Raw genomic sequence first — 47812 nt, 5'->3', positions numbered from 1 at the left:
ATCGGTGGATCAAGGCTTAGGGGCGGCCCCTCATAGCGGTCTACCCTGCGCTCCTGCGGCCCTGTCCGTCGATTATCAGGTCATTTGGCCGGTGCAGAGATTTCGTGCTCGCTAAACTCCTTGGCTGTTTGAACGAGACTGCTCGCAAGTCGTTTTGCATCTTCCCGGGTGAACCGGGCACTGGGGAGGGCGATGCTGAATGCGGCATGCTCGCCGTCGATCACACCCAAGGAGACGGCGAGAGCGGCAACGCCGTCTTCGCTTTCCTCGTAGTTTGTGCCCACGCCCAGGCGCCGGGTTTTTTCCAGTTCCCTTTGGATTCGGGCAAGATCAACTTTCGCATTGCCCCGACCGGGTCCCACCGCGGCGATCTTGTATCGGGCCTCAACCTCCTCGGGAGTTAGATCGGCGAGCATTGCCTTGCCTGCTGAAGTGACATGGGCAGGAAGCGTGACACCGGTTCTCAAGCCGAAGCGCAATGGCTGCGTGGTGGCTTCGATGCCATCGAGATGGTGAATTTCGGTCCCGACGAGTGTCGCAAGGTGAACCGTCTCACCCACCCGTTCAAATAGGCGCTCCAGGTATGGCCGAGCGCGAAGACGCAGGGGTGGAACAGGCTGCATCATGCCGGGCCGCAGGAACTCGGGGCCGGGGGAGTAGCGTTTTTGTACTCCCTGGCGTGCGAAGCCGTCTCCGACCAGAGTGGCGAGCAGGCGTTGCGCCGTCGAGGGGTTAACGTCAAGTTCCTTTGCGGCCTCTGTGACGCTGATAGAACCGTTTTCGGCCATCATCTTCAAGAGGACCAATGCTCGATGGACCGCTTCAACACGTGAGGACTCTTCATTGCGTAGCACGCAATTACTCTAACATCTATTGCTCCATGCACAACGGGCGGGCTACGGTTGCATCACTTCCAGGTACGACAGGGCACAACGCCGGACCAAGAATCCACGACCGACCGCCGGCCCTGGCATCTCCAAACAATCCGCTCACCCGACAAAGGAGTCCTGATGAGTCAGCCCACCCCAATCCCGTACGTGAAACGTCCGCTGCGGCCCCGTACGCCAGCTCCACCCCAGGCCAAGCGCGCCGTCGTCAGCGGAACCTTCGGCTCGGCTCTGGAATGGTTCGACTTCGCCGTCTACGGAGCGATGTCGGCAACCGTTTTTCCCGTGGTGTTCTTCAACAAACTTGACCCGGCAATCGGGTTGCTGGCCTCTTTCGCTGCCTTCGGAGTCGGCTTCTTCGCCCGTCCGTTGGGAGGCATCGTCTTCGGTTTTCTGGGGGACCGGTTCGGCCGCCGCAGGATCCTTCTGACGACCTTCATCCTGATGGGGGCGGCGTCAATGATCATCGGGCTGTTGCCGCCCTATTCCTCAATCGGATTCATTGCACCGTTGGCGCTGGTCCTCATGCGTTTCATTCAGGGAGTTGCGCTCGGTGGTGAGGCCACGGGGGCTCAGCTCATGACGATGGAGCATGCGCCGGCAGACCGGCGCTCCTTCTACGGAGCTCTCATGGCGATGGGCTCGCCGATCAGCCAGGTGCTGGCCAACCTCATGCTTGCGGTCCTCTCCGGCGTGCTGAGCGAGGAGGCCTTCCTCTCCTGGGGCTGGCGGGTGCCGTTCCTGCTCAGTATCTTCCTTGTAGCGGTGGGTATCTATATCCGTCTCAAGGTCGAAGAGACTCCAGTGTTCAAGGAGGGCGTGAAGGAGCTTGCGGCCGAGCAGACCAATCCCGTGATTGTGATGAAAACCCAGGGCGTGACTATTCTTCGCCTGATCCTCGCGTTCGCCCCCATCGTCATCACGTTCTACATCGTTTCCGTCTTCGGCATCAGCTACCTCACCACCCATGGATTCACCCAAAGCCAGACGTTCACCATCATCATGATCTCCAATTTCCTGTCCGTGATCGCGATCTGGTGCGGTGGCCGACTGTCCGATGTGTACGGCCGCCGCAAGATCCTCATGGTCGGCTCGGCCGGCACCCTGCTGGCAGCCTTCATCTTCTTCCCAGTGGCGAATCTGGGCAGCTTCCCGCTGGCCCTCGGGGTCGTGGCGTTCGCTCTCGTCTCGGCGCAGTTCGGCAATGCCGGGCAGGGGGCGCTCTTCGCCGAAGCCTTCCCCACGCATATGCGCTACACGGGCTCGGCACTTGCGCTGACGGGGTCGAACCTTATTTTTGCGGCCCCTGCACCTTTCCTCGCCTCGTGGCTGATGACCATCAGCGACGGCAACACCGTTTCGATCACGATCTTCTGGGTCGTCACCATCGTTGCCGCACTGGTCAACATGTTCCTGATGGGCGACGGCAAGACCCTCGAAGGGAAGTCGCATCGGTTTGGACGCTACGTACCGGCCGCCGAAACTGGTGATCCGGATGTCCAGGCCCCGACCAACGCGATGGTGAAGTAACCGATGATCGTCGAGCAGCGCACGTACATCCTGCACACCGGGGCCAGTCTCGCGGAGTACCTGGAGGCGTATGAAGTGATCGGGCTCCCCGCGCAAAAGCCAATCCTCCGGGGCTTCCTCGGATACTTCGTCACTGAGTTCGGCCCCCAGAACGAGCTGAACCATTTTTGGGCCTACACCGACCTCGAGGATCGGCGAACCCGCCGGGCTGAATTAGCCAAGAGCAGACAGTGGCAGGAGTGCCTGGCCGTCATCCGCCCGATGATCATGACCATGGAGAACAAAATCATGTATCCCACGTCTTTCTCACCCATCCGTTCACTGCCCGTTTCCGTCAACGACGCCCATACGGCGTTCAACGGGAATTGAGGTGCAGGGCATGGATGTCACGATCACCGAGTCCACTGTCCAGGCAGTGCCGGCAGGGAGCACTCTCACCCGCACGGCAATCGTCACAGGCGGGGCCGGCGGTATCGGCCGGACAATCAGCCGCCGCCTCGCCGCCGAGGGCTATGCCGTCGTCGTGGCCGACCTCAATCAAGCCGCTGCGGACCAAGCCGCGGCCGGGCTTCCCGAGATCGATGGCGCGGATCACCGAGGTTTCGGCGGTGATCTGACCGACAGCGGTGTCAACCGTGAGCTGGCAGCCTTCGCGGCCGAGACTGCGCCCATCGGTGTTTTGGTCAATGCCGTCGGTATTTCCCCGAAACGCAATGGCCGGAAGATTCCTTTCTTCGAGCTCGGCGACGACGCATGGAACCAGGTGATGGCGGTCAACGTCAGCGCCCCGTTCTTTCTTATCCGAGAGGCATTCCGGTACATGCCTACAGACGGCAGCGCGAGCATCGTGAACTTGCTCTCCATCACGGCGAAGCTGGGCACAGGTGGCCCCGCCGATGCAGGCTTCGGCCTGTACCTGCCCAGCAGTGTGGCTTATGGGGCGTCAAAGGCGGCGCTGCAAAACCTGACCGCCAGCCTCTCACACGAGCTGGCCGTCCGGCGGATCCGGGTCAATGGCATCGCGCCCGGCTTCGTTCAGACCCCGATGATGGGCGAGGTTCCCATTGACGAGAGGCTTCTGGGCCAGGTGCCGATGAAACGCTTCGCGAAGCCCGAGGAGATCGCCGACGCCGTAGCCTTCCTTATCAGCGACCAAGCCAGCTACATCACCGGCACCAGCCTGGACATCAACGGCGGCTGGCTCACCTGCTGACCACCAAGCAGGAGGCCCCTGAACACGGCGGCCGCCGTCCAAACCTTTTGCAATACACCTGAAAGCGAGCGTGCACTTTGCCATGCCTGAACAAACTTACGATCTGATCGTCGTCGGCTCCGGCATCGCCGGGCAGACGGCCGCAACCTCAGCAGCAGAAGCTGGATTGAAAGTCATCCTTCTGGAAAAAACCGGAAACCTTGGCGGTTCTTCCGCGATGAGCGGTGGCTGGTTCGCCTTCACCGGCACCGAGGAGCAGGCCTCGGAAGGCATTAGGGATTCTCCCGAGCTTTTCTTGCAAGACATGCTCGATGCCGGCCAGAATCTCAACGACCCTTCCCTGCTGCAGGCATACCTCACCCACCAGCAGGACACATACCAATGGTTGAAGCGCCACGGAGTCGAGTTCCGAGAGGTCGAGATCAGCTCCGGGCAGTCTGCACGTCGCAGCCACAACTCCTTAATCAAAGAAGTCCTGGCCATACTCCATCGCGACTTCACCGCGACCGGAGGGCAGACCCTGCTCAACCGACAGGCGGTGCGGCTTGTGCAGGATGTCTCCGGACGCGTGACGGGAGTGATTACCCGGTCGGAAGAGCAGGAGGAGCTGTTCACTGCCACCGGCGGGGTAGTCCTGGCCACCGGGGGGTTCAGCCGCGGAACGGAGTTGCTGAAGATCTTCGCCCCGGAACAGCTGGCCGCCATCCCCTACGGGGGAAAGGGGAACACCGGGGACGGACTGCGGATGGCCTGGAGGCTCGGAGCTGGCATGGCCGACATGTCGTTCGTCAGCGGCACCTACGGATCCCACCCGGACACAGGAGAGGACTTCCATGAGCTGCTGACGGCCTATTACATGGGGGCTGTCATCGTGAACAAAAACGGCAGGCGCTTCGTCGACGAGTCGCAGGACTACAAGACTCTCGGCCGTGTGGTCCTGGATCAGCCCGAGGGGCTCGGCTTCGAAATTTTCGACGCGAAAGTCCGGGCGAAGTCCCACCGGGGCATCCCGCTAAAGGACATCGACACACTCGAGGACATCGGGCATGTGTACAAGGCCGACACGCTCGAGGAACTGGCCGAGATGGCCGGCATTGACAGGGAGGGTCTCGTCGAGAGCATCCGCCGATACAACGCGGCTGTGCGCGGTGAGGAGCCGGATGATGTCGGTCGAAGCAGCCTGTGCAATGGAGTGGGTGAGCTGTTGCCCATCGATGAGGCGCCTTTCTATGCGTACCCGGCCAAGTCGCTGATGACAACTACGTATTGCGGCCTGACGATCAGCCCTCGGGGGCAGGTCCTCGACGTCGACGGCGAAGTCATCGACGGGCTCTACGCAATTGGAGAAGTCACCGGCGGATTCCACGGCGCGGCGTACATGACCGGCACCTCCCTGGGCAAAGGCGCCGTCTTCGGCCGCATCGTGGCCGAGCACGCCTCCTCAAGGCTTGCCCTCAGCAATGCCTGAACAACATTCCAAACCAGGGGAGTACTTCCATGTCCCATTATGAAAGTTTTGACGAGACTCGAAAGGTGGACGTCGTCGTGGTCGGGTCCGGTGTCAGCGGTTCAGCCGCTGCCATGACCGCGGCAAGGTCCGGCTCGACGGTGGCGCTGCTGGAGAAATCGGAGAGCATCGGCGGCTCGGCAGCCCTGTCGGCAGGGATGTTCTGGACCGCACCCACCGTCGAGGCCTACCGGGCCCGCATTCCGCTGGGAAACGTCGAGTTGGGGACCCATGTGGTCGGCGACTACCAGGATGCGCTGGCCGAGCTGCGTAAATCCGGTCTGAGAGTGGCCGATGAGCCCAAACGGGACATCATGACCTTCGGCATCGGTTACTCCACCGACATTCAAGGAGTCCTGGCCTGGTGCCGGGAGGAAGTCCTCACAGCTGGAGGCCAGGTGCACACCAACGCGCCCGTGATCGAGCTGCTGTACGACGGCGGCAGCGTCACGGGTGTGGTTACCCGCGAGGACGGGGACGGGCTTGTGCGCTACGAAGCGGCCGCCGTCGTTCTGGCCACCGGCGGCTTCCAAGGAGCCCCCGATGAGCTGACACGCCACATAGGTCCGAACGCCGATCGACTGATGCTGCGGTCCAACCCCGGCAGCGTCGGGGACGGGCTGAGGCTGGCCCGCTCGGCCGGGGCCGGGGGCACGAAGGCTATGAGCACCTTCTACGGGCACCTCGTTCCTTATCCCATTTACCGGTTCCAGCCAGAGGACTACTTGCCGTACTCGCAGTACTACTCCGGCTCCACCGTCCTTGTGAACCTGGTCGGAGAGCGGTTCACGGACGAAACGGAAGGCGACGAACTGCTCAACCAGGCACTCACCTTCCAACCCCAAGCCCGCGGCGTGCTGATTTTTGACGAGCACGTGCGCAGCACTGAGGCGACCGAGGAACCGTTCCCCGGGCTAGGAGCCAACGACCGGTTCGCCACAGCCGTGCAAGCCGGTGGCACCTATGCCGTGGCCGATACCCTTCCCGAACTGCTGGACCAGGTCGCGGCCTGGGGAATCGACCGGCAGGCGCTCGGCCGGACCCTGGAGGCCTACACGCATGCCGTTGACGGCGGCGGTGGAGTGGCCTGCGGCATCAAGGTCTCAAGCAAGGCCCGCGCCCCGGAGCAAGGACCGTTCTACGCGCTGATGGTCCAGCCATCCATCACCTTCACCTTTGGAGGAGTGCGCACCAACACGGAAGGCGAGGCGCTTGGCCCTGACGGCCGGCCCATCCCTGGCCTCTACGCCGCAGGTGCCGACATCGGCGGGCTGTCAAACTACGGCTACGCCGGCGGGTTGGCCCCTGGATACATCACCGGACGCTGGGCCGGGCGATCCGCATCGCAACATGCCGCTTCCGCCGGCCGATCCAACCGCGCCCCGTCACTTATCAACTCGGGCACCAAATGACACATGGAGGAACAGCATGACCACAACAGCAGATGTCCTCGTCATTGGTGGTGGCGGATCAGGAATGAGTGCAGCTATTTCCGCAGCGACTAGTGGAGCCACCGTCATCCTGCTCGAAAAGTGTCCAAAGGTCGGGGGCAGCACGGCGATGTCGGTCGGGTCGTTCACGGCGGCTAACACCTCCTACCAGTACCGCGCCGGCGTCAACGACAGCATCGAACTCTTCGTGGCAGACATGAAGGTGGCCAATGGCCAGTTCGAGGAACGGGAGAACAAGGAACTGCGCCGGGTCCTGGCGGAAAACGCAGGGCCCACCGTGGAATGGCTCTCCAGCATCGGTGTACAGTTCCTCGGCCCAACACCCGAACCGCCCTACGAGAAACCACGGATGCACAACGTCCTACCGAACTCCTCCGCCTACGCGTCGGCCCTGCTGGGCGAATGCAGGAAACGCGGCGTGGACGTGCGCACGTCCATGCGCGTGGATAGGCTCCTGCGCAACGCCGCGGGTGAGATCATCGGAACCCGGGCGAATGGCACCGACTTCTTCGGCCGCCGCGGCGTCATCCTGGCTACCGGCGACTACTCCGCCTCCATAGAGATGAAAGCCGAGTTCGTCGGAAACGCCGCCGCCAAGATTCCGCCCGTCAACCCCAATAGCACCGGGGACGGGCTCAAGCTGGGCAACGACGTCGGCGGAATCATGGTCCAAATGGACCGGCTCTACGAGGGACTACGCTTCGCCCCCTCAAAACGCCCCGACCCCATCAAGATTCTGCCCTCGCACCCGCTGCTGTCCACGGCCATGCGCCTCGTGGTCGAGCGACTGCCAAAGAATCTGCTGGCCTACGTTATTCGTGGCGCCCTCACCAGCTGGGTGGGCCCGAACAACACGATGTACCAGGCAGGAGCCATCCTCGTAGGCCATTCCGGGGAACGGATAGCCAACGAGGACTCCGACAAACTCATGGCGCGAGCCGCAGCCGCCGACGAGAAAAACACCGCCTACATGATCTTCGACGAACGCGTGGCCAGGAAGTTCTCCGCATGGCCGAACCCCGTCTCTACCTTCCCGGGCGTGGCCTACGCCTATGTCGATGACTACAAGCGATACCGGCCCGACGTCTACCACCGAGCCCAAACCATCGAGGAACTCGCCACGAGCATCGGAGTAACGTCCTCAGTTCTGAAGTCCACTGTCGAGGAATGGAACGCCGACGTCGCCACCGGAGTGGACAGCCGGTTCGGCCGCCAACATCTTGGCGACGGAGTCAGCGAGGGGCCGTTCTACGCTCTTGGCCCCATGAACGCCTACATCACCCTTGCCGACGGCGGTCTGGCCGTCGACACCCAGCTGCGCGTGACACAGGCCAACGGCGAAGCAATTCCTGGACTCTGGGCCGCCGGGTCCACTGGACAAGGAGGCCTCCAACTCCTCAACCACGGCCTACACATCGGCTGGGCAATGGTCTCCGGCCGGCTCGCCGGCCGAAACGTCGCCCATGCACCGAAACGTCTCGACCTAGAGGCGACGGAGAACGTGCCGGTCAACTGATCCCTGGGAGACCCTCGCCGGCCCGGCTGCGGGGCGCGCAAAACGAAGCCCGCGCCCTTGCCTATAGGTACATGCCGGACGACGCGCTTGACGACGTCCAGCATGAGGACGTTCGCAAGGGCAGCCTCGGCATGCTGTTCTCTAAGGAGTACTGGCGCTCCACACTGTTCATCTCAGGGTTTCAGGTTCTGCGCCCTGACACCGTACTTTGCGATCCCTACCTTCGCTGACAGCGTGCCCTGGCCGGCGGTCATCACGTTCTTGCTGATCGAAAAGGCGGGCCGCCGCACGCTGACTGTTCCGCCGCAGTGGCTGTGCGCCGTCGTCCTGGCGATCATCGGCCTGTGGGCGGGCGCGCCTGCCATCGTTGTGCTTATCATCTTCCTGGTTTTCTCGTTCTTTCAACGCGGGGTGCAACACGTTGACGAACGTCTACCGGGCGAGGTCCTCCCGACCGAGATCCGAGGGATCGGGACAGGGTTCGCGGCCGCCGTCAGCCGCGTCGGGGCAGGCATCGGCATTTTCCTCCTCCCGATGTTCGATGGAGATCCTCGGTGCCGGTCCCACCATGCTGATCGCCGCTGAAGTCGCGCTGGCCGGTGCCGCACTATCCCAGTGGCTCGCTCCGGAGACGAAGGGCAAGACCCTCACCGAGGCAGCAGCACGATACTCCCACTAAAGCTGACTCGACGGAGGAATCGATCCAGCTCGTTGGGCCCTGTTGGACGGGACAAGGCTGCACTCGTCCAACAGGGCCACAAGCGTTGTTCGCCTTCGAGTATGCCTCCTAAGGACAAGGAACCACGGCTGAAGCTGCGGTGCCCTGGGAAACAGGTGGAAATCCCGTCAACTCCTCTACCAAGATTGACCTAAAGCCCATCATCAACAAATCGCCCAGCCGCTAGCCGCCGGGCACTATCTTGAAAGGTCACCACAAATGGAGCTGCTGTGGGAAGTCGCCGGCTGGGCAGGCGCAGTTGCGATACTCGTTGCATACCTGGGTGTGTCCATGGGTTGGTTGAAGGCCGGAAGGCGCTTCCAGACGGCGAATCTTCTCGGCGCTTGTGCCTTCATTGTCAACGGCGCGTTTCATGGAGCATGGCCATCTGTGGTAACGAACGTAGCTTGGTTCCTCATTTCCGCCGTGGCGCTTTTTCGCATGCGTTCGGCCAGCCCGCCTCCGGTGGCCGCGGTTGATGAACGGCAGGTGCAGTTCCCCGGAGTCCCCGACACAACCGGGCCAACTCACTGTTGTTGAGGTGTTCTCACTGGTTCCGTTCACGGTGACGCTGAGGGCAAACGACCACGTCAATGATCCGGGGGGTGTCCCTATGCTTTCCGTCAAGCGGCTTGGGCGGGTTTCTCCTCGTAGAAGGTGCCGTTTCTGAGCATTGAGTAGATGACGTCGCAGCGGCGCCGAGCGAGACAGATGACGGCAGCGTTGTGCTTCTTCCCCTGGTCTCGTTTCTTTTGGTAGTAGGCCTTCGATGCCGGGTGGTGGCAGCTGGCGATCCATGCGGATCTGAACAGCGCGTTCTTGAGCTGCTTATTCCCCGAGCGTGCGGGAAATTCACCGCGGATTGAGGTGCCGGAGCGTCGTGTCACCGGGGCGATGCCGGCGTAGGCAGCCAGGTGTCCGGCGGAGGTGAAGGTGCCGGCATCGCCGATGGTCAGGAGTATCGTCGCTGCGGTCTTGATGCCGACTCCCGGCATGGACATCAAGACCTGGGAAAGAGGGAAGTCATCGAGGAGCTTTTCGACTTCTTCGGCGACGATGGCGCGCTGGTGTTTGAGCTCCTTGATTTGCGCCGCGACGCGGGGGATGACCAGTTCGACGGCTTCGGTGCCGATGACAGTGACCGTCTGCTCGCCCAGGGCCGCGAAGATCGCGTCAACCAGGTTCACCGGGTCCTTCCGGCTGTGGTTTCTGGCCCAGCGCAGCACGTTGGATCGACCGGCGCCCCGCAAGCCGGTCGGCCCGCAGTACTTGATCAACAGCTCCAGGACCAGGGACCGGGTCAGCACTGTTCCCGGGAAGACGCGCTCCAGGGCGGGGAAGATTTGCAGCAGCAGGGACCGCAAACGGTTGATTGCCCTGGTGCATTCGTGGGTCAGGTCCGCGTCGAATCCGGAAAGCACTTTCAGCGCTGCGAGCACTTCGCTGTCCCGGTCTACGGCCCGCAGCGTGTGCGGCATCGCACGTGCCGTCTCGGCAATGATAAACGCATCCCGCGCGTCCGTTTTGGACTTTCCGGGGTACAGGTCAGCGGCTTTGCGCATCGCCAGGCCGGGCAGGTAGGCAACGGTGCAGCCGCAGTCCCGCGCCACCGCTATCGGCAGTGCGCCGATGGTGTTGGGCTGGTCCACGATCACCAGGACCTGGCCGTGCTGTTGCAGGCCGGTGAAAAGCTCGCGCAGCCGGGCTTCGTCTTGCGGTAACGGCTTGTCGAATACCCGTTCCCCGACCGCGTTCAACGCCGCGGCGTGATGCTCAGACTTGCCGACATCAAGCCCGCAGTAGACCTCGTATCCTTCGTCCATCCGGCCGCTCCTTTGCACCACTTCTGGCCGCAGTCACGACACCCGATGCTGGCACCCACGTTACAAAGAGACCTGGCCCCCGCGGAAGGAGCCGGCCGTGTCCCTATCAGCAGTCAACGCGTGTCTCCGAACCTGGCGACAACACCCCCCGGATCATCAGTGACAGGGCAAGAAAGTCATACCAGGTCCAGCGACCAAATCCCCGGCCCTCGGGGACGGAATAAATGTAACGGGGCTGGATGGGGTCGCCCCAGGGCAATGACGTCATATCCGCTATCGGCGCAGGAGTTCCCACATCCACTGCAACTCCCGTTGTTCAAGGCCGATAATCAACGCTTTGTGAACCTGTTAGCCTACGGATGCGGGCCTGTGGGCTCATCAAGTCTGTCCGTCTCTACGTTGCAATCATCAATCAGGATTGGCGGGCTTCCCGCTGTTTAGCAATATAGGCACCGTCACAGGGCAGTTTTGCAGGCGGGTCTTACGGGAATCCGACGGCCGCCTAAGTTCCGAGCCTGCCGGGCACGTCTTCTGATATCCCGAAGGTGTCCCATGACCGACCGTCTGGGCACCGACGTGCTGCCGCTGGTGGTGGATGTACTTCCCCGACTGCATGGAGGAATCGCGCTCAGCGCCTCGTCTCGTACCTTGTCAGGACGACCCCGCCGGGAAACGTCCGCGTCTCCACCAGGTTCAGGTTCACCCAACTGTCCAGCGCCGTGAAGAAGGGCGTGCCGCCGCCCACCAGAACCGGATAAGTGGCCAGCACGTACTCATCGATCAGCCCGGCACGCATGGCCGCCCCGGCGAGCGTTGCGCCGCCGACGCTCATGGGGCCGCCGTCCTCGGCCTTGAGCCGGGTGATCTCGGCGATCGCATCCCCGGTGACCAGGCGGGTGTTCCAGTCGACCTTGTCGATCGTCGAGGAGAACACCACCTTCGGCGTGTCCCGCCAGTTCCGCGCGAACTCGATCTCCGCCAGGGTGGCGTTGGGCTGCTGGTCGCCAGTCGGCCAGTAGGAGCTCATTGTCTCCCACAGCTTGCGCCCGTACAGCGACAGGCCGCTTGCCCGCTCCTGGTCGAGCCACCACTGGAACAGTTCGTCGCTCGGCCCGCTCCAGCCGATGTCATCGCCGGCCGCCGCGATGTAGCCGTCCAGGGTCAGGTTCATGCCGTAGATCAGTTTCCGCATGGCGCCAGCCTTCCGTCAGTCAGTCTCCAGCTTATAGACCGGCGGCGGGGTGTTGCGCCGGTCTATGACATCCATTGCACCCTCCTCTACGGCGATGACATGATGGCTCTCACCGTCGCAGGCAAAGTAAAAGGGCTGCGGGCAAGGCACTGGCAGGAATTCGCCGCCACCTTCGGCCTTCCTCCCCGGGCAGCCGCCACCGCCAATACCATCGCGCTCAGCGCTGCCTCAGCCATTGACCTAGAGGCCTTGCCCGTCACCGGCTCACCCCTGAACGGGGCACTGCGGGAGCTGCGGTTCCGCCGCGGCGAAATGGCACCCTAACGCATCGTGGGCCCTGTAGAGGACGTCGGTATCCACCAAGCCCGCTGCAACTCCAAGCCCTAAACACCTACTGGTCACGCTCGGCCCCCGGTGGCGGTCACCACCTCGGACGTGCCGGAAGGGTCCGCCGGCAACGGGGAACGCCTTCCTCTACGACACCGAGCGGTGCGGCCCTCAGGCCGGTCGGGGAAATCGTGCTGCCGCCTATTGACGGTCCACAGCACCAGTTCGCCCGCCCCCATACACCGCCAGCTTCACCTGGTCAGGCGTTGAATTCACCCTCGCCTACCTGCACGTCCTGTGGGGCAAGATTCCGGGCGAACGGCTGCCCGAGAGCACCTCCTTCGCCGAATGGATGCGGGCCCGGGCGGCACGGCAAGCAGTGGATCTAATTCGCGTTGTCTGCGTCCTCAGGTACCGGCCTGCGCCCTTTTATGGGAAAGCCCTGGTGGCGTGATGGCTTCCTGGCCGGGTGAGCTGTCGCCGTTGCCAACGCGATCGGTGCAGTCTTGGCAGAACCAATGGTCTGTTTCTTCTCCGCAGCATCGGCAACGGTGGATAAGAGCTGCAGATTCCCCAATACAAGCAGTCATGAGGCCCATGTTCCCCCGAATAGGCATATGGCGGAACAGTGCTGGGTACTCGTCTTTTTGGAGGCGCAGTGACATGACTACTTGGTCTACTCGAAATGTAGTGCGACATGACACCTTGCCCGTGAAGGCGCGTTGGTGGACAAGTCCGTGGCGCCTTCCGATGTCTTGGAGCAGGCTGCACAGCGCGCCGCGGACGCCGGCGTGAACGCAAAAGTTATCCAGCCGCCGTACCAGCACGACCTCGCCGTCGAGTTCCTCGAAGTCGCCCGTGAACTAGATGCCTCCCTGATCGTCATCGGGCTGCGACACCGAACCCAGGCGGCAAATTCATCCTCGGCAGCCGCGCCCAGCGCATCCTGATGCAGGCGGACCGGCCGGTCCTGGCCGTCAAAGCCAACGGCGGTGACCACTTCTAGTCGGCGCGCAACTTCCGACTACGCCTCCCAAAGCATCTCAAGCCAACAAACGTCGCAAACGGCTTCTTCCCGGCGGTAGCAGCATGATCTGGACTGAGCGTCTGGGACTTCATGCAGCACCCGATCCGTATGGACGCGTGATCGCCTCGAGGAAATGCCCGTCAGGATCCGCGAAGTAGACGCCGCGTCCGCCGTCGTTGTGGTTGATCTGCTGTGGGCGGGACCGTCCCGGGTCCGCCCAGTAGGGGATGCCCTGGGCCTGGATCCTTGCGAAGATTCCGTCAAAGTCCTCCTCGCTGACCAGGAAGGCGTAGTGCTGTGAGGAGATGGGCCGGTCCGCCGTGGCGAAATCGAGGGTCACTCCGTGGTCGAGGGGCACGGTCATGAAGGACCACATGGGTCGGGGTTCTGGCAGTCCGAGCACGTTGGCCAGGAACTCTGCCGAACGGCGCTTGTCGGTTGCATAGACGATGGTGTGGTTGAATGCGACCGTCATGGTGACCTCCTCGGGTGTTTTGTCTGCCACCATCTACGTCCAGCGGTCTTCAGATTTCAAGAGTGCCCGCTACGTCCCTGGAACCTTCATGGGTCAGCGTCACAACTTAACCGTACCGCTCGGGGCGTTCGACCGATCGGCCAGTGCCCCTGCCGGCGACTCGCGCTGCTAGATGATGCCGCCGACCAACTGCTCATTGACCGGCTGACACCCGATGACGGCTTCCGAGGGGGCGATGTCGGCCTTCCATTCGTCGTGCCGGGGACGGCACGGACGGGAAGCGCAAGAACCGCGACTAGCGCGAAGGTTTGGTCAGGCCTGGTCGAGCGGCAGCACCAGCATGTAGCCGGTCGGCAGATCGCTGCTCCAGCGTCGCGGCTCGCGGACGACGAACTGCGTCGCCAACTGCTCGGGAGTGAGCAGGCTGTTGGGCGCAGGGGACGGGCCCCATTGCTCGCCGCCGTACGGGTAGAGCGGATCTTGGACGCGGATGCCGGTGACCGAGAACTCCGGGAACTGGTCGGGATCGCCGAATGACTCGAAGCCGCTCATCACAGATACGTGGCGACCGCGCCACAGGACCAGCCCGACTGGCCGGTCCGTGTCGGCGATGGCGCGCGCAGCGGTCTGCAGCGCTTCCTCGTAGTCAGCGATGCTGACGACGGCGTACGGCCCCATTCGGACCTCGTTCAGCACTTGCGCCCAACCCAAGGGATTGGCGCCGTTGAACGAGTTGGACGACCGTGCCCGGGCCATCTCCCACAGCTCGCCCTGCTGAACGCGATCGGCCCAGGTGCCGGCCCTTGTGTCGTCGATGAGGTTGTGCATGATCTGGATGCTCGCCGCCACACACCAGTCAAAGGTGTATTGCGGCACGAAGTCCCCCTCCTGGTAGAGGTTGAGGGCGAACGCCTGGGGCACCGGGGTCGGCGTGGGAACCGATGTCGGGGTGGGGGACGGGGTCCGGTGAGGAGCGGGGACGTCATCGCGTGCGGCTGGCGGGGCCGAGGAGGTCTGGATCGGTCGATCGGTGGCGACCTCATCGAGTCTGATCGCGGGCGCACAGGCCGACAGGAGGGTCGCTAGGATGACGAACCAAGCCAGAAGACGGAGCGGAGCACCGATCATGACTGATCCAGTTTATCGCGATGCGGCGGGAATGTGTCGTGCAGGGGATGGCAACATGAGCCTTAAGGCCACCAGCGACCTGTGGTGGAAGACCCCGCTCATCTGCTGCCTAAGACACATCAGCCCGTCGCTCGATTTCCGCTGCGATCTCATGGCCGGTCAGGCCTACGGCTTCAGCTTCCAGGACGACCACGGGAGCGCCGGCGTCGATAAGAGTCGCCGCCACCTGGCGTCCGTCGAAGGTCAACTTGTCCACCGGCTCGCCGGTGGGGAAGAGCTTGCCCGTCGTCCTTCCGGCGGGGTCAAAGAAGCCCATACCTACCGGCATTCCCGGGAACGGAACGCCCGGGATCATCTGCGTTCCGGAATATTGGTTCGTGTTCGTGTTCAGGGCCCTGACGGCTGTACTGTCCTGGCCGGCGTTTACCCAGCCACGCTGGATGGCGTAGGGGGCGACGACAGCAGAGCAGTTGCCGCAGTTGCTGCCCCAGTCCACCCGCTGTTCCTCGATGCCGACCTGGGCGAAGGTGTAGTCGACATCGGCGTCCTCAGCGATGGAGCGGGAAAGAATCACAGCCTTGCTAGTGGTGGACGTCCCGCCGCCTACACCATCGATCTGGCGGTTATCGGGGCTTCCGAAGAGACGCAAAAGGACCTCATCGACGCTCTTCCCCGGAACCTGCAGGCTGTCCCATTCGAAGACCCAGCACTTGCTGGTTCCTCCGCGCATCCACGTAGCAGGAATCTTTAACACGATCGCTTTCAACACCTTTCCAAAAGCCCTTCCTTGGGCCCTCAGACCTTCTTGGCCTACCTCAGTGTCGTGCCAGCCCTGGATGAATTACCAGCGGGCAAAAAATGCAGTTGTATGCACGTTTACTTCATTCTCTCGGGAGTTTTGGCGCTTTTGGCCAATGTTTCTGGGATGTTAGAGTGCGGGGAGTGCCGAAAAATGGCTTTCGAAGCGCCGTACATGAAGACTATGTATAGAATCCTGTTGGGGGTTTAACTTGATCTTCAAGGAGGAGTATCCGTGCTGAACGTCAAAAGACTGGAACTTCTGCTGGACGTCGTCGAACTTGGTTCGATTACTGCCGCCGCCGAGAAGCACATTTACTCGCCATCGGGTGTTTCGCAGCAGCTGCGCCGACTCGAAGCGGAAGTCGGGCAGCCGCTGCTTCAGCGGCAGGCCCGGGGCATGGTGCCAACCGACGCCGGCCATGTCCTCACGGCGCACACACGCAGAATCCTGCGCCAGATGGCGGCGGCCGAGGCGGATCTGGCCGAAATCGCAGGGCTAAACCGAGGAAGCCTCACCATGGGGACCTTTCCGACCCTGGGCGGTTCTTTTCTGCCGCTCGTCATCAGCAGATTTAAGAAGCAGTACCCCGCGATCGAGCTGCATGTACGCAGTAGTCGCTTTGATGACCTGATTGAGATGCTCGAAAACGGCCAAGTGGGGATGTCTCTCCTCTGGGATTACGAATGGAACCGGCTTAATCCGGAGAACTTCGCACTCACCACCGTCTTCGAGGATGCCACGGCCCTGATCGTGGGCAAGGACCACAGGCTCGCCCGCCGCAAGCAGGTGGACATGGGCGATCTGGCCAAGGAGGAATGGATCGTCCGCGAAGAAGAACACCCCGTGGTCGAAGTGCTTCACAGGAGTGCACAGGCCGCAGGATTCTCGCCCCGGATAGCGTTTCACGCCAACGATTACCAGGAAGCCCAGGCCATGGTCAGCGTAGGCCTGGGCATAGCCCTTGCCCCGCGAACGGCCGTGGTGAACAAACATCCTGGTGTCAGCATCGTGTCCCTGGGTGCCAGCGCCCCGTCCCGCAGGATTCTACTGGCACACCGGCACGACAGGGTCCGGGCCCCGGCGGAAGTGGCGTTCCAGTCAACCCTGTTGGATGTAGCAAGAGATAACAGCGCCGACTTCCGATGACAGGAGGGCAACAACGACGGAGGACACTTGAGTAACAACCGGCCGCAGTCACGCACATGGCTATGGATGCTGATCGCGTCCGCCGTCCTGTGCCAGATCGCCCTGAATCTTGCGCGGCCGCTGATTTCCTACAAAGTCCTGGCGCTGGGCGGCGACTCTGTTACTGTCGGCCTGACATCGGCGTCGTACGCGCTGGTGCCGGTGGCCGCAGCTCTATGGCTGGGCAGGGTATCGGATAGGCGCAGTTCCCTTCGGGGGATTGTGGCTGTGGGAACGCTGCTCCTGGCCGCCGGGCCCTTCGTGCTCTCGGTATCTCCGTCCCTTCTTCTCGTCACCGTTGCCAGTGCATTGCTCGGCATGGGCCACCTGTGCTTCACCATCGCGGGACAGTCCGCCATCGCCAGATTCGTACCCCTCAAAAACATGGACGCCGCCTTCGGGTGGTTCACCGCTTCCTTCGCCGTGGGACAAATGGTGGGCCCTCTCCTGGCCGGCCTCGCCATGGGCTCCGCTCAAGGAGTTCCTGCCGGGGAGCGTCTCTCGGACGCCAATACGGCACTCCTCATCGCCGGAATCATTTCGGTGCTCGCCGTTCCGTTCGCGTTCGGGACCGCAGTGAAGCAGGCACCCGCCGACACGAAGGGCGCGGCGTCGCCATCCCGACCGGACAGTGTGGCCGCGCTGCTGCGTTACCCGGCAGTGCGGACCAATATGGTGGCAAGCCTGGCCCTCCTGGCCACCACGGACATCCTGGTGGCGTTCCTCCCGCTCCTAGGAGAAGACAAAGGCGTGCCCCCGGTCATAGTGGGCATCCTGCTAGCCACGCGTGCAGCCGCATCCATCGCATCCCGCCTGCTCCTGCCAGTTCTCCTCGCCCGTTGGACCCGACCAGGTCTCGTCATAGCCAGCCTTGCTGGTGCAGGAACTGCCCTTGCCATGTTGCCGTGGCTTTTTCACCTTCCGTGGATTGCGGCGAGCCTGCTTGCCATAGGAGGCTTCTTTCTGGGCCTGGGCCAGCCGATCACTATGACGCTCGTTACGCAGGCTGTTCCGCCCGCTTCCAGGGGAGCGGCACTTGCCCTCCGCCTGCTTGGGAACCGTCTGGGCCAGGTGAGCCTGCCGGCCGCGGCCGGACTGCTGGCCGCACCGGTCGGCCCCAGCGGAGCGCTCTGGATGTCATGCGCCGTGCTCGCCGCAGCGTGCATGCGAAGGCCGGGAAACACCCCGGGGACGCGTTTTCCCCCAAGCTAGGGGCCTTTTAGGGGGCCTCTGGCCGGCGTCGTTGGCGTACAGGAAGGCCCGCGAAACCGCAAGGCACGGAAACACCTGCTGGCCAGGCTGGGACCCCATTGGTGTCACCCCCTCGGATGTGACCGAATGGTCCGCAAGGCCAGCTTCTTTGCGGGCTGCTCCCCGTGTGATGACATGCACCCGGCCGTTTTCAATCACGACAGTCGGGCCAGATTTGGGGGCCCGTGTCTTGAATGCCGTTGCCGAGAGGATCGGGCAGGCGTTCAGTGGCGGATGGCGTCCACCACCCTGTAGCCGGGTAACTGACTCCGCTGGGCACTTTGACCTGTGAGCTTCCGCTGGGGCACCCGCCAAGGGACCGGGTGGCTGCTATGCGCTTCATGGCTCCTCCTGCACTCTGCTGGGTTAACCATGCCGCCGTTGGATCAAGGGAGCCCGTGGTTTTCCATAGGTTCGGCGAAGTCTTTGGATAGGAAAGGGCAAGTATCCGGGATAGGGCGCCGGTGGGGTTGGGACTCCGGTTCGATTCGAAAGCCTGTGGTCTGGAAGTAGCCGAGGGAGGAGCGCCGTCGTCAGCGCAGCCGAACTGAGTGCCTGAGGTTTGGCTCGCGCCGATGGGAGGTTCAATTCTGAGGAAAGAAGGCGTCGGCAACCCCAAGTGGTTGTCGACGCCTTTGCCTTCAACAGCATGGGCGGCGTGAAGAGCCGGCCGATCGCCTTGTCCAGCTCGGGTTCAGCACCGTTATCAGGCATAACGAACGGGCAATAAGCCGATTACAAACCTGCAAAAACGGCTCGGATTGGGCCGCTTTAATCACGCTCCCGTGACTCGTTTCGGCCCTCATTAACGGTTGTGCGCCGAAGCGGAAACAAGCCTCCTCTATGCGTTTTTATGCTCCTAGCCTTGAGGTATCCAACTACTCAAGGAGGTGGCCCAAAGTGAAAAGACTTCACGTGTGGCTGATTGCAATACTTATGGCCACAGGGCTTGGTCTCGTCGCCCCGGGCCCGGCCTCGGCAACAACGTCCTATTGCGGACTCGTATGGGGTTCACTGGCCGAATCCCGGGACGGCTTCACAGAGGCACAAGTGGTGAACGTCCGGACGGGGCGGCACACCTGCTTTGACCGCATGGTTATCGACCTCAACGGCAAGGTGGCCGGCTACCATGTCCGTTACGTCGACAACGTTACACAACCTGGATCAGGTCACACGGTTCCAGTCAGGGGAGGCGCCCGCCTTCAAGTAACTGTGAATGCGCCGTCCTATGACGCCAACGGCAACTCCACCTACAACCCTGCCAACCCGAACGAGCTAAGCAACGTGACCGGTTACCAGACGTTCCGGCAAGTTGTATCCGCCGGCAGCTACGAGGGCTACTCAGACTTCGGTTTGGGTGTGCGCGCACGATTGCCGTTCCGGGTACTCACCCTCGACGGCCCCGGGGTCGGCTCACGATTGGTAGTGGATGTGGCCCACTTCTGGTGATAGAGACCGTACTGGGAACCTTCGAGCCCATGAACCCATGAACCCAAGACCCCAACAGCCCTGGAACCCAAGGAACTGGGAAGCCGGGACCCTGAAAGCATAGAAACTCCCCAAAGCTTGAAGAGCGAAAAGCCCTGATCCAGTGAACCCGGACCAGGGCTTTTCTCTGTTCTCCCACCTTACGCGGCAGTGCGCCTACGGTTGCGCGGCCATCCGCCGGCTACTCGGGACAACAAGAGTGGTCACCAGCTGATTCCGGCCGCCACGGGCAGGTGGTCGCTGCTCGGTGGCCGGTAGCACCCACGAACTCTTCGGCTCCACGCCGCGGACCAGGATTTGGTCGATCCGCACGACCGGGAACTTCGCCGGCCAACTGAAGCCGAAGCCGTCTCCGGCCGCGTCCTGGACGGAGCGCATCTGCGAGGTGATGCCGGCGAACGCGCGGTCATCCATGCTGCCGTTCAAGTCGCCGAGCAGCACAACCCGATCCTTCCGCTCGGCGGCGATGGCCTCGCCGAGCGCCTGCGCGCCGTTGTCCCGCTCTGCCGTCCAAAAGCCGTTCCTGAGAAACACCCGTACTGACCCCAGGTGGGCCACATAAACCGCCAGCGGCCCCTGGCCGGTGGCCACCGTGGTGCGCAGCGCCCGGGTCGAGTCCATCGTGACGGAGACCGACCCGGTGTCCGCCAGCGGCCCCTGGTCCCTGGCCAACCCGACGTCGACCGGCTGAGTGTCCGAAGAGGCAGTTGGCTCCACAGCCCTACCGTGCCCTGCACCGCGTGGTAAGGGTACGCCTTCGCCAACTCCTCCTCGTACGTGCCCAGGGCCTGCGGGGTCAGCTCCACCAGTGCCAGCACGTCAGCACCGGCGGCGGCCAGGCCGCGGGCGGTGCCGACCGGGTCGGGATTTTCGGCGCCGACGTTGTGCTCGACCACGGTGAGGTCCCCGCCCGGGTGGGACTTGTCGCCGAGCAGGCCGCCGAAGAGGTTCAGCCACACCATGATCGGCAACAGCAGCGCCACCACCGCGGAGGCAGAGCGACGCCATAGCGCCCCGGCCAGCAGCACGGGGATGAACAGGCCGAACCACGGCAGGAAGGTCTCCACCAGGCTGCCGAGGCCGCCGCGGTCCATGATTCAGGCGTGCAGCAGCAGGATCAGGCCGAGCAGCAGCGCCAGCGCCGCGAGCACCGGGCCGCGCGTCCAGGGGCCCGGTCGGGAGGCGTCGCGTATCGCCTGGGTGATGCACGCGGGCCGGGTCCCGGCGCCGGTGTCCCGGTGGCCTGCGCCGGTGTCCCGGTGGCCGGCGCCGCGCTGCCCGGTCTCCGCCGTGTCTAGCTGGGTCATCGTCTTTCCTTGCTCGCTGCCGGTCACGGTTGCATCCTCGGGTCCTGGGTGGGGTCGGCATACATACGCGGGCAGCCGTGAGTGATCGCTTCGGGGCGTAGTTCGTAGTGCCAGGCTTCGTTGCCGTAGATCTGGCACAGCCAGTACTGGGCGCCGTGTTCGGACAGCCACGCCGTCGCGTCGGAGTGCCCGACGTCGATCGCGTCCCCTGACACGTGAGGAGACGTCGCGGCGGTGGCTACCCAACGGGCAGCCTCGTCTTCGGACCCGTACTCGGAGACCGCCTCGTGGAGAAGATGATTTTGGTAGTCCGGGGAACGCCAGCCGCTGTAGACGTAGAACTCGACCCGGTCGTCCGGGGCATCCATTGCAGCCTGGCGGAGGGCCGTGAGTAGATTTGGATCGAGGTTGGCCACAGCCGGAACCGCGTCATCGAAGACGGTCACGCCGTCCGGGACGACACCGTCAGCCTCCCCAAGTGCACCATGGTGCGCCCGATCAAGAGAATCCAAGGCGAATGGGGCCGAGGAGGAGGGCGACGGCGCGGAGGACGAGGATTTCAGCAACGGGTAGATGAGGGTTGCTGTGATCGCTGTTATGACTATCAGGCCGATGACAAGGAGCCGGTGAATCCGGCGGGTCGTTGTTCGTGCTGATAGTGGGGTTTGAGGCATGCTGCCAGTTAAGGCGGCGTGGTGTTGCAAGAGCGTATGCGGTTTTCGATACGCCGACGATATGCGCCAGCTCGTAGCATCGATAGTATGCGTGTGTTGATTGTTGAGGACGAACCCTATATCGCAGAAGCCATCCGCGATGGCCTACGCCTGGAAGCGATCGCGGCCGACACCGCGGGTGACGGCGACAGCGCTCTGGAACTGCTGCGCATCAACGCCTACGACATCGCCGTCCTCGAGCGCGATGTCCCCGGACCTTCCGGTGACGAGATCGCCAAACGCATCGTCGCCTCCGGTAGCGGTTTGCCTATTCTCATGCTCACTGCGGCCGACCGTCTGGACGACAAGGCCTCCGGGTTCGAACTCGGCGCCGATGACTACCTCACTAAACCTTTCGAACTCCAAGAACTCGTACTCAGGCTCAGAGCACTCGACCGCAGACGTGCCCACAACAGGCCTCCCGTGCGAGAGATCGCAGGTCTGCGGCTGGACCCGTTCCGCAGAGAGGTCTACCGGGACGGCCGCTGCGTCGCGCTGACCAGGAAGCAGTTCGCAGTGTTCGAAGTCCTCGTCGCCGTCGAAGGCGGGCTCGTCAGCGCTGAGGAACTCCTGGAACGCGCGTGGGATGAGAACGCCGATCCGTTCACCAACGCCGTGCGCATCACCATCTCGGCACTGCGCAAGCGTCTCGGCGAACCCTGGATCATCGCCACCGTGGCTGGCGTCGGCTACTGCATCGACACAGGAGCAGACGCCGGAGTCGGGGGAGGCGACGGTGGATAGAGCGCCTGGGTTGAGCGTTCGCTTCAAACTCACCCTCAGCTACGCCGGGTTCCTGATGCTCGCAGGTGCCCTGTTCTTCGCCCTCGTGTGGGTGTTGGTCCTGCGATACCAGCCCGAGGTGGGAAACAGCCCCTCGGGGGTGCTGGTCCGCTCCGACCTTCTGCGCTCTGTCGCTACCTCGGCGGCCGCAGTGATGGCGTTCCTGCTGGTATTCGGTCTGCTGGGAGGATGGATTCTCGCCGGCCGCATGCTCGCCCCGCTGGTACGCATCACGGACGCCACCCGGATGGCCGCAAACGGATCGCTCTCCCAGCGGATCCAGTTGGAAGGCCGTAAAGACGAGTTCCGCGAACTCGCCGACGCCTTCGATACGATGCTCGCACGGCTCGAGGCGCACGTCGCAGAACAACAGAGATTCGCAGCGAACGCCTCGCACGAACTGCGCACCCCACTGGCGATCACGCAGACACTTCTCGACGTTGCCCGCAAGGACCCGAACAGAGACACCGGAGAACTCATCAAACGCCTCCACACCGTCAACACCCGAGCGATCGACCTCACCGAAGCATTGCTCCTGCTCAGCCGCGCCGACCAACGGTCCTTCACCCGGGAACACGTCGACCTGTCCCTCATCGCCGAAGAAGCCACCGAAACACTCCTCCCCCTGGCCTAAAAGCTTGGCGTCGCCATCAAGACCCGCAGTGACATCGCCCCTACGATCGGATCGCAAGCGCTCCTGCTGCAGCTGACCACCAACCTCGTGCACAACGCGATCGTCCACAACCTGCCTGAACAGGGCACCGTGTGGGTCAATACCAGTGTCCGCCCCAAGACTGCGGTGCTCACTGTCGAAAACACCGGCGAGAAGCTCACACCAGAGCTGGCCGCGATGCTCACCGAACCATTCCAGCGCGGTACCGAGCGCGTACACACCGACACCGCAGGCGTCGGCCTCGGCCTGGCAATCGTCAAAACCATCACTCACGCACACGACGGAACACTCACCCTCACCCCGCGCTCTGCTGGCGGGATCAACATCACTGTGGAACTACCCGCTCTTGCCCTGCACACTGATACGTGATGGATCAGGGAATCGAGATGGAGGTGACGTTTGAGGGTTCCGGAGGGCGAAGCCGTGCTTGCGCGACAGCCTGGGTCAGGGGGAGCACGCCGGACCGAGGGTGTGCCCGCCAGCCTTCTGCCGCCCAGGGCGATCATCCTAAGACGTCGACGCTGATAGTTCGCGTTTGACTAGCCCGCACTCTGGCTGATGCCGAGCCGGCTCATCAGGTCAACCAGTTTGGCGGAGACCTGGGCTGGGTCGTTGAGCAGATGAAGGTGTTGGCCTGGCAGGGTGCTGACCGGCCAGTGTCGCCGTTCGGCCTCGTCCCGTTCGCGGCCGTAGGTGTCACCGAAGGCCAGATACGCTCCTGGACGCTCGTCCCAGCCTGCCGGGACCGGCAGCGATCCCTCGAAGTAGGACAGGGGCAGCCGATGCTGCTCTCGCTCGACTCGTGCGCGCGTATCGGTGTCAGGGAACAATGCTGCCGTTTCCGCCTCGTCCCACCAGTTGCTCCACATAGGGAGCAGGCCCTTGCCGTCCGCCTTGTCGCGCAGGAGGTCGAGAAACGCTGGTGGAGCAAGCGGGACGCGACCGCGTGCTGGCGGGAGGTCGGCGTCGACGAAGATGGCGGCGACCACTGGCCGATGCTGCATCAGTGCAGGAACGTACGCGCCGGCGTTGCTGTGCGGTACCAGGACAAGGTTCCGATCTGTCGGCAGCGCGGCGAGGAAGGCGTCGAGAACATCTTGTCCTGTGCCCAGCCGCGTCGGAGCAGCGCATGTCACAGTCTGCCAGCCATTGTCGGTAAGGACGTCGGCCACTGGCTGCCACACGGCCGGACCAAGCAGCGGGCTCGGAAGCAGAGCTAACGACGGGGCGGTCACATGACCTGTGTAGCACAGCCTGCAGTGCTTCCGCAGCCGAAAGTCCCGCATGCCGATCCCTCAAGACAACACGTTCATCCGCTGGAGCCGGCACCTCGACTCGCCGGAAGCATGCCGGGGAATACGATCAGGACCAGCAGGATCGTGCTCTCCTGGCGGCGTTCCGACGGCGGTCAGCGACGGCCCCAGCGGGTGACCGCCGTCCGACCCTGGTCAGAGCAAGAGAAAGCCACCTGTCCGGTGGTTCCGGACAGGGCCGTTCCCTTTTGTCGCTATTGGATGCCTTCGCGTACCAGCTTCCGTTGCTGGCAGGTGAAGCCCGCCGGCGGTGTACTGCTGGGCGACCGCGCCGTTGACCACTGAACCGGCAGCAATTTTCAGAGCTACGGGCGTGGTGTTGTTTCCAGGAGCACAGCCGCCCAAGCGACAGGCGGCAACGTGACCGTGATCGAGCCTTTGTGCTCCTCGAGGGATTCCAAGGGTTGTAGCCGGACCCGGTCACGCTGGCTCAGGGTGTTGCTGGCGTACACGTCGGGGTCTGTGAGGGTCCGGGCGTCCACGATCCGCACCTCGCCGAGGTGGCCGGTGTCGATGGTGATGGTGGAAGGCTGGTCCGTGCTGCGGTTGACGAGGAACACCGACGCCGTCCCGTCCTCGGGATTGTAGGTCGCGGCCGCGTCGACTGTCCGAACCGTGCCGTGGGCAGAAGTGTCGTAGGTGTCGCTTTCGATTCCTGTGTCCAATGCGAGACCGTGGGCATTGTTTGAGGTCAGCGCGAACGGGAAGAACGTGGTCTGTTTCCAGGAAGGTCCGCCAGGTTCGGTCATGATGGGAGCGATGACGTTGACGAGCTGTGCCAGGGATGCCGAGGTGACCCGGTCCGCGTGGTTGAGCAGCGAGATCAGGAGGTTCCCGACGACGACGGCGTCAACGACGGTGTAGGTGTCTTCCAACAGGCGCGGGGCGATAGGCCAATTGTCGATTCCGGTGATCTTGTCGACCTTTTCGAAGCGTTCGTTGTACCAGACGTTCCATTCATCGAAGGAAATGTTCAGGGTTTTGTTGCTGCCCCTGACTGCTCTGATGTGGTCGGCGGTTGCGGTGACGGAATCGATGAAGCGGTCCATATTGGCTGCCGAAGCAAGGAAGCTGCCAAGGTCCCCGTCCTTAATTTCGTAGTAGGCGTGGCAGGAGATGTAGTCGACGTCGTCGTAGGTGTGCCCGAGCACCACGCGTTCCCATTCACCGAAGGTGGGCATGTCGGCACTGGAGGAGCCGCAGGCCACCAGCTCGATGGAGGGGTCAAGCTGGCGCATGGCTTTCGCCGTTTGGGAGGCGAGCTTGCCGTAGTCGTCAGCGCTGCGGTGGCCGATCTGCCAGGGTCCGTCCATTTCGTTGCCCAGGCACCACATTTTGATGTCGAAGGGCTTGTCCCGCCTGTTCAACGCACGTTCTTGGGCAAGGGCCGTTCCAAACGGAAGGTTGCAGTATTCAAGCAGTTCCAGGGCTTCCTGGGTTCCGCGGGTTCCAAGGTTCACGGCAAGCATGAGTTCGCCGCCGACTTCCTCAAGCCAGGATGCGAATTCGTGGAGTCCGACTTCGTTGGTTTCGGTGGAGTGCCACGCGAGGTCGAGTCGTTTGGGGCGATGTTCCACAGGGCCCACGCTGTCTTCCCATTTGAAGCCTGAAACGAAGTTGCCGCCGGGGTAACGGACAGTGCTGATTCCAAGTTCCTTGATGAGTTCCTTGACATCGTTGCGGAATCCGGCGGCGTCTGCGTCTTCGTGGCCTGGTTCATAGATTCCGTCATAGACGCAGCGTCCGAGGTGCTCCACGAAGGAGCCAAACATCCTGCGGTTGATGGGCCCGATGCGTCGCCGGGGGTCGAGGGTCAGACGTGCAGTTGCCACGGGCTTCCTTCTTGGTCTGGGGTATAGGCGGGTGCTTGGTTCACTGCAGCCGAGAGGCCGGGAATGCTGGCGGTGGCGTGGTGCAGGTACCTGTTAGCTGCGGGGTTCTTGACCCGGTGGAGAGTGCCGATTTCGTCCGGGACGAGGTCCCACAGGCCCATGGTCAGCCGGTAGTTCTCCAGGGGGTCAGTGCCGTAACGGTAGGTCCATTCGTACATGTCGGTGACAGGCCACCATGTGTAGCCAACAATGTTCTGCCCATCAGCCCGCAGCCGCTTGACGCAATCGACTGAGGCGTCCAGCCATGCGATGCGCCGCTCCACAGATCCCGTGAGGCAGGTCTCGGTGAGCGCTACAGGAGCTCCATAGCGCTCTGCGTAGGTGGTCAGGACGTCCGCCAGACCTCCCGTCCAGTCGTTGCGGAGGGCGCGGGGATCGGTGATGTCGCCACGAACAGGTCTGCCGCTTTCAAGGAGCTCCGTGGAGTGAAGGGGGTAGTAGTTCACCCCCATGACATCGGGCTTCACGACGTTGTCATGGTGCCAGGTCAGGTCATGATCGGTCATGCCATGCAGGGCGAGCCAGGGGGCGAGCTCGTGGGCGGCGTCCACCTTGCCGGTGACCAGATCCTCCACAAGGTAGGAGCGGGCCTTCAGATGACGGATTTCTTCGGCATGTTCGTCTGTGGGGGAGTCACTGACAAAGCGGAAGCCGGCGTCCACGTGGGTGAAGATGGCACGGTCGCCCAGGACCTCGGCGATGTTCTGTTGAGCCAGCACGAATCCTTTGGACAGGTTCCGTACCAGCGCCACCAGTCCGTCGTCGCCCGAGAGATAGGGGGGCCAGTGGGCGAACTTGCCTGAAAACAGTGTGTGGATCATCGGCTCGTTGACCGGAGTGTAGTCGACCACCGTGTCCGCGTACCTGGCCGCGACGCGGGCTGAGTAGTCAGCGACGCGTTCGGGGTAGCTGGAGTTCAGGAACTGGTTATCCAGCCAGGTGGGGGTGCCGTAGTGCATGAGGTCCACCAGCGGGCGGAGCTGTAGTTCGCTGAACCGGTCCATGACCTTGTCCAGCCAGTCCCATTTCCATACTCCTGGCTCGGGGTTGATCCGGTACCAGGGGACGCCCCAGCGGAGGAATTCTCCGCCGGCCTCCTTGGCAAGTCCCAGGTCCTGGTGCCAGAACCTGTAGTGCTGAGTCAGTTCGTATTCGTCCAGGGAGCGCTCTCCGGCGCGTTCCTGGGGAATGAAGGTGTCTTCAATGCCGAGGCCAAAATGCAGGCGTCCGTCTTCATACCAGTTCAATCTTTTCCTCACTTCAATCCGGTGGTGGCGACGCTTTCGATGAAGCGGCGCTGGACAAACATAAAGACGGCCATGAGGGGCAGGATGGCAACCAGGGCGCCTGCCATCATCACGCCATACGGCACGATGCCGCCAGGTCCGGTCAGGAGGGTCAGCCCTGAGGTCAGGGTTCCCATGTCCTTATCCGTCGTGAAAATCAGCGGCCAGAGCAGATCGTTCCAGTTGTTCACGAACACAAAGACGCCGAGAGTCAGGATGGCCGGCATGGCGTTGGGCAGGATGATGTTCCAGTAGACGCGCCATTCAGAAGCGCCATCGATACGTGCTGCGTTGTCCAGGTCCCGGGGAAGGGAAAGGAAGAACTGCCGCAGGAAGAAGATCCCGAACGCATCCGCAGCCCGGGGGACGATCAAGGCTGCAAAGGTGTTGACCCATCCGAGGTCGCTGGCCAGTTGATAGACAGGCACGAGGGTGGCCTGGAACGGGATCATGAGGCTGGCGATGATCGCGATCAATAGGAAGCGCTTGCCCGTGAAATCTATTCGGGCCAGGGCATAGGCGGCCAGGGAATCGAACAAGAGCGCAAACAGAGTTACGCCGCCGGCAAAGATGAAGCTGTTGGCGATCAGTCGGAGGAATGGCAGCTCCTGAAAAATCCGGGCAAAGTTATCCAGTGTCCATTGGGCTGGTATCAGGGTGGGTGGAAAGGCGTTGACTTCGGTGGCCGGCTTGAACGCGGTGAAAGCGATGATAGCGATCGGGAGCAGGATCACGGCAGTGGCGATGGCCAGCAGTGTGACTACCAGAGCCTTGTTTAGAACTGATCGCCTGTCGGGACGCTTGGTGGTTCGTGCCCTGGCGGCAGAGTTGAGAGTCTGTGGGGGGAATGTTGTGGACATCACTCACCTTCCCGTTCACGTTTTCCGAAGAAAACGAACTGGATAACGCTCAGGAGCAGCGTGGCAGCGAGCAGTACGTAGGACAGCGCCGAGGCGAATCCGACGTCGAGCTTGCGGAATCCGGCGGAGTAGATCTGCATCACGACCGTTTCGGTGTGCCCGTAGGGGCCGCCGCCTGTCATGACGTAGATCTGGTCGAAGGCCTGGAGGGCGGCGATCAGGGCGAAGATCAGTACGAACGCCGTTGTGTTGGACAGCATCGGCATGGTCACGTGGCGGAATCTGGTCCAGGCGCCGGCTCCGTCCACGCGCGCCGCTTCGTACAGGGATCCGGGGATTTCCTGCAGTCCGGCGAGGAAGATCACCATATAGAAGCCGAAACTTTTCCAGACAGCCACAAATGCCACGGCCGGCATTGCAAGGATGGGGTCTTGCAGGACATTACCGAGGCGGATCCCGGCGGAGCTGAGCCAATAGTTCAGCAGTCCAACCTGCGGATCGATCAGATAGGTCCATGCGATAGCCGCGACGGCCAGGCTAATGATGAACGGCAGGAACAGGGCGGTCCGAAAGAAGCCACGGAACGGCAGGCGGGGGTCGTTCAGCAGCAGAGCAAGTACCAGGGCAAGCGCCACGGCCGTCGGCGTGAATAAGAGGGCGTAGAGGGCGGTGTTGGCGACCGCGTTGAGGATGACAGGATCGGTGAAGATTCGGGCGTAGTTTTCGAAGCCGACCCACTCTTCTTTGCCAAAGCCGCTGGCGTCCGTGAAGGACAGCCGCAGGGCCGAGATCATGGGCCAGGCAGTGAACGCGCCCAGGATCAGGAGGGCCGGCACGAGGAACCCCAGCGCCTGGAAATTCTTGCGGCGCTGGCCGATCGCCGGGTTGCGCCGTCCCCCGATGGCTGCTGGAGCACGGTATCGCGGTGACTGGAGATTTTTCTTGTTTATTGTGGTGCTCATGAGTTTCTTTCCGCCGGGACGCGGCACCGGGTGCCGCGTCCGTAGGGGTTATGCGATGTCAGTTGGCTTTGCCGGTTACTTTGTGTCCAAGACCTTTTGGACCGAGGCCTGCGTTTCACTGAGCAGGTCCTTGATGTTCTCCCCGGCTACTGCCCGCTGGGTGAGCTTGTCCACCGCGGTGAGTACGTCGGTGCTGTTCACCACGCCGGGCAGCAGCGGACGTCCGAACTCCGCCTGCTTTGTCAGGGCTTCGACCACTGGGTTGGATGCGACAGCGCCGGCAGGGATGTCCGTGCGAAGCGGCGGCCATCCCGAGCCGAGGGACCAGGCCGTTGCCTGCTCTTTCTGCATGAAGTAGGAGAAGAACTTCCGGGCTGCTGCTGCTTTGGAATCATCCTTCTGCTGCGTGACGGCCATGGAAATGCCGATTGCGGAGGCCGCCTGCGCCTTTGGCCCGGCGGGGACCGCGGCGATGCCAAAGTCGATCTTGCTTTCCTGTGCGATGGAGGACATCCACGGGCCTCCCAGGTACATCGCGGCCTTGCCGCTGCTAAACAGCTTGTCCCCGGCGATGCCATCCAGCCCAGTTGGCGAGATCTTGTCGTTGCGAACGGCGTCAACCCAGGTCTTCAGGGTTCGCGCATTTTCCGGGGAGTCCACCACAGCCTTGCCATCCTTCACGATGTCACCGCCATTGCCATAGAACAGCGAGGGCCAGACGCCGTTCGCCACCGTGGCGTGGTCCGGCAGGCCCAGGCCGAACTGTTCGGGGATACCGTCATTGTCGGCGTCGACGGTGAGTTTCTTGGCTGTGGCAATCCATTCATCCCAAGTAGCCGGGGGCGTCGTGATACCGGCCTGAGCGAACAGCGTCTTGTTGTAGAACATTGCCAGCGGCACAAACCCGGACGGGACACCGTACTTGTGCCCGTTGACCGTTTCCATTTCCACGGCAGCCGGGGCCAGTTTGTCCAGGTTGCTGGTGGGGTCCCTATAAAAGTCATCGAGCTCCACAAAGGCGCCCTTGTCGGCATAGACCGGCAGGCGTTCAGCCGGCATGGCCACGATGTCCGGACCTTTGCCGGAGGACAAGGCCGGAAGCAGTGTGTCATCGATGACCGACCACGGATTGATCTGGACCTTGATGCTGACTTCGTTCTGGGAGGCGTTGAAATCGTCCACGATCTTGTTCAGGACCTTGCCATCGGCCTCTGTGTAACCGTGCCAGAACGTGAGTTCGGCTTTGGAACCCTTGTTTTCGGAACCTGCACCTGCCCCGGAGCAGGCGGCCAGGGACAGCGTCGCGGCCGCAATAGCCGCGAAAATTGTGAGCGACTTTTTCATGTCGGCCCTTTCAGTGAAGTGGGACTTCCGTGTCCCTGAACCTGCTACAAGCGTTTAGGTAAACGTTGTACGTAAACGTTGTATCAAGGATGATGCCAGATCTCCGGGCGGTCAAGACCCTAAAAGATTTTTCTCAGGCTGCCGTGTTTGCGGCACCTGTGCCCTCTGCAGATGGGCCAGATGAATCACGGATTTCAAGGGAGAAGCCCGTTTCGATTTCGTGCGTTTCCAGCTCGATACCACCTTCGATGCGGCGCAGCAAGGTGTCGACGGCGGCCTTTGCAATCTCATCCCTGTGAGGGTTGATTGTTGAAAGCGCCGGTAGGGAGTATCGGGTTTCGTCCAAGTCATCGAAGCCCACAATCGCGACGTCCTTGGGTATCCGGAAACCTGCCCCCTGCAGGACGTGCATGGCGCCAAGGGCCAAAGTGTCATTGAAGGCGAAAATCGCGTCGAAGGACAGTCCATCCTCCAGCAGCTTCCGCATCGCAGCCGCTCCTCCGCGCCTATGCCATGAATCGGCGTAGTAAACGAGTTCCGGGTCAAACCTGGCTCCGGCTGCCTCAATGGCCTGCCTGTACCCGGCCAGCCGAAGCTCTGCGGATGCGACGATGTCTCCCTCATGAGCCGCCAGGGCCAATACGCGACGTCGGCCAGAGGCCAGCAAATGTTCCGTTCCGGCGCGGGCGCCTGCCACGTTTGCCATAGTTATGCGATCCACCTGGCCATTGAAGGACGTGTCCCCGAGCACCACCAGAGGGGTATCGACGCTCTTTAACAGCTCGGCGTCAGGAGCGCCCAGTGTGAGGGAGCTGTAGATGACGCCATCAACCATATGGCGGTGCTGCCCGCGCAGCGCTGCGAGCTCGTTTTCCCTGCCACTGCCGATCGGTTCAATCAGCACCGCGAGGCCTCTTGCCGCAGCCGCACGCATGACGGCATCGGCGAGCTCCGCGAAATACGCCGTCGTGAGATCGGGAATGATCAGGCCGATGACCCCTGACCGGCCGGACCGGAGGTTGCGCGCAGAGAGATTGGGCCGATAGCCCAACTGGTCGATGGCGTCCTGAACACGCTGCCTGGTTTCAGGACGCAGCTGCGGATGTCCATTGATGACGTTTGAGACCGTCTTGATCGAATAACCGCTCACCCTTGCAACATCACGGATAGTCACTGACATGGCCGCCCCTCTTTCCCCCGCACGACAAGCAGGGCCTCCAAGCCCTAGCTCTCAGAGTACAACGTGGGAAGTGAAGCAGTACAACGTGGGAAGTGCCGCACGGCTGGTCCTGATCAACGTGGCCAGCCTGCTCGGTTTCAGGCCGGCGCCGTACCTGACTGTCTACGGCCCTGAGTGTCTACGGCGCGTCGAAAGCGTTCGTCCTGAGCTTCACTGAATCGCTGTGCGAAGAAGCCCGCGGCACGGGCCTTCGCGTCCTGGCTATCTCACCTGGCACCAATGCCCCGTCAAGCTGTATGCAGCTGTAGCGGGAAGGGCCCGGGGGTTAGATGGGGTTGTTGGAATCATCCGCGGAGTCGGGGTCTGATTCTTCGCCGTAGTTCGTAGGGGAGGCCAGACCTGCTACCTGCTGGCCGGCATTGGTAAGGCTCGGGTTGAAGTGATGTTCTGCTTTTTTCGCCTCGCCGGAAACTGCTGAAATGTCTTCTTGCAGGTGCTCGTCCGATGGCAGGTTCTCTGCGCTGGGTTGCTCTGTCATGGGCACAGCCAACCATCTCTCGAAACGTCCGACAAGGGCGTGGCGGCCCGCTCTCATGGACGTGAGCGCCCATTTCCGGGGCAAAAGTGTTGCGGAATCAACGTGGCGCCACGGTTGGAAAATATGCAGGATCCGGGCTCGCACAGGCATAGTTAAGTTCTTGGGCTTGCGCTTGTAGGTAGAGTCACCGCATGAATGCAGGACGGAAATGAACAGGGGCTTGACTTGGCAGGGAATGCAACCTTCCGGCACAGCAACACGGCGCTGCTTTCGGTGAGCAGTGTCGAGGCTCCGAGGATTGTGAGTTCCACGGATTTCGACCGCAGGTTGGCTTCGACCCTGCAGCGACTGAAATTCCCGCCTCGGCTGCTTGAGCGCGTTGCGGGCATCACGCACCGCCGCTGGTGGGCGGCCGGGACATCGTTCGATGATGCTGCAATCGAAGCCGGCGCGAAGGCCTTGGCCGAGGCCGGCGTCGAAGCGTCCGAAATCGGCCTGCTGATCAACACCTCGGTCACGCGGCGCAATCTTGAACCGTCCGTCGCGGTGAAGATCCACCACGGACTCGGCCTGCCGTCGTCGGCGATGAACTTCGATCTGGCCAACGCCTGCCTGGGATTCGTGAACGGCTTGATCCTGGCGGCCAACATGATCGACTCCGGCCAGATCAGGTACGCGGTAATCGTCAACGGCGAGGACTCCCAGGTCGCCCAGGAAGCCACGCTGGCACGACTACAGCGGCCCGAGACTACGCGTGAGGACTTCAGCAGGGAGTTCGCCACGCTCACGCTTGGATCCGGGGCTGCCGCAGCGGTCCTGGGCCTCGCGGACGAGCACCCCGGGGCGCACCGGATGGTCGGCGGCGTGATGCGTGCCGGCACCGAACATCACGAATTGTGCGTGGGAGGTATCGACGGCATGGCCACCGACACGAAGGGCCTGCTCGACGGCGGCCTTCAACTCGTCGTCGATGCCTGGCACGAAGCCCAGCCAGAGTGGGACTGGGCCGCCATGGACCGCTATGTCACGCATCAAGTCAGCAATGCTTATACTCAGGCGATCATTGATGCCATTGGTCTGGACCCGGACAAGGTTCCGATCACGTTCCCGTACTGGGGCAACGTGGGTCCTGCCTCGCTCCCCATGACACTTGCAGCCGAGGCGCAATCACTTACCTCCGGGGACCGGGTCCTGTGCATGGGTGTTGGTTCCGGGCTGAACACGGGCATGGTGGAAATCGTTTGGTAGCCACCAGCTGGCCCGGGTTCGACCCGGAATGGTCCCGGACAATCGACGTATGGTCCACGTCGGCCGTCGATGCGCCAGGCACTGTGCGCCGCTGGCACCTGTTGGACAACGGTGCCCAGCTCTCGCACCATGGGCCCGCTCCCGCAGGTACCCTGCTGTGCGTGCATGGCAACCCAACCTGGTCATATCTGTGGCGGTCGCTGCTGGCCGCCGGCTCCGACCCGGCACATCCGTGGCGCGTTGTGGCGGTGGACCAACTGGACATGGGCTACTCGGAGCGCACCGGCACATTCCGGCGCTTGGCGGACAGGATCAACGACTTGGGCGACCTTACGGACGCACTCGGTCTGGACGGGCCGGTCGTTACAGTGGGTCACGACTGGGGCGGCGTGATCAGCCTGGGCTGGGCCTTGGCGCACCCGCAGCACGTCACCGGGGTGGTGCTGACTAACACAGCCGTCCACCAGCCCTCCGATTCGGCAATCCCGCCAGCCCTCCGTATCGCCTTGCACCCCGCCGTGCACCCGTGGGGCACGACGACGTCAGACGCGTTTCTGCGGGTGACACACTCGCTGGCAAACCCGCCGCTGCCCGCCGACATCCGGAAGGCCTACATGGCCCCCTACCGCGGAGCCCGCCGTCGGGCCGGGGTGGGAAACTTTGTTGCGGATATTCCCGCCGACGCTTCCCATCCCAGCTTCCCGGCGCTCAACCGCGTAGCGGAAGGGTTGCGCGAGCTGAAGGTCCCGGCCCTGATGCTCTGGGGTCCCCGGGATCCCATCTTTTCCGACCGGTACCTCAAGGACCTCACCAGCCGGCTTCCGCACGCGGACGTGCACCGCTTCGAAGGCGCCGGCCATCTCGTGGCGGAAGACCGAAACATTGCCAGACCTGTCTTCGAGTGGCTCGCCGTGCACGGCGGTGCCAACGGAAGCGATTCCCCGACAGTCGAAGCCACACCGACCGGTAGCCAGGGGCTGAAGAATGGGACCGAGCGGGAGCCGGCGGGATTCCGGCCCCTTTGGGACCTGCTCGGCGAGCAGGCGGCAGGGCCAGCGGGAGGAGACACGGCCATCGCGGAAATGGCGCCGGACGGCACGGCCGCCCGCCCGCTCAGCTGGCAGCAGCTGCAGAAGACCATCGTGGACGTCGCCGCGGGGCTGCGGGAAGCCGGAGTAGGGCCCGGCAGCCGGGTGAGCCTGATGGTTCCGCCCGGAGTGGACCTGACCGTAGCCCTCTACGCCTGTCTGCGGCTGGGGGCCGTGGTGGTCGTGGCCGACGCCGGGCTGGGAACCCGCGGCCTGAGCCGCGCCGTGAAAGGTACCACACCAGATTTCCTCATCGGAATCGACAAGGCGTTGGCGGCTGCCTCGGTACTCGGCTGGCCGGGACGGCGGATCAGCGTGCGGGATCTCCCGGCCGCCCGCCGCCGGATCCTGGGCGTAGAAATCTCCCTTGATGTCCTGGCCAGGCGCGGTGCCGGGGTCGGCGAGGACCAGCCAACGCATCCTGTGGACCCAACTGCCCCAGCCGCAGTTCTCTTCACGTCCGGCTCCACCGGTCCTGCCAAGGGCGTGCTCTACACGCACCGGCAGCTGGCCGCGATGCGGGATACGGTGGCCGAAACTTTCGGGATCCGGTCCGGTGCCCGACTGGTGGCGGGTTTCGCCCCGTTCGCCTTGCTGGGGCCGGCGCTCGGAGCGGTTTCGGTGACGCCAGCTATGGACGTCACTTCACCCCGCACCTTGACGGCCCGCGCCTTGGCGGACGCCGCCGCGGCCATAGACGCTACCGTGGTCTTCGCCTCGCCAGCGGCGTTACGCAACGTCCTCGTCACCCGGGATGGCGTGAGCGGCGCAGGGCATAAAGCCCTACAAGGCATCGAGTTGCTTCTGTCTGCTGGCGCGCCCATCCCGGAACCGCTGCTGGCGGAGCTGCAGCGGCTGCTGCCCCAGGCCTCGCTGCATACCCCGTACGGGATGACTGAGGCGCTGCCGGTCACCGATATCAGCTTCGAACAAATCCAGGCGGCCGCTGCCGAAAGTGCCGCCGGCACCGTGGCGGGAGCAGGCAATGGCGTCTGCGTGGGGACCCCCGTGCATGGCGTCCGCGTGGCTGTCGTCCCACTGGCAGCAGATGGTACCGCACCCGGTTCCCATCCTGTGACCGAGGCTGGCGTGACCGGCGAGATCCTGGTCAGCGCCGCGCACGTCAAGGAAACTTACGACAGGCTCTGGCTGACCCAGCGGGAGAGCACCAGCTTGCCGGGATGGCACCGCACCGGCGACGTGGGGCACTTCGACGGCGCCGGCCGGCTTTGGGTGGAGGGACGTCTCGCCCATGTCGTGACGGCACCCGGGGCTGTGGTGACCCCCGTGGGAGCCGAACAGGCTATCGAACGCCTGGACTGCGTCCGGATGGCCGCCATCGCCGGGGTCGGCCCGGCAGGGACGCAAGCGGTCGTCGCCGTCGTCGAGACCGTACCTCCCACCCGCAAAGCCGGCCCTGCCGCGCCGCAGCTCGCCGGGCGTGTCCGCAAGGCGGCCCTTGAGGCTGGCGTCAATGTCTCTGCTGTGCTCGCAGTCCCCGCACAGCCCACCGACATCCGGCACAACGCCAAGATCGACAGGACCCGCCTGTCCCGCTGGGCTTCACGGGTGCTGGCCGGCGGCCGCCCGGGAGACCCATGAGGGTCCTCGTCACCGGCGCAAGCGGGCTGCTTGGGCGGGAAGTGGCACGGCTGCTGGTCCGCGAGGGCCATGCCGTGGCTACGTTCCAGCGCCATCCGTCAGGAGTCGACGGCGCGACGGACTTCTGCGGGCCCGTTACGGACGATGCAGCGGTCCGGGGAGCAGTCCAGGGCGCAGAAGGAATCATCCACCTGGCCGCGAAGGTTTCTTTCACGGGCCCTGCCGCGGAGTTCGACGAGGTGAACGTCGAAGGGACCCGCCGTCTGCTCCGTTCCGCCCGTGCGGCCGGGGTACGGGACGTGGTGTTCGTCTCCTCCCCGTCCGTGGCCAACTCCGGCGCCGCCATCGCCGGGCTGGGCGCAGAGCCGGCTGACCCGGAGCATGCGCACGGCGACTACTCCCGCACCAAGGCCGAGGCGGAGTTGCTTGCGCTGGCAGCAGACGCCCCGGAATTCAGGGTCGCAGCGGTGCGTCCGCACATCGTCTGGGGACCGGGCGACACCCAACTGGTTGAACGCGTCCTGGCACGCGCCAGCCGGAGGCGCCTGCCGCTGCTCGACGCCGGCGGGGCCCTGATCGACACCACCTACGTGGACAACGCCGCCTCGGCCATCGTCGCAGCGCTGCACCGCATGGAACACATCCATGGCAGGGCCCTGGTCGTGAGCAACGGCGAGCCCCGCCCGGTAGGCGAGCTGCTCGCGGGCATATGCGCTGCAGGGGGCGTTCCCGCGCCGTCGTGGACTTTGCCGGGTGGGGTGGCACGGGCGGCGGGAGCCGTGGTGGAGAAGCTCTGGACCTGGGCCGGGCGGAAAGAGGAGCCGCCGATGACCAGGTTCCTTGCAGAACAACTCTCCACTGGCCACTGGTTCGACCAGCGCGAGACCCGTCAACTCCTCAACTGGACGCCCGCCGTCTCGCTTGATGACGGACTGGCGAGGCTGGCAGAGCACTATAGGTCCTGGTCAGCGGCGGAGGTTCACCGATCCTGAGCGTCGGGTGAAAGGTGACCACGAGCATGACGCCGCCACCCTAGCAAGGCCCTGTGCGTTGGCGATGCGTTACCGGTGATAGATCCCAGCACGGCACAAGATCTCCAGCCCGCGTCCATCTCTCGACCTGCCATGCGTTCGTCGCTAGTGTGGCACGCAGCGATGTCGATTCCGAGCCATCCCGATCCGATGCACCGGTACAGGCGGCATCCGGTCACCGTTCACGTGAAGGAGCACACCATGGGAATCCTCTCCGTCGACCTGTTCATCACCCTCGACGGCGTGTACCAGGCGCCGGGCGGCCCGAACGAGGACCGTGAGGGCGGCTTTGAGTTCGGCGGCTGGCAGGGGGCGTATTTCGACGACGAGACCGGCGAGGTGATAGGCGCCGGCATCAACCGGATGGACGCACTGCTGCTGGGGCGCAAAACCTATGACATCTTCGCGGCGTTCTGGCCCACCCGGGGTGAGGACGACCCGATCGCGGTGAGGTTCGACGCCCTGCCGAAGTTCGTCGTGTCGCGCTCCCTGACCGACCCGGCTTGGGAGGGCACCAGGGTGCTGTCGAATGTCGCGGAGGTGGCCGCGCTGAAGGACCTGTTCGACGACATTCACCTCATCGGCAGCGGCCACCTGGCACGGTCGCTGCTCGAGGCCGATCTCGTCGACCGGCTGAACCTTTTCCTCTACCCGCTCACCCTCGGAACGGGCAAGCGGCTGTTCGCCGACGGCACGGGCGTTCCTGCGGCGTTCCGGTTCGCGCAGCCGCCGCAGGCATTCCCGAAGGGCGCGATCTCGCTTGCATACGAGCGTGCGGGTGCGCCGATCACTGGCATCGACATCAGCCAGGGATAGCGGCGCCCTCCTTCGGCGTCACACAGCAAAGGCGTCTACGCCTGACCTCGAACCCGTCGTCGTGCCATTGCAAGTCTGATGAGGCGTGCGGCTCGTACCACTTTTCATGGTGTTTATGTCCTCCTCCCCTGCAGGAGTATCGGCACGATCCGAGCACTTGATCTTGTGGAGAGCAATCAGGGTGATATGTCCGCGTTGCCAAGGCCGAGCGGCTGAGTCTTCTTCGCCAGGAATCCTTCCTCGGTAAGAACCTCCTCGTCCTGTGGCTGGGCGACCTTTTCGCAGCAGATCTGATTCGTCCGCAAGAATGACCCTGCCGCCGGTAGCGCATCCGGACTAGGATGGCGCGAAACGAAGCGGAGGACGTGCAGATGCATGGGCGAGCGACGGAAGCTCCCGAAACCGGGTACCCCCCGGTCAACGGATTGCAGATGTACTACGAGCTGCATGGTGCCGGCGGCACGCCGCTGTTGCTTCTGCATGGCGGGCTGTTTGATATCGAGCAGCAATTTGGCGCATTAATCCCGGACTTGTCGGCAGGTCGCAGGGTCATCGCCACGGACTTCCAAGGTCACGGTCGGACCAACGACGTCGACCGTCCGCTGAACAGCCGTGACCTGGCCTCCGATGTCGTAGGACTCCTTGCGTATCTGGACGTTGGCGAGGTCGATGTATTCGGGTACAGCGTAGGCGGCGCGGTCGCACTGCACCTTGCGGTCAACCGTCCCGAACTTGTCCGCAAACTCATCGTCTCGTCGGTGTCGTTCCGATCTGATGGTGACCGGGGCGGGAAGGCGGAAGCGGTCGGCGCTATGACCGTGGACATGATCGCCGGTACTCCAATGGAACAGCGTTATCTGGCTGTGTCGCCGCACCCGGATCGGGAGCATCTGCAGGGGTTGTTGGACAAGCTCGGGCGCTACGATGCTGGCTTCAGTGGGTGGAGTGATGACGAGATCCGCGGCATCGCTGCCCCGACACTGATCACTGTCGGCGATTGCGACATGGTCAAGCTCGAGCATGCGGTGCAGTTCCTCCGGCTGCGCGGGGGAGATGTGAACGGCGACTTTGAAGGCGTGCCCGCATCACAGCTGGCAGTGTTTCCCGGCACAACACATTTCTTCGGGCTGGCGAGGACCGGCCTCGTGCGGGAGGTAGTGACGACCTTTCTGGACTCGCCGACGTCTTCCGGACAGCAGGCCGGGTGACTACCAAAAGCCGGGAACACATCCCCAGATCGATATGGAGGACGGTCCGGGGTACTCCGCCCTCCTACTACGGCTACATTGCGCTGTTCGGCGCACAAGTCGGCCAGGTCGGGGTGCTGTTCGCGGAGCAACTCTGCGATCATAGCCGCGGTGACCTCATTTTCAATGTCCATCAGGAAGCAACAGTAGCCCTGGCATCGAGAACCGGCCCTTAGCCAGGCCGACAGGGGCACGGACACAGCGTGCTTCTCAGTCGATGTCCCGCACCACCCGGAAACTGATGGCCCCGGTCATTTGAGGCAACGAAACGCCTTCCGGAGGTTTCCACTGAGGCAACAATTGCAGCTATACGGGCATCTTTCATGAGCCAACGTACCTCTTTCAGGGGGATAGACCTCTGTTCACCCCGCATCCGGCTGGCTGCTCGTTCCGCTAGGCGAAGGACTCAACCCCTGCAAACGGCGGCAAGATGTCGACGACGTCTTCCGGGCTGAGGGTGGCTGAGCGCTTATGGACGGCCACCTCGTTGCGAAGGAAGCTGCTTCTCGTGATGATCCCGCCAGTGGGGGAGTACCTGCGGGCGGTTCGGAGCGTTCGACGGCCAGTATGGCGGTCAACAGTGCCTCCAAGGTTGTGCCCTCATCGAGGTCGTGGCGTTCCTCATCGACGCCGAGGGCGGCACGTGCGGCGGCAAAATATCGTACGAGCACATTCTTTATCCTCCTAGCGCTCATGCTGCGTTCTGGCTGGACAAAGTCTTCGGCTCCCAGCCGGTGTGGTCCATACCATGTGCCCTGGGCTTGACCCACATGGCGTCCTGCCAGCGGCGTGCCAGATCGTCGTCGTCCGCGCCCTGCCGCAGGAGTCCCAAGAGGTCGAACTCCTCGCGGGAAAACAGGCAGCTCATGATCTTGCCCTCGGCCGTGATGCGTGTCCTCCGGCAGTCCGAGCAGAAGGGCTCCGTGACGGAGGCGATGATCCCCACCGTGCCGAGCACAGGTCCCGCAGCTTCGCTGCCGGCAGGATCCCGCTGGCGCACTTGGAACCGTTCGGCGGGCGCTCCGTCACGTGTGCGGGGATCGGGCCCCAGGAAGCATTCCTTTGACAGGAGTTCGCGGATCTCGGCAGCGGTGATCATGGCACGCCGGCTCCAGCCGTGATCGGCGTCCAGCGGCATCTGCTCGATAAAACGCAACTCGTGGCTACGTTGAAGGGCCCACGCCAACAGTCCCGCCGCTTCCGTGTCATTGATGCCACGCATGAGGACGGCGTTGATTTTGATCGGACCGAGGCCGGCGGCCTGGGCTGCGTCGACGCCGGCCAGCACTTTGTCCAAGAACGGACGCCGGGTCAGTTTCGCAAAGGTCTCCTCATGCAGGGAGTCGAGCGAGACATTGATCCGGGTGAGCCCGGCCTCCTTGAGTGCGTGGGCTTTATTGTCCAGCCCGACGCCGTTGGTGGTAATAGAGATCGGGAGATCAGGGTGGCGCTCGCGCAGGGCGCCAATGATGTCTATGAGGTCTGTGCGCACCAGGGGCTCCCCTCCGGTGAGCCGTAGTTCCCGCACACCCAAGAGGTCAACGCCGATGCCGACGATCCTCACGATTTCATCGGCTGTCATGACCGCCTGTTTTGGCAACCATTTCAGGCCTTCCGCAGGCATGCAGTACGTGCACCGAAGGTTGCATTTGTCCGTGACGGAGAGCCTCATGTCGGTGGCCTGGCGGCCGAAGCGGTCCAGCAGCCCGGATGGAAGCCCTGAAGGCCGGCGTGGTGGTGCCGGCAGTCCTTGTCCGTTAACTTTACTGCGGGGCACCGGTATGCCCAACTGAACACTCAAGGATTCAGTCTTCGCGAGAGTCGCGGCACTGCGGCTGGCTAGCTCTGCCGCGCATTTGGGTCGCTATAGACATACGATCCGGGGCGGTTTACGGCAGAAGCGCTGTCATTGCATGTGCATCCGCCATCGATCTGCAGGCGCACAGTAACGGGAGTGGACGATTCGAGTTGAAGAGTCACTGAATCGCCTCCTTCGCTTGAAACGCGAAGAATTTTTTCTTGCTCCTGGGAGTGGATCATGTCTTGGCCTTTCGGTGGCCCGGCCGAAGACGGCCTGCCAGGTTATTCGGTAAAGGAGGGGAAGAACCATCACTGCTTCATCTTGCTGAGACCATGTTCAGCTGGCGGATCGGCCGGCTGAACAAGTGAAGCAGCGGATCCTGACCTCGGTGCTTTACTACCGAGGTCAGGACGCAACTTACGAGCCGTTCGTTGGTGAGCTCTTATCGCCGCCTCGAGGCGGCTCCTCTTCTGAGCACCGTTCGTCTTCTGCACATCGTTCGTCGCATTCGTGCCTGGTCACGAGGTCGAATTGGACGCCGCCGTGTTGTTCGACGCCGGTGCGGATCGCACGTTCGACGACGGACGTGGCCAGCCGTCGTCGCAGGGACAGCGGGTCGCGGCGCAGGTCCTTAGCGATCGCGAAGCAGAGCAGCAGCATGACGATCACGAACGGCAGTGCTGCGACGATGGTGATGCGTTGGAGGCCCGAGAGTGCTTCCGAGGGTTGGTCCCCGCCTGCCAGGAGCATGACTGCCGCTACCGCGCCCGTGAGGGTTCCCCAAAAGATGACCACTCCCCGTCGGGGTTCCTCAGTGCCGTTGGAACTGAGCGAACCCATCACGATGGAAGCCGCGTCGGCGCCCGTGACGAAGAAGATCGCGACCAGCACCATGGCAAGCACGATGACCGCTGCGGTCAGCCAGGATGGCATGGACAGATTCTTGACCAGGTCGAAGAGTGCTCCGTCGAAGTTAATGGACGGGCTCCCGTTGGTCATGGTGACCAAGCCGGGGGTATTTGACTTGTCGGCTTCCTGCTGGACATGGAAGGCAGTTCCGCCGAAGATGGCGAACCAGATCACGCTGACGATGCTGGGCACCAGCAGGACGCCGGTGACGAGCTGGCGGATGGTGCGGCCGCGGCTGATGCGGGCGATGAACATGCCTACGAACGGCGTCCAGGAAATCCACCAGGCCCAGTAGAAGATGGTCCACCCGGACATCCAGGTGCGCAGGGCTTCGTCGCCGACGGCTTCGGTACGCGAAGACATCTCGGCCAGGTCGCGGGCGTAGTCGCCGACCGCTGAAGGGATCAGGTTGAGGATGAAGAGGGTGGGGCCGGCCACGAAGACGATGATGGCCAGGATGACTGCCAGGACCATGTTGATGTTGGAGAGCCACTGGATGCCGCGGCTGATGCCGGAGACGGCGGAGGCCACGAAGCAGGAGGTCAGGATGGCGACGATGACCACGAGCACGGGGGTGCCCATTTCTCCGACCCAGCCGTTAGAGGTCATGCCGCTGCCGATTTGCAGGGCGCCAAGGCCCAGGGACGCGGCGGTTCCGAAAAGGGTGGCGAAGATGGCCAGGATGTTGATGAACTTCCCGATCGGTCCTTCGACAGTCCTGATGCCAAACAGTGATGTGAAGGCGGCGGAAATCAGCTGCCTGCGGCCAAGGCGGTAGGTTCCGTAGGCCATGGCGATGCCCACCACGGCGTACATGGCCCAGGGGTGTAGCGTCCAGTGGAAGATGGAGGTGGCCATGGCCGTTTGGATGGCTGCAGGGGTCCGGCCGTCCACAGTACCCGGCGGGGGCGAAATGTAGTGGTAAAGCGGTTCGGCTACGCCGTAGAACATGAGCCCGATGCCCATGCCCGCGGCGAACATCATGGCGACCCACGAGATAGTGCGGAACTCGGGCTTCTCGCCGTCCTTGCCCAGCGGGATGTTGCCGAACTTGCCGAGGGCCACCCACAGGACAAAAATCACGAAGAGCGAAGCCAGGACCATGAAGAGCCATCCGGTGTACTCCATGACCCAGTTCAGGGCGTCCTTGGACGTGGTGGACAGGCTGTCGCTGCCGAGGAATCCCCAGATCACGAAGGCGATGGCGATGACGCCCGTGATCCCAAAGATCGTCTTGTCGAGATTGAGCTTGCGGTTCCGGTGTTCCGAAACTGCCTGTTCTGTTTTTGTTTGCCGCAGCTCCTGGAGGATCTGTTCGTATTCTTCTGTATCGGGCAGATTGGCTGCTCCTCCATCCTCCGGTACGAGGACTGCGGCTTCAGTCTCCGTTCCTGAAACGACGATTGCCGCTTCAGGTGTCTCTGGAGGGGCAGGATCAGCGGCCTGGGCGAATTCTGCTGACCTCTCGTCAGCAGAATCTTTTTCGGGCTTGGGGGGTTTGACTTCACTATTGAGAGCCATGAGCGGGTCCTTTGCTTGGCGAGTCATGGGCTGGCCTTAGATATGGCCTTGGGGGGTCAGGCCTGGAGGAAGGTTGGGGGTATCCTCTGACTCGATAACCATGATTTCGCCGTCAACAACCTTGACTTCGTGTACGCGGACAGGCAGTTTGGCCGGGGGTGCGTCCACGGATCCTGTACGCAGATTGAACCTGGATGCGTGGAGCGGGCACTCGACCCAACACTCCTCCACATAGCCGTCGGCAAGAGAGGCATCCTGGTGGGTACACGTGTCGTCGATGGCGAAGAGCTTGCCCTCTTCGGTGTGGAAGACGGCGATTGGTGGTGCTGTGTCAAGCCGAAATGCCTCCCCGGGAGCGAGTTCACTGAGCGGGCAGGCTTTGTGCATGTTCGCACCTCTTTTTCATTCGGGGGGAAGAGAGATTCGCGAATGGTGGCTCGAATAGCGGCTGGGTTCGTTTCGCAAGAATCAACAGAGTTCGTTATAAGCAACAGCGTGCGCCAGCTCACACCCGTTGTCAAGGACTTTTCGCATAGTTTCCCCAACCTTGACACTGAACGTGCCTTGCGTCACGCTGTTGCTTATAGCGATTCTTGTTGCGTATCAAGCGACTTTAGAAGTGAGTTGATTTATGCAGACGCTTGCGGTCGTGGGAGCCTCGCTGGCCGGACTTTCGGCAGCCCGGGCAGCCCGCGCTCAGGGCTTCTCGGGACGGTTGGTCATCATTGGCGGTGAACAGCACCGTCCTTATGATCGGCCGCCATTGTCGAAGGATTTTCTCCTCGGCGCCATCACGGCTGAAGATCTCTACCTTGAGACGCAAGATGATGGGCTTCATGCTGAATGGCTTCTCGGAGGTGGAGCCGTCGGACTCCATGCAGCTACCCATGCCATTCGACTTCAGGACGGCCAGACCATCACCGCCGATGGCGTTGTCATCGCCACGGGAGCCCGCGCCCGCCAGCTCCCGGCTCTTGCTGATCTGGACAATGTTTTTTCTCTGCGCACTATGGCCGATGCCCAGGGCCTTGCCAGGCATCTTGTTCCGGACGGCCGTATGACGGTCATCGGTGCCGGCTTTATCGGGGCAGAGGTTGCTTCCGCCGCGGCCTCGCGTGGCATGGAGGTCACCATGCTCAACAACACCCCTGTTCCCTTCACTGCCCAGCTGGGTGAGGACATGGGGGCCGTTGTGGCTAAGCTTCATGCCGCTAACGGAGTGGAACTGATCTCCGGAGCCGTCATTAATGAATTCCACAGCAGCGAAGGCAATGTGACCGGACTGAGTCTGGCGGATGGCCGTGAGCTGGCCACTGACGTTGTGGTGGTCGGCATCGGAGCCGAACCCAACATCGAATGGCTTGAGGGCTCGGGTGTGGAGCTTCAGGGAGGTGTTCTCTGCGACGCCATGGGGCGTACTAGTGTGCCGGGAATCGTGGCAGTGGGTGACTGCGCTGCCTGGTTTGATGAAGGGGTGGGTGCACACCGACGCGTTGAAAACTGGACCGGCGCCCTGGAACGTGCCGCGCTGGCTGTTCAAGCACTGCTCGACGACGGCGCCCCGCGCCAGCCGCTGAAGCCGCACTACTTCTGGTCCAATCAGCACGGCGTGAAGATCCAGTTCGCCGGACACTCGAGCGGGTATGACCGCTTGGAGATCGAGGCGGGAGAGCCGTTGGAGCACAGCTTCCTGGCCGTGTACTACCGCGGAGATGTTCCGGTGGCCGTTCTAGGCATGAACCAGCCCCGGCTATTCACCAAATGGCGACGCAGTCTCGCTCTGCAGACACCATCGCAGGACCCCGCCACTCTGACCGTCGTCGCCCAATAACTTACCCAAACATCCCAAACCCAATGTTTGACCACATAGCAAGCTATGTCCGCACTTCCAGTGCCGTTCTGAGGAGGAACATTGACCGCTGAGGTAACCACCCCGAGCCTGATCCCTACACTGCCGGGATATACCTATGTGGATGAGGCCGTGTTTCGGGCCGAGCAGGAGCGCATTTTCGAGCAGATGTGGTTTTGCGCCATCCGTTCTGCCGACCTGGACAAGCCCGGTGCCTGGCGGACCGTGCAGGTAGGCCGTGAGAGCGTCCTGATTTCCCGGACGCGCAAGGGTGGCATCCGTGCTTTCTACAACATCTGCCGCCACCGCGGCGTGAAGCTCTGCATGGAGGAACAGGGCGAAGCCGCCCGCTCGTTCCAGTGCCCGTACCACGCCTGGACGTACGACTTCGAGGGCAAGCTCATCGCCGCGCCCAACCTGACCAAGATGCCGGATATCGACCGGGACGAGTACGGCCTGGTCAAGGTCCACATCCGCGAATACCTCGGCTACGTCTGGGTCTGCCTGGCCGATGAGCCGCCGTCGTTCGAGGAAGAAGTCATGGGCGCCATCGAGGAGCGCCTCGGCGACCTGCGCGCCATTGAGGGTTACGACGTCGCGAACCTCAGCCTTGGGCGGCGCATCCGCTACGACGTGAAGGCCAACTGGAAGCTCATTATTGAGAACTTCATGGAGTGCTACCACTGCGCCACGATCCACCCGGAATTGACAGAGGTCCTGCCGGAGTTCGCCGACGGCCTGGCCGCGCAGTACTTCGTCGGCCACGGCGCCGAGTTCGGCGAGGACATCAAGGGCTTCACGGTTGACGGCTCTGAAGGGCTGGACCTGATCCCCGGCGTGAGCGAGGACCAGGACCGCCGGTACTATGCCATCACCATCAAGCCCACAGTGTTCGTGAACCTGGTTCCGGACCACGTGATCATCCACCGCATGTTCCCCATGGCCGCGGACCACACGATTGTCGAATGCGATTGGCTGTATGTTCCCAGCGTGGTGGAGAGCGGCAAGGACGTTAGCGCCTCGGTGGAACTGTTCCACCGCGTCAACCAGCAGGACTTCGACGCCTGCGAACGCTGCCAGCCCGCCATGGGTTCGAAGGTCTACGCCAAGGGCGGTGTGCTGGTGCCGAGCGAGCACCACATCGGCGCCTTCCACGACTGGGTCCAGGAGAAGGTCGGAGACGTCGTACCCTCATAGTTTTCTCGACGGTTCCGAAACTTGAATCAGCGGTGACCCTGTGCCTTTCCGGGCGCGGGGTCACCGGCGCGTGTAGCCCATTTTCTCGCTGATGCGCAGCCCGGCATCCTGGAGGTCCTCGATCAGCCCAGGAGAGCCCTCGGGATCGAATCGGAAGGCCGGGCCGGAGATGCTGACGGCACCAATGACGTTTCCCAAATGGTTGAAGACTGGAGCTGCGACAGCCGTCAGCCCGATTTCAAATTCCTCGTGCACAACGGCAAAGCCGTAACGGGAGATGTCCAGTAATTGGTTCTCCAGAGTGGCGCGGTTGGTCACAGTGCGCGACGTTCGCGCCGATAGGCCGGTCTTCTTTATGACGAGCTCTCGCTCGTCCGCCGAGAGGGCGGCCAGCAGGACCTTGCCACTGGATGTCGCGTGCAGCGGCGTAAGGCTGCCAACCCAATCATAGGTCGCCAAGCTTGATGGGCCCATCGCCTGGTCAACATTGACCGCGTAGTTGGATCGCAGAACCGCCAGATTGACGGTCTCCTTATATTGGTCTGCGAGGCTCTCCAGAATCGGCCGGGCCTCGTGCACCAGGCTCAGGCGACCAGGGATGGAACTGGCGAGCCGCAGGATGCCGAAGCCCAGCTGGTATTTTCCGCGGTCGTTGTTCTGTCGGACTATTTCCCTGCTGACAAGTGACCCGAGCAGCCGAAAGACCGTGGATTTGTGCACGCCCATTTCTTCGGCAATCTCACTGACGCCGGCATGACCGTCCCTGGCGAGAATCTCCAGTATCTGGAGGGCGCGGTCGACGGACTGTACGCCCCCGCCCTGTCCGTCAGCGTCCTTTTCCCGATTGTTTACTGGGACCATGATCCAAACCTCGCGTCCTAACAATGGAAAGCGCCACAGAAACCGACGAGTCCTGTTTGCCCTCCACTTTGATCCTAGACGGGTCTGGATGACCATCGGTGACTTTCCTCGACACTTCATTGGAGGGCCACGTCGGTGATCCAAGCATTAAAGGAGAAGGGCACCCCCGACACGCCTATGGCGAGGCAGGGGTGCCCATAGAAGAACTTAGAGCTTGTTGGCTGCTTCTGCAGCGGATTCGCCCTGGCCTGCGCCGAGGTTTGCCCGGAGC

Annotated in this window: 42 protein-coding genes and 4 pseudogenes; 25 read left to right on the top strand and 21 right to left on the bottom strand. The window is 62.9% G+C overall.

Going from position 1 to position 47812, the window contains the following annotated elements; all coding sequences use genetic code 11:
• Positions 1-80: 80 nt before the first annotated feature.
• The gene (locus tag J7E82_RS14400; RefSeq protein ID WP_214863785.1) at positions 81-854 is read right to left on the bottom strand and encodes an IclR family transcriptional regulator; all 774 of its coding nucleotides are present in this window, start codon (positions 852-854) and stop codon (positions 81-83) included.
• A 156-nt stretch (positions 855-1010) separates the two neighbouring features.
• On the opposite strand from J7E82_RS14400, the gene J7E82_RS14395 reads away from it, so the two are divergent.
• From J7E82_RS14395 to J7E82_RS14360, 8 genes are all read left to right on the top strand, one after another.
• A complete protein-coding gene (locus J7E82_RS14395) occupies positions 1011-2417 on the top strand; it encodes an MFS transporter (protein WP_214863783.1) in 1407 nt (468 codons plus the stop codon).
• A 3-nt stretch (positions 2418-2420) separates the two neighbouring features.
• Positions 2421-2786, top strand: a complete 366-nt coding sequence (locus J7E82_RS14390) for an NIPSNAP family protein (protein ID WP_214863781.1) — start codon at positions 2421-2423, stop codon at positions 2784-2786.
• 10 nt (positions 2787-2796) lie between these two features.
• On the top strand, positions 2797-3630 hold the full coding sequence (locus tag J7E82_RS14385; RefSeq protein ID WP_214863779.1) for an SDR family NAD(P)-dependent oxidoreductase: 834 nt from the start codon (positions 2797-2799) through the stop codon (positions 3628-3630).
• An 82-nt stretch (positions 3631-3712) separates the two neighbouring features.
• A complete protein-coding gene (locus J7E82_RS14380; protein WP_214863777.1) occupies positions 3713-5098 on the top strand; it encodes a flavocytochrome c in 1386 nt (461 codons plus the stop codon).
• 29 nt (positions 5099-5127) lie between these two features.
• On the top strand, positions 5128-6549 hold the full coding sequence (locus tag J7E82_RS14375) for an FAD-dependent oxidoreductase (RefSeq protein ID WP_214863775.1): 1422 nt from the start codon (positions 5128-5130) through the stop codon (positions 6547-6549).
• A gap of 16 nt (positions 6550-6565) precedes the next feature.
• The gene (locus J7E82_RS14370; protein ID WP_214863773.1) at positions 6566-8104 is read left to right on the top strand and encodes an FAD-dependent oxidoreductase; all 1539 of its coding nucleotides are present in this window, start codon (positions 6566-6568) and stop codon (positions 8102-8104) included.
• A gap of 71 nt (positions 8105-8175) precedes the next feature.
• Positions 8176-8334 carry a hypothetical protein gene (locus J7E82_RS14365; protein WP_214863772.1) on the top strand — a complete coding sequence of 53 codons (159 nt, stop codon included), beginning with the start codon at positions 8176-8178 and terminating at the stop codon, positions 8332-8334.
• Between the two features lie 4 nt (positions 8335-8338).
• Entirely contained in the window at positions 8339-8689 is a 351-nt protein-coding gene (locus tag J7E82_RS14360) for an MFS transporter (RefSeq protein WP_214863770.1), read from the top strand.
• 756 nt (positions 8690-9445) lie between these two features.
• Here the strand turns inward: J7E82_RS14360 and J7E82_RS14350 are convergent.
• Complete coding sequence (locus tag J7E82_RS14350) at positions 9446-10645, bottom strand: IS110 family transposase (RefSeq protein WP_214863766.1); 1200 nt, start codon at positions 10643-10645, stop codon at positions 9446-9448.
• Between the two features lie 628 nt (positions 10646-11273).
• Positions 11274-11837, bottom strand: coding sequence for a dihydrofolate reductase family protein (locus tag J7E82_RS14345; protein ID WP_214863764.1), 564 nt, complete (start codon positions 11835-11837; stop codon positions 11274-11276).
• A gap of 99 nt (positions 11838-11936) precedes the next feature.
• On the opposite strand from J7E82_RS14345, the gene J7E82_RS14340 reads away from it, so the two are divergent.
• Positions 11937-12161 carry a hypothetical protein gene (locus J7E82_RS14340; protein WP_251041908.1) on the top strand — a complete coding sequence of 75 codons (225 nt, stop codon included), beginning with the start codon at positions 11937-11939 and terminating at the stop codon, positions 12159-12161.
• Positions 12162-12871: 710 nt separating this feature from the next.
• A pseudogene (locus J7E82_RS14335) lies at positions 12872-13170 on the top strand (universal stress protein); the annotation flags it as partial.
• Between the two features lie 109 nt (positions 13171-13279).
• On the opposite strand, the gene J7E82_RS14330 reads toward J7E82_RS14335, so the two are convergent.
• From J7E82_RS14330 to J7E82_RS14320, 3 genes are all read right to left on the bottom strand, one after another.
• Positions 13280-13666 (bottom strand): VOC family protein, encoded by a 387-nt coding sequence (locus J7E82_RS14330; RefSeq protein WP_214863762.1) that lies wholly within the window; start codon positions 13664-13666, stop codon positions 13280-13282.
• A 312-nt stretch (positions 13667-13978) separates the two neighbouring features.
• On the bottom strand, positions 13979-14587 hold the full coding sequence (locus J7E82_RS14325; RefSeq protein ID WP_308113843.1) for a hypothetical protein: 609 nt from the start codon (positions 14585-14587) through the stop codon (positions 13979-13981).
• A gap of 316 nt (positions 14588-14903) precedes the next feature.
• Positions 14904-15548 carry a PrpF domain-containing protein gene (locus tag J7E82_RS14320; protein ID WP_308113842.1) on the bottom strand — a complete coding sequence of 215 codons (645 nt, stop codon included), beginning with the start codon at positions 15546-15548 and terminating at the stop codon, positions 14904-14906.
• A gap of 279 nt (positions 15549-15827) precedes the next feature.
• Between J7E82_RS14320 and J7E82_RS14315 the strand changes: the two genes are divergently transcribed.
• The 3 genes from J7E82_RS14315 to J7E82_RS14305 all read left to right on the top strand — a co-directional run bounded on the left by J7E82_RS14315 (position 15828) and on the right by J7E82_RS14305 (position 19481).
• The gene (locus J7E82_RS14315; protein ID WP_214863759.1) at positions 15828-16742 is read left to right on the top strand and encodes a LysR family transcriptional regulator; all 915 of its coding nucleotides are present in this window, start codon (positions 15828-15830) and stop codon (positions 16740-16742) included.
• 27 nt (positions 16743-16769) lie between these two features.
• On the top strand, positions 16770-17993 hold the full coding sequence (locus J7E82_RS14310; protein WP_251041907.1) for an MFS transporter: 1224 nt from the start codon (positions 16770-16772) through the stop codon (positions 17991-17993).
• A 939-nt stretch (positions 17994-18932) separates the two neighbouring features.
• The gene (locus J7E82_RS14305) at positions 18933-19481 is read left to right on the top strand and encodes a hypothetical protein (RefSeq protein WP_214863757.1); all 549 of its coding nucleotides are present in this window, start codon (positions 18933-18935) and stop codon (positions 19479-19481) included.
• A gap of 242 nt (positions 19482-19723) precedes the next feature.
• On the opposite strand, the pseudogene J7E82_RS21330 reads toward J7E82_RS14305, so the two are convergent.
• Together J7E82_RS21330 and J7E82_RS14285 are read right to left on the bottom strand one after the other, a co-directional pair.
• Positions 19724-20713, bottom strand: a pseudogene (locus J7E82_RS21330) (endonuclease/exonuclease/phosphatase family protein).
• 137 nt (positions 20714-20850) lie between these two features.
• Complete coding sequence (locus J7E82_RS14285) at positions 20851-21501, bottom strand: M15 family metallopeptidase (protein WP_214863748.1); 651 nt, start codon at positions 21499-21501, stop codon at positions 20851-20853.
• A gap of 87 nt (positions 21502-21588) precedes the next feature.
• Here J7E82_RS14285 and J7E82_RS14280 point away from each other — a divergent pair, with 87 nt between their 5' ends.
• Genes J7E82_RS14280 through J7E82_RS21250 form a run of 3 tightly spaced genes read left to right on the top strand, consistent with a single transcriptional unit; the run spans position 21589 to position 23365 of the window.
• Entirely contained in the window at positions 21589-22284 is a 696-nt protein-coding gene (locus tag J7E82_RS14280; RefSeq protein WP_214863746.1) for a response regulator transcription factor, read from the top strand.
• A gap of 10 nt (positions 22285-22294) precedes the next feature.
• Positions 22295-22957 carry a HAMP domain-containing sensor histidine kinase gene (locus tag J7E82_RS21255; RefSeq protein ID WP_308113841.1) on the top strand — a complete coding sequence of 221 codons (663 nt, stop codon included), beginning with the start codon at positions 22295-22297 and terminating at the stop codon, positions 22955-22957.
• 15 nt (positions 22958-22972) lie between these two features.
• Complete coding sequence (locus J7E82_RS21250) at positions 22973-23365, top strand: ATP-binding protein (protein ID WP_308113844.1); 393 nt, start codon at positions 22973-22975, stop codon at positions 23363-23365.
• A 170-nt stretch (positions 23366-23535) separates the two neighbouring features.
• Here J7E82_RS21250 and J7E82_RS14270 read toward each other — a convergent pair whose 3' ends face one another.
• From J7E82_RS14270 to J7E82_RS14240, 7 genes are all read right to left on the bottom strand, one after another.
• Entirely contained in the window at positions 23536-24231 is a 696-nt protein-coding gene (locus J7E82_RS14270) for a hypothetical protein (RefSeq protein ID WP_214863744.1), read from the bottom strand.
• 383 nt (positions 24232-24614) lie between these two features.
• A complete protein-coding gene (locus J7E82_RS14265; RefSeq protein ID WP_214863742.1) occupies positions 24615-26141 on the bottom strand; it encodes an alpha-N-arabinofuranosidase in 1527 nt (508 codons plus the stop codon).
• Positions 26123-27448, bottom strand: a complete 1326-nt coding sequence (locus J7E82_RS14260) for a family 1 glycosylhydrolase (RefSeq protein ID WP_214863740.1) — start codon at positions 27446-27448, stop codon at positions 26123-26125. The genes J7E82_RS14265 and J7E82_RS14260 overlap by 19 nt, the downstream gene beginning before the upstream one ends.
• A gap of 8 nt (positions 27449-27456) precedes the next feature.
• Positions 27457-28347, bottom strand: a complete 891-nt coding sequence (locus J7E82_RS14255) for a carbohydrate ABC transporter permease (protein ID WP_214863738.1) — start codon at positions 28345-28347, stop codon at positions 27457-27459.
• Positions 28347-29309: a carbohydrate ABC transporter permease gene (locus tag J7E82_RS14250; protein ID WP_214863736.1), complete on the bottom strand. Its 963-nt coding sequence runs from the start codon at positions 29307-29309 to the stop codon at positions 28347-28349. The genes J7E82_RS14255 and J7E82_RS14250 overlap by 1 nt, the downstream gene beginning before the upstream one ends.
• A 75-nt stretch (positions 29310-29384) precedes the next feature.
• The gene (locus J7E82_RS14245; RefSeq protein ID WP_214863734.1) at positions 29385-30653 is read right to left on the bottom strand and encodes an ABC transporter substrate-binding protein; all 1269 of its coding nucleotides are present in this window, start codon (positions 30651-30653) and stop codon (positions 29385-29387) included.
• Positions 30654-30786: 133 nt separating this feature from the next.
• Positions 30787-31833: a LacI family DNA-binding transcriptional regulator gene (locus J7E82_RS14240; RefSeq protein ID WP_214863732.1), complete on the bottom strand. Its 1047-nt coding sequence runs from the start codon at positions 31831-31833 to the stop codon at positions 30787-30789.
• A 70-nt stretch (positions 31834-31903) separates the two neighbouring features.
• On the opposite strand from J7E82_RS14240, the gene J7E82_RS20770 reads away from it, so the two are divergent.
• Both J7E82_RS20770 and J7E82_RS21325 read left to right on the top strand, forming a co-directional pair.
• Complete coding sequence (locus tag J7E82_RS20770) at positions 31904-32050, top strand: hypothetical protein (protein WP_251041906.1); 147 nt, start codon at positions 31904-31906, stop codon at positions 32048-32050.
• Positions 31992-32141 (top strand): SDR family NAD(P)-dependent oxidoreductase, encoded by a 150-nt coding sequence (locus tag J7E82_RS21325; RefSeq protein WP_374223620.1) that lies wholly within the window; start codon positions 31992-31994, stop codon positions 32139-32141. Before J7E82_RS20770 ends, J7E82_RS21325 begins: the two co-directional genes overlap by 59 nt.
• Positions 32142-32158: 17 nt before the next feature.
• On the opposite strand, the gene J7E82_RS14230 is transcribed toward J7E82_RS21325, so the two are convergent.
• Positions 32159-32371, bottom strand: a complete 213-nt coding sequence (locus J7E82_RS14230; RefSeq protein WP_214863731.1) for a hypothetical protein — start codon at positions 32369-32371, stop codon at positions 32159-32161.
• Positions 32372-32566: 195 nt separating this feature from the next.
• Here J7E82_RS14230 and J7E82_RS14225 point away from each other — a divergent pair, with 195 nt between their 5' ends.
• The 5 genes from J7E82_RS14225 to J7E82_RS14205 all read left to right on the top strand — a co-directional run bounded on the left by J7E82_RS14225 (position 32567) and on the right by J7E82_RS14205 (position 39364).
• Positions 32567-33619: a 3-oxoacyl-ACP synthase III gene (locus J7E82_RS14225; RefSeq protein WP_214863729.1), complete on the top strand. Its 1053-nt coding sequence runs from the start codon at positions 32567-32569 to the stop codon at positions 33617-33619.
• Positions 33613-36309 (top strand): alpha/beta fold hydrolase, encoded by a 2697-nt coding sequence (locus J7E82_RS14220; RefSeq protein WP_214863727.1) that lies wholly within the window; start codon positions 33613-33615, stop codon positions 36307-36309. Before J7E82_RS14225 ends, J7E82_RS14220 begins: the two co-directional genes overlap by 7 nt.
• Positions 36306-37301, top strand: coding sequence for an NAD(P)-dependent oxidoreductase (locus J7E82_RS14215; protein ID WP_214863725.1), 996 nt, complete (start codon positions 36306-36308; stop codon positions 37299-37301). Before J7E82_RS14220 ends, J7E82_RS14215 begins: the two co-directional genes overlap by 4 nt.
• A 240-nt stretch (positions 37302-37541) precedes the next feature.
• Complete coding sequence (locus tag J7E82_RS14210; RefSeq protein WP_214863723.1) at positions 37542-38156, top strand: dihydrofolate reductase family protein; 615 nt, start codon at positions 37542-37544, stop codon at positions 38154-38156.
• A gap of 431 nt (positions 38157-38587) precedes the next feature.
• Positions 38588-39364 carry an alpha/beta fold hydrolase gene (locus tag J7E82_RS14205; protein ID WP_251041905.1) on the top strand — a complete coding sequence of 259 codons (777 nt, stop codon included), beginning with the start codon at positions 38588-38590 and terminating at the stop codon, positions 39362-39364.
• 432 nt (positions 39365-39796) lie between these two features.
• On the opposite strand, the pseudogene J7E82_RS20765 reads toward J7E82_RS14205, so the two are convergent.
• From J7E82_RS20765 to J7E82_RS14190, 4 genes and pseudogenes are all read right to left on the bottom strand, one after another.
• A pseudogene (locus J7E82_RS20765) lies at positions 39797-40074 on the bottom strand (MoaD/ThiS family protein).
• A 15-nt stretch (positions 40075-40089) separates the two neighbouring features.
• A pseudogene (moaA, locus tag J7E82_RS14200) lies at positions 40090-41204 on the bottom strand (GTP 3',8-cyclase MoaA); the annotation flags it as partial.
• Positions 41205-41621: 417 nt separating this feature from the next.
• Positions 41622-43634, bottom strand: a complete 2013-nt coding sequence (locus J7E82_RS14195; protein WP_214863721.1) for a BCCT family transporter — start codon at positions 43632-43634, stop codon at positions 41622-41624.
• A 36-nt stretch (positions 43635-43670) separates the two neighbouring features.
• Positions 43671-44021 carry a bifunctional 3-phenylpropionate/cinnamic acid dioxygenase ferredoxin subunit gene (locus tag J7E82_RS14190; protein ID WP_214863719.1) on the bottom strand — a complete coding sequence of 117 codons (351 nt, stop codon included), beginning with the start codon at positions 44019-44021 and terminating at the stop codon, positions 43671-43673.
• A gap of 244 nt (positions 44022-44265) precedes the next feature.
• Between J7E82_RS14190 and J7E82_RS14185 the strand changes: the two genes are divergently transcribed.
• Positions 44266-45465, top strand: a complete 1200-nt coding sequence (locus J7E82_RS14185; RefSeq protein ID WP_214863718.1) for an NAD(P)/FAD-dependent oxidoreductase — start codon at positions 44266-44268, stop codon at positions 45463-45465.
• An 81-nt stretch (positions 45466-45546) separates the two neighbouring features.
• A complete protein-coding gene (locus J7E82_RS14180; RefSeq protein WP_214863716.1) occupies positions 45547-46680 on the top strand; it encodes an aromatic ring-hydroxylating dioxygenase subunit alpha in 1134 nt (377 codons plus the stop codon).
• Between the two features lie 60 nt (positions 46681-46740).
• On the opposite strand, the gene J7E82_RS14175 is transcribed toward J7E82_RS14180, so the two are convergent.
• Positions 46741-47541, bottom strand: coding sequence for an IclR family transcriptional regulator (locus J7E82_RS14175; RefSeq protein WP_214863714.1), 801 nt, complete (start codon positions 47539-47541; stop codon positions 46741-46743).
• Positions 47542-47812: the final 271 nt, after the last annotated feature.

This window comes from Arthrobacter sp. ISL-30, from assembly GCF_018613855.1.
In the GTDB taxonomy this organism is placed as follows: Bacteria; Actinomycetota; Actinomycetes; order Actinomycetales; family Micrococcaceae; genus Arthrobacter.
The sequence above is the reverse complement of the archived record's forward strand: the minus strand, read 5'-3'. Positions and strand labels throughout refer to the sequence as shown.

Coding starts and splice junctions, on each gene's coding strand:
- J7E82_RS14395 (WP_214863783.1), top strand. CDS start 1,011: ATGAGTCAGCCCACCCCAATCCCGTACGTGAAACGTCCGCTGCGGCCC.
- J7E82_RS14390 (WP_214863781.1), top strand. CDS start 2,421: ATGATCGTCGAGCAGCGCACGTACATCCTGCACACCGGGGCCAGTCTC.
- J7E82_RS14385 (WP_214863779.1), top strand. CDS start 2,797: ATGGATGTCACGATCACCGAGTCCACTGTCCAGGCAGTGCCGGCAGGG.
- J7E82_RS14380 (WP_214863777.1), top strand. CDS start 3,713: ATGCCTGAACAAACTTACGATCTGATCGTCGTCGGCTCCGGCATCGCC.
- J7E82_RS14375 (WP_214863775.1), top strand. CDS start 5,128: ATGTCCCATTATGAAAGTTTTGACGAGACTCGAAAGGTGGACGTCGTC.
- J7E82_RS14370 (WP_214863773.1), top strand. CDS start 6,566: ATGACCACAACAGCAGATGTCCTCGTCATTGGTGGTGGCGGATCAGGA.
- J7E82_RS14365 (WP_214863772.1), top strand. CDS start 8,176: ATGCCGGACGACGCGCTTGACGACGTCCAGCATGAGGACGTTCGCAAG.
- J7E82_RS14350 (WP_214863766.1), bottom strand. CDS start 10,645: ATGGACGAAGGATACGAGGTCTACTGCGGGCTTGATGTCGGCAAGTCT.
- J7E82_RS14345 (WP_214863764.1), bottom strand. CDS start 11,837: ATGCGGAAACTGATCTACGGCATGAACCTGACCCTGGACGGCTACATC.
- J7E82_RS14340 (WP_251041908.1), top strand. CDS start 11,937: ATGATGGCTCTCACCGTCGCAGGCAAAGTAAAAGGGCTGCGGGCAAGG.
- J7E82_RS14330 (WP_214863762.1), bottom strand. CDS start 13,666: ATGACGGTCGCATTCAACCACACCATCGTCTATGCAACCGACAAGCGC.
- J7E82_RS14285 (WP_214863748.1), bottom strand. CDS start 21,501: ATGCCTCAAACCCCACTATCAGCACGAACAACGACCCGCCGGATTCAC.
- J7E82_RS14280 (WP_214863746.1), top strand. CDS start 21,589: ATGCGTGTGTTGATTGTTGAGGACGAACCCTATATCGCAGAAGCCATC.
- J7E82_RS14255 (WP_214863738.1), bottom strand. CDS start 28,347: ATGTCCACAACATTCCCCCCACAGACTCTCAACTCTGCCGCCAGGGCA.
- J7E82_RS14250 (WP_214863736.1), bottom strand. CDS start 29,309: ATGAGCACCACAATAAACAAGAAAAATCTCCAGTCACCGCGATACCGT.
- J7E82_RS14245 (WP_214863734.1), bottom strand. CDS start 30,653: ATGAAAAAGTCGCTCACAATTTTCGCGGCTATTGCGGCCGCGACGCTG.
- J7E82_RS14240 (WP_214863732.1), bottom strand. CDS start 31,833: ATGTCAGTGACTATCCGTGATGTTGCAAGGGTGAGCGGTTATTCGATC.
- J7E82_RS14230 (WP_214863731.1), bottom strand. CDS start 32,371: ATGACAGAGCAACCCAGCGCAGAGAACCTGCCATCGGACGAGCACCTG.
- J7E82_RS14225 (WP_214863729.1), top strand. CDS start 32,567: ATGCAGGACGGAAATGAACAGGGGCTTGACTTGGCAGGGAATGCAACC.
- J7E82_RS14215 (WP_214863725.1), top strand. CDS start 36,306: ATGAGGGTCCTCGTCACCGGCGCAAGCGGGCTGCTTGGGCGGGAAGTG.
- J7E82_RS14210 (WP_214863723.1), top strand. CDS start 37,542: ATGGGAATCCTCTCCGTCGACCTGTTCATCACCCTCGACGGCGTGTAC.
- J7E82_RS14205 (WP_251041905.1), top strand. CDS start 38,588: ATGTACTACGAGCTGCATGGTGCCGGCGGCACGCCGCTGTTGCTTCTG.
- J7E82_RS14195 (WP_214863721.1), bottom strand. CDS start 43,634: ATGGCTCTCAATAGTGAAGTCAAACCCCCCAAGCCCGAAAAAGATTCT.
- J7E82_RS14190 (WP_214863719.1), bottom strand. CDS start 44,021: ATGCACAAAGCCTGCCCGCTCAGTGAACTCGCTCCCGGGGAGGCATTT.
- J7E82_RS14185 (WP_214863718.1), top strand. CDS start 44,266: ATGCAGACGCTTGCGGTCGTGGGAGCCTCGCTGGCCGGACTTTCGGCA.
- J7E82_RS14175 (WP_214863714.1), bottom strand. CDS start 47,541: ATGGTCCCAGTAAACAATCGGGAAAAGGACGCTGACGGACAGGGCGGG.